The 55564-nt window shown below is 61.1% G+C and carries 56 protein-coding genes and 1 pseudogene (2 of these 57 cut by a window edge); 28 read left to right on the top strand and 29 right to left on the bottom strand.

The window, feature by feature from the left end:
• Window positions 1-867, top strand: the 3' portion of a protein-coding gene (locus CXQ82_RS26290) for an NADH:flavin oxidoreductase (RefSeq protein WP_101272962.1). 237 nt of this gene lie to the left of the window's left edge; 867 of the gene's 1104 nt are visible here — the last part of the coding sequence; its start codon lies beyond the left edge, outside the window; its stop codon occupies window positions 865-867.
• A gap of 106 nt (window positions 868-973) precedes the next feature.
• On the opposite strand, the gene CXQ82_RS26285 is transcribed toward CXQ82_RS26290, so the two are convergent.
• Complete coding sequence (locus CXQ82_RS26285; RefSeq protein WP_101272961.1) at window positions 974-2152, bottom strand: glycosyltransferase family 1 protein; 1179 nt, start codon at window positions 2150-2152, stop codon at window positions 974-976.
• 54 nt (window positions 2153-2206) lie between these two features.
• Window positions 2207-2971: a sulfate transporter CysZ gene (gene cysZ / locus CXQ82_RS26280; protein WP_101272960.1), complete on the bottom strand. Its 765-nt coding sequence runs from the start codon at window positions 2969-2971 to the stop codon at window positions 2207-2209.
• On the opposite strand from cysZ, the gene CXQ82_RS31515 reads away from it, so the two are divergent.
• Both CXQ82_RS31515 and trxB read left to right on the top strand, forming a co-directional pair.
• On the top strand, window positions 2970-3125 hold the full coding sequence (locus CXQ82_RS31515) for a hypothetical protein (RefSeq protein WP_163034674.1): 156 nt from the start codon (window positions 2970-2972) through the stop codon (window positions 3123-3125). The two genes, cysZ and CXQ82_RS31515, sit on opposite strands and share 2 nt — an antisense overlap.
• Window positions 3126-3252: 127 nt before the next feature.
• On the top strand, window positions 3253-4215 hold the full coding sequence (gene trxB, locus CXQ82_RS26270) for a thioredoxin-disulfide reductase (RefSeq protein WP_010206474.1): 963 nt from the start codon (window positions 3253-3255) through the stop codon (window positions 4213-4215).
• Window positions 4216-4760: 545 nt separating this feature from the next.
• On the opposite strand, the pseudogene CXQ82_RS32075 reads toward trxB, so the two are convergent.
• The 7 genes and pseudogenes from CXQ82_RS32075 to CXQ82_RS26225 all read right to left on the bottom strand — a co-directional run.
• Window positions 4761-4832 (bottom strand): annotated as a pseudogene (locus CXQ82_RS32075) (HopJ type III effector protein); the annotation flags it as partial.
• Window positions 4833-5124: 292 nt separating this feature from the next.
• Window positions 5125-5466 carry a HopJ type III effector protein gene (locus CXQ82_RS26250; RefSeq protein WP_101272959.1) on the bottom strand — a complete coding sequence of 114 codons (342 nt, stop codon included), beginning with the start codon at window positions 5464-5466 and terminating at the stop codon, window positions 5125-5127.
• On the bottom strand, window positions 5459-5755 hold the full coding sequence (locus CXQ82_RS26245; protein ID WP_065908484.1) for a DUF1244 domain-containing protein: 297 nt from the start codon (window positions 5753-5755) through the stop codon (window positions 5459-5461). The genes CXQ82_RS26250 and CXQ82_RS26245 overlap by 8 nt, the downstream gene beginning before the upstream one ends.
• A 16-nt stretch (window positions 5756-5771) precedes the next feature.
• Window positions 5772-6143, bottom strand: a complete 372-nt coding sequence (gene folX / locus CXQ82_RS26240) for a dihydroneopterin triphosphate 2'-epimerase (RefSeq protein WP_033896194.1) — start codon at window positions 6141-6143, stop codon at window positions 5772-5774.
• Between the two features lie 2 nt (window positions 6144-6145).
• Window positions 6146-6706 carry a GTP cyclohydrolase I FolE gene (gene folE, locus CXQ82_RS26235; protein WP_101272958.1) on the bottom strand — a complete coding sequence of 187 codons (561 nt, stop codon included), beginning with the start codon at window positions 6704-6706 and terminating at the stop codon, window positions 6146-6148.
• Between the two features lie 19 nt (window positions 6707-6725).
• Complete coding sequence (gene folM / locus CXQ82_RS26230; RefSeq protein ID WP_101272957.1) at window positions 6726-7436, bottom strand: dihydromonapterin reductase; 711 nt, start codon at window positions 7434-7436, stop codon at window positions 6726-6728.
• A gap of 57 nt (window positions 7437-7493) precedes the next feature.
• Window positions 7494-8054 (bottom strand): antibiotic biosynthesis monooxygenase, encoded by a 561-nt coding sequence (locus CXQ82_RS26225; RefSeq protein ID WP_101272956.1) that lies wholly within the window; start codon window positions 8052-8054, stop codon window positions 7494-7496.
• Window positions 8055-8269: 215 nt separating this feature from the next.
• Here CXQ82_RS26225 and CXQ82_RS26220 point away from each other — a divergent pair, with 215 nt between their 5' ends.
• Entirely contained in the window at window positions 8270-9226 is a 957-nt protein-coding gene (locus CXQ82_RS26220; RefSeq protein ID WP_101272955.1) for a MerR family transcriptional regulator, read from the top strand.
• A gap of 2 nt (window positions 9227-9228) precedes the next feature.
• Here CXQ82_RS26220 and CXQ82_RS26215 read toward each other — a convergent pair whose 3' ends face one another.
• Together CXQ82_RS26215 and CXQ82_RS26210 are read right to left on the bottom strand one after the other, a co-directional pair.
• Window positions 9229-9834, bottom strand: a complete 606-nt coding sequence (locus CXQ82_RS26215; protein ID WP_101272954.1) for a hypothetical protein — start codon at window positions 9832-9834, stop codon at window positions 9229-9231.
• 58 nt (window positions 9835-9892) lie between these two features.
• Complete coding sequence (locus tag CXQ82_RS26210; RefSeq protein WP_101272953.1) at window positions 9893-10360, bottom strand: PAS domain-containing protein; 468 nt, start codon at window positions 10358-10360, stop codon at window positions 9893-9895.
• A gap of 129 nt (window positions 10361-10489) precedes the next feature.
• On the opposite strand from CXQ82_RS26210, the gene CXQ82_RS26205 reads away from it, so the two are divergent.
• The gene (locus tag CXQ82_RS26205; protein WP_101272952.1) at window positions 10490-10945 is read left to right on the top strand and encodes a flavodoxin; all 456 of its coding nucleotides are present in this window, start codon (window positions 10490-10492) and stop codon (window positions 10943-10945) included.
• Here the strand turns inward: CXQ82_RS26205 and CXQ82_RS26200 are convergent.
• On the bottom strand, window positions 10926-11822 hold the full coding sequence (locus CXQ82_RS26200; RefSeq protein WP_101272951.1) for a LysR family transcriptional regulator: 897 nt from the start codon (window positions 11820-11822) through the stop codon (window positions 10926-10928). The two genes, CXQ82_RS26205 and CXQ82_RS26200, sit on opposite strands and share 20 nt — an antisense overlap.
• A gap of 111 nt (window positions 11823-11933) precedes the next feature.
• Here CXQ82_RS26200 and CXQ82_RS26195 point away from each other — a divergent pair, with 111 nt between their 5' ends.
• From CXQ82_RS26195 to CXQ82_RS26160, 8 genes are all read left to right on the top strand, one after another.
• Window positions 11934-12305 carry a CidA/LrgA family protein gene (locus tag CXQ82_RS26195; protein ID WP_101272950.1) on the top strand — a complete coding sequence of 124 codons (372 nt, stop codon included), beginning with the start codon at window positions 11934-11936 and terminating at the stop codon, window positions 12303-12305.
• Complete coding sequence (locus tag CXQ82_RS26190) at window positions 12295-12981, top strand: LrgB family protein (protein ID WP_101272949.1); 687 nt, start codon at window positions 12295-12297, stop codon at window positions 12979-12981. The genes CXQ82_RS26195 and CXQ82_RS26190 overlap by 11 nt, the downstream gene beginning before the upstream one ends.
• Window positions 12982-13129: 148 nt before the next feature.
• Window positions 13130-13912, top strand: coding sequence for a class II aldolase/adducin family protein (locus CXQ82_RS26185; protein WP_101272948.1), 783 nt, complete (start codon window positions 13130-13132; stop codon window positions 13910-13912).
• Window positions 13912-14814, top strand: coding sequence for an alpha/beta fold hydrolase (locus CXQ82_RS26180; RefSeq protein WP_101272947.1), 903 nt, complete (start codon window positions 13912-13914; stop codon window positions 14812-14814). Before CXQ82_RS26185 ends, CXQ82_RS26180 begins: the two co-directional genes overlap by 1 nt.
• Window positions 14815-15049: 235 nt before the next feature.
• Window positions 15050-15961 carry an SDR family oxidoreductase gene (locus tag CXQ82_RS26175; RefSeq protein WP_101272946.1) on the top strand — a complete coding sequence of 304 codons (912 nt, stop codon included), beginning with the start codon at window positions 15050-15052 and terminating at the stop codon, window positions 15959-15961.
• Between the two features lie 482 nt (window positions 15962-16443).
• The gene (locus CXQ82_RS26170) at window positions 16444-18234 is read left to right on the top strand and encodes a DUF1302 domain-containing protein (protein WP_371917331.1); all 1791 of its coding nucleotides are present in this window, start codon (window positions 16444-16446) and stop codon (window positions 18232-18234) included.
• Window positions 18235-18260: 26 nt separating this feature from the next.
• Window positions 18261-19619, top strand: coding sequence for a DUF1329 domain-containing protein (locus CXQ82_RS26165; RefSeq protein ID WP_101272944.1), 1359 nt, complete (start codon window positions 18261-18263; stop codon window positions 19617-19619).
• Between the two features lie 228 nt (window positions 19620-19847).
• Window positions 19848-22349, top strand: coding sequence for a LuxR C-terminal-related transcriptional regulator (locus tag CXQ82_RS26160; protein WP_101272943.1), 2502 nt, complete (start codon window positions 19848-19850; stop codon window positions 22347-22349).
• Here the strand turns inward: CXQ82_RS26160 and CXQ82_RS26155 are convergent.
• Window positions 22346-23218 (bottom strand): helix-turn-helix domain-containing protein, encoded by an 873-nt coding sequence (locus tag CXQ82_RS26155; protein ID WP_101272942.1) that lies wholly within the window; start codon window positions 23216-23218, stop codon window positions 22346-22348. The genes CXQ82_RS26160 and CXQ82_RS26155 overlap by 4 nt on opposite strands.
• Before the next feature lie 138 nt (window positions 23219-23356).
• Here CXQ82_RS26155 and CXQ82_RS26150 point away from each other — a divergent pair, with 138 nt between their 5' ends.
• Entirely contained in the window at window positions 23357-24259 is a 903-nt protein-coding gene (locus CXQ82_RS26150; RefSeq protein ID WP_101272941.1) for a DMT family transporter, read from the top strand.
• Window positions 24260-24372: 113 nt separating this feature from the next.
• Here CXQ82_RS26150 and norR read toward each other — a convergent pair whose 3' ends face one another.
• The gene (gene norR / locus CXQ82_RS26145) at window positions 24373-25917 is read right to left on the bottom strand and encodes a nitric oxide reductase transcriptional regulator NorR (protein WP_101272940.1); all 1545 of its coding nucleotides are present in this window, start codon (window positions 25915-25917) and stop codon (window positions 24373-24375) included.
• A gap of 147 nt (window positions 25918-26064) precedes the next feature.
• Here norR and hmpA point away from each other — a divergent pair, with 147 nt between their 5' ends.
• The 8 genes from hmpA to CXQ82_RS26100 all read left to right on the top strand — a co-directional run bounded on the left by hmpA (window position 26065) and on the right by CXQ82_RS26100 (window position 34820).
• On the top strand, window positions 26065-27246 hold the full coding sequence (gene hmpA / locus CXQ82_RS26140; RefSeq protein ID WP_101272939.1) for an NO-inducible flavohemoprotein: 1182 nt from the start codon (window positions 26065-26067) through the stop codon (window positions 27244-27246).
• A 214-nt stretch (window positions 27247-27460) separates the two neighbouring features.
• A complete protein-coding gene (locus CXQ82_RS26135; RefSeq protein WP_101272938.1) occupies window positions 27461-27967 on the top strand; it encodes a disulfide bond formation protein B in 507 nt (168 codons plus the stop codon).
• 792 nt (window positions 27968-28759) lie between these two features.
• Window positions 28760-29701: a ubiquinol oxidase subunit II gene (cyoA, locus tag CXQ82_RS26125; RefSeq protein WP_101272937.1), complete on the top strand. Its 942-nt coding sequence runs from the start codon at window positions 28760-28762 to the stop codon at window positions 29699-29701.
• Window positions 29702-29704: 3 nt separating this feature from the next.
• Complete coding sequence (gene cyoB, locus CXQ82_RS26120) at window positions 29705-31723, top strand: cytochrome o ubiquinol oxidase subunit I (RefSeq protein WP_101272936.1); 2019 nt, start codon at window positions 29705-29707, stop codon at window positions 31721-31723.
• A 3-nt stretch (window positions 31724-31726) separates the two neighbouring features.
• Complete coding sequence (locus tag CXQ82_RS26115) at window positions 31727-32353, top strand: cytochrome o ubiquinol oxidase subunit III (protein ID WP_010206435.1); 627 nt, start codon at window positions 31727-31729, stop codon at window positions 32351-32353.
• Entirely contained in the window at window positions 32353-32694 is a 342-nt protein-coding gene (gene cyoD / locus CXQ82_RS26110) for a cytochrome o ubiquinol oxidase subunit IV (RefSeq protein WP_010206434.1), read from the top strand. The genes CXQ82_RS26115 and cyoD overlap by 1 nt, the downstream gene beginning before the upstream one ends.
• A gap of 11 nt (window positions 32695-32705) precedes the next feature.
• Window positions 32706-33593, top strand: a complete 888-nt coding sequence (cyoE, locus tag CXQ82_RS26105; protein ID WP_003194050.1) for a heme o synthase — start codon at window positions 32706-32708, stop codon at window positions 33591-33593.
• Between the two features lie 144 nt (window positions 33594-33737).
• On the top strand, window positions 33738-34820 hold the full coding sequence (locus tag CXQ82_RS26100) for a pyridoxal phosphate-dependent aminotransferase (RefSeq protein WP_101272935.1): 1083 nt from the start codon (window positions 33738-33740) through the stop codon (window positions 34818-34820).
• A 179-nt stretch (window positions 34821-34999) separates the two neighbouring features.
• Here CXQ82_RS26100 and CXQ82_RS26095 read toward each other — a convergent pair whose 3' ends face one another.
• The 8 genes from CXQ82_RS26095 to CXQ82_RS26055 form a co-directional block, all read right to left on the bottom strand.
• Window positions 35000-35719, bottom strand: coding sequence for a hypothetical protein (locus CXQ82_RS26095; RefSeq protein ID WP_101272934.1), 720 nt, complete (start codon window positions 35717-35719; stop codon window positions 35000-35002).
• Window positions 35720-35846: 127 nt separating this feature from the next.
• The gene (locus tag CXQ82_RS26090; protein ID WP_101272933.1) at window positions 35847-37100 is read right to left on the bottom strand and encodes an aspartate aminotransferase family protein; all 1254 of its coding nucleotides are present in this window, start codon (window positions 37098-37100) and stop codon (window positions 35847-35849) included.
• A gap of 182 nt (window positions 37101-37282) precedes the next feature.
• Entirely contained in the window at window positions 37283-38296 is a 1014-nt protein-coding gene (locus tag CXQ82_RS26085; protein WP_101272932.1) for a sensor domain-containing diguanylate cyclase, read from the bottom strand.
• A gap of 190 nt (window positions 38297-38486) precedes the next feature.
• Window positions 38487-38795: an XRE family transcriptional regulator gene (locus CXQ82_RS26080; protein ID WP_101272931.1), complete on the bottom strand. Its 309-nt coding sequence runs from the start codon at window positions 38793-38795 to the stop codon at window positions 38487-38489.
• 359 nt (window positions 38796-39154) lie between these two features.
• A complete protein-coding gene (locus CXQ82_RS26075) occupies window positions 39155-41056 on the bottom strand; it encodes an alkaline phosphatase D family protein (RefSeq protein WP_101272930.1) in 1902 nt (633 codons plus the stop codon).
• Between the two features lie 456 nt (window positions 41057-41512).
• On the bottom strand, window positions 41513-43741 hold the full coding sequence (locus CXQ82_RS26065) for an ATP-binding protein (protein WP_101272928.1): 2229 nt from the start codon (window positions 43739-43741) through the stop codon (window positions 41513-41515).
• Window positions 43738-44352: a biliverdin-producing heme oxygenase gene (locus tag CXQ82_RS26060; protein WP_101272927.1), complete on the bottom strand. Its 615-nt coding sequence runs from the start codon at window positions 44350-44352 to the stop codon at window positions 43738-43740. The genes CXQ82_RS26065 and CXQ82_RS26060 overlap by 4 nt, the downstream gene beginning before the upstream one ends.
• A 194-nt stretch (window positions 44353-44546) precedes the next feature.
• Entirely contained in the window at window positions 44547-44927 is a 381-nt protein-coding gene (locus CXQ82_RS26055) for a response regulator (protein ID WP_101272926.1), read from the bottom strand.
• Window positions 44928-45109: 182 nt separating this feature from the next.
• Here CXQ82_RS26055 and CXQ82_RS26050 point away from each other — a divergent pair, with 182 nt between their 5' ends.
• Together CXQ82_RS26050 and CXQ82_RS26045 are read left to right on the top strand one after the other, a co-directional pair.
• Complete coding sequence (locus CXQ82_RS26050; RefSeq protein WP_256581831.1) at window positions 45110-45652, top strand: demethoxyubiquinone hydroxylase family protein; 543 nt, start codon at window positions 45110-45112, stop codon at window positions 45650-45652.
• A gap of 43 nt (window positions 45653-45695) precedes the next feature.
• Window positions 45696-46070 carry a cytochrome c family protein gene (locus CXQ82_RS26045; protein ID WP_101272925.1) on the top strand — a complete coding sequence of 125 codons (375 nt, stop codon included), beginning with the start codon at window positions 45696-45698 and terminating at the stop codon, window positions 46068-46070.
• Here CXQ82_RS26045 and CXQ82_RS26040 read toward each other — a convergent pair whose 3' ends face one another.
• The 5 genes from CXQ82_RS26040 to CXQ82_RS26020 form a co-directional block, all read right to left on the bottom strand.
• A complete protein-coding gene (locus CXQ82_RS26040) occupies window positions 46071-48092 on the bottom strand; it encodes an LTA synthase family protein (RefSeq protein ID WP_101273873.1) in 2022 nt (673 codons plus the stop codon).
• Window positions 48093-48180: 88 nt separating this feature from the next.
• A complete protein-coding gene (locus tag CXQ82_RS26035; protein WP_101272924.1) occupies window positions 48181-48804 on the bottom strand; it encodes a hypothetical protein in 624 nt (207 codons plus the stop codon).
• A complete protein-coding gene (locus CXQ82_RS26030; RefSeq protein ID WP_101272923.1) occupies window positions 48804-50072 on the bottom strand; it encodes an exo-alpha-sialidase in 1269 nt (422 codons plus the stop codon). The genes CXQ82_RS26035 and CXQ82_RS26030 overlap by 1 nt, the downstream gene beginning before the upstream one ends.
• Before the next feature lie 6 nt (window positions 50073-50078).
• Window positions 50079-50624 carry a cytochrome b/b6 domain-containing protein gene (locus CXQ82_RS26025; RefSeq protein ID WP_101272922.1) on the bottom strand — a complete coding sequence of 182 codons (546 nt, stop codon included), beginning with the start codon at window positions 50622-50624 and terminating at the stop codon, window positions 50079-50081.
• Window positions 50624-50890, bottom strand: coding sequence for a PepSY domain-containing protein (locus tag CXQ82_RS26020; protein WP_101272921.1), 267 nt, complete (start codon window positions 50888-50890; stop codon window positions 50624-50626). Before CXQ82_RS26020 ends, CXQ82_RS26025 begins: the two co-directional genes overlap by 1 nt.
• Window positions 50891-51037: 147 nt before the next feature.
• On the opposite strand from CXQ82_RS26020, the gene CXQ82_RS26015 reads away from it, so the two are divergent.
• The 3 genes from CXQ82_RS26015 (at window position 51038) to CXQ82_RS26005 (ending at window position 53923) form a co-directional block, all read left to right on the top strand.
• A complete protein-coding gene (locus CXQ82_RS26015) occupies window positions 51038-51700 on the top strand; it encodes a response regulator (RefSeq protein WP_101272920.1) in 663 nt (220 codons plus the stop codon).
• A complete protein-coding gene (locus CXQ82_RS26010; RefSeq protein WP_101272919.1) occupies window positions 51697-53052 on the top strand; it encodes a sensor histidine kinase in 1356 nt (451 codons plus the stop codon). Before CXQ82_RS26015 ends, CXQ82_RS26010 begins: the two co-directional genes overlap by 4 nt.
• A gap of 298 nt (window positions 53053-53350) precedes the next feature.
• Complete coding sequence (locus CXQ82_RS26005; protein WP_101272918.1) at window positions 53351-53923, top strand: hypothetical protein; 573 nt, start codon at window positions 53351-53353, stop codon at window positions 53921-53923.
• 35 nt (window positions 53924-53958) lie between these two features.
• On the opposite strand, the gene CXQ82_RS26000 is transcribed toward CXQ82_RS26005, so the two are convergent.
• Together CXQ82_RS26000 and CXQ82_RS25995 are read right to left on the bottom strand one after the other, a co-directional pair.
• Window positions 53959-54408 carry a hypothetical protein gene (locus CXQ82_RS26000; protein ID WP_101272917.1) on the bottom strand — a complete coding sequence of 150 codons (450 nt, stop codon included), beginning with the start codon at window positions 54406-54408 and terminating at the stop codon, window positions 53959-53961.
• A gap of 8 nt (window positions 54409-54416) precedes the next feature.
• Window positions 54417-54704 (bottom strand): colicin E3-like toxin immunity protein, encoded by a 288-nt coding sequence (locus CXQ82_RS25995; protein ID WP_101272916.1) that lies wholly within the window; start codon window positions 54702-54704, stop codon window positions 54417-54419.
• Window positions 54705-55438: 734 nt separating this feature from the next.
• On the opposite strand from CXQ82_RS25995, the gene CXQ82_RS25985 reads away from it, so the two are divergent.
• Window positions 55439-55564 carry the 5' portion of a DUF3077 domain-containing protein gene (locus CXQ82_RS25985; RefSeq protein WP_101272915.1) on the top strand. It continues 174 nt past the right edge of the window, so 126 of the gene's 300 nt are visible here — the first part of the coding sequence; the start codon lies at window positions 55439-55441; its stop codon lies beyond the right edge, outside the window.

The following is a 55564-nucleotide window of genomic DNA, read 5'->3' as shown; positions in this document are numbered from 1 at the left end:
GCGGCCTTGGCCGGCTGGAAGAAAGTCGTCGACGCCGTGCACGCCGAAGGCGGCAAGATCGTCCCGCAACTGTGGCACGTGGGCAGCGTGCGCCGTATTGGCACTGAGCCTGACGCCAGCGTGCCGGCCTACGGCCCGATGGAAAAGCTCAAGGACGGCAACGTGGTCGTCCACGGCATGACCGCCCAGGACATCAAGGACGTGATCAACGCCTTCGCCAAAGCCGCCAAGGACGCCCAAAGCATCGGCATGGACGGCGTGGAGATCCACGGTGCCCACGGCTACCTGGTGGACCAGTTCTTCTGGGAAGGCAGCAACCAGCGCACCGACGAATACGGTGGCAGCCTGGCCAACCGCTCGCGTTTTGCCATCGAGCTGATCCAGGCCACCCGCGCCGCCGTGGGCGCGGATTTCCCGATCATTCTGCGTTTCTCGCAGTGGAAGCAGCAGGACTACACCGCGCGCCTGGTGCAAACCCCTGAGGCACTGGGTGAGTTCCTCAAGCCATTGTCCGACGCCGGTGTGGATATTTTCCACTGCTCCACCCGTCGTTTCTGGGAGCCGGAATTCGAAGGTTCCGACCTCAACCTGGCCGGCTGGACGCGCCAGCTCACCGGCAAGCCGACCATTACCGTGGGCAGCGTCGGCCTGGATGGCGAATTCCTGCAGTTCATGGTCAATACCGACAAGGTCGCGCAGCCTGCGAGCCTGGAAAAACTGCTGGAGCGCCTGAACAACGACGAGTTTGACCTGGTTGCCGTCGGCCGTGCGCTGCTGGTGGATCCGGATTGGGCGGTGAAGGTGCGCGAAGGTCGCGAGGGCGACATCCTGCCGTTCAGTCGTGAGGCGTTGACGAGTCTGGTGTAAGCGTCGTCTGACGCCGTCGCGGGCAAGCCCGGCTCCCACAGGGAAATGCACTCCAATGTGGGAGCCGGGCTTGCCCGCGATGACGATCTGAGCGTCACCACGCCTGTCAGATCAGGTTCGATGCCCCTGCAATCGTCGTCTGCTCGCCGCACGCACCGCGAAGTTGGTGTTCGAACTGCTCGATAATCGCCGGCCAACCCTGGCGGCTCGCATGCTGCCGGGCATTCAGCCGGGCCCTGCGCAGGGTTTCGCGCTCCTCCAGCAGCCAAATGGCCGCGTCGCAAAATGCCTCCTCATCCCCCGGCATGGCCAGCACGCCGTTGTAGCCATGGCGAATATGCTGCGTGGCGGCGGCCTGGTCGTAAGCCACCACGCCGAGCCCGGACGCCATGGCTTCCAGCACCACATTGCCGAAGGTTTCAGTCAGGCTGGGGAACAGGAACAGATCCCCCGAGGCGTAGTGCCGCGCCAGCTCTTCGCCGCGCTGGGTGCCGCAGAACACGGCCTCGGGCAGCTCGCGCTCCAGCAGCGTGCGCTGCGGGCCGTCGCCTACGACGATCAGTTTCAGTCGGCGCTGTGGATAAGTCGCCTGCACTGCGTCAAAGCATCGCTTGAGCAGCCCGAGGTTCTTTTCCTGGGCCAGGCGCCCGACATGCAAAATCGCAATATCGTCGTTTTCCAGGCCCCAGCTTTCGCGCAAAACGTTGTCACGTTTGGCCGGGTGGAACAGCTGGCTATCGACCCCGCGTGACAACATCCCCAAACGCTCGAAATGCCGACGCTCCAGCTCCAGGCGCTGGCTGGCACTGGGCACCAGGGTCAAGGTCGAGCGGTTGTGAAACCAACGCAGGTAGTGCGTGACCAGGCGGCTGAGCAAACTCAGGCCGTACTGGTTCGAGTACTGTTGGAAATTGGTATGAAAGCCACTGACCACGCTGATGCCCAGGCGCCGCGCCGCCCGCAAGGCCGACAGCCCCAGCGGACCTTCGGTGGCGATGTACAGCACGTCGGGGCGTTGGCGCGTCCAGCGGCGCAGCAATTTGTGCATCGACGACTGGCCCCATTGCAGGCCCGGGTAACCCGGCAGCGGCCAGCCACGGCAGAGCAATAAGTCATTGTCGCTGGGCCGGCTCTGGTCGACACCCTGGCGCGGGCGAACCAGCTCCACCTGATGGCCACGGGCGCGCAAACCCTCGCACAGGCGGCCAAGGGTATTGGCCACCCCGTTGATCTCAGGCGGGAAGGTTTCGGTGATCAGGGTGATGTGGAGCGAAGCTGTCGTCATGACCCACAGTGTCGCCGTGGGCCATGTCGCCAGTGTGTCATCCAGATGATGGATTTATGACTGGGTCACCTTGGGCGCTGCCATCGCCTCGGCACCTTGCTCACGTACCCAGAACAACGTGGCGCCGGCCACCGCTGCCGGCATCATCAAGAGGTTGACCACCGGCACCAGCAGCACCAGGTAGACGATGCCGCCAAAACTCATGCTCTGCCAGCGTTTCTGGCGCAGCCAGGCGAGCATTTCGTTCCAGCCCAGCTTGTGGTTGTCGGCCGGGTAGTCGATGTATTGGATGGCCATCATCCACACCCCGAACAGCAGCCACAGCGGCGCAGCGATCAGGTTGACCACCGGAATGAACGACAGGATAAACAGGCCGATGGCCCGTGGCAGGAAGTAGCCCAGCTTGCGCATTTCCCGGGCCAGGGTGCGTGGCACCATGGCGATCAGTTCGCCCCAGCTGAAGGCCGGGAAGTCGTCGGTGCCGCGCACCACCACTTCGACTTTCTCCGAGAGAAAACCGTTGAATGGCGCGGCGATGATGTTGGCGAGCATGGTGAAGGTGAAAAACACCATCAGCACCACCAGCACCACAAACAATGGCCATAGCAGGTAATTCAGGAAGCTCAGCCAGTTGGGCAGTGTCGGCATCAGATGATCGACCCACAGGCTGAACTGATGGCCGGCGAAATAGATCAAGCCGACGAACAGCACCAGGTTGATTGCCAGCGGCAGCAGTACAAACAGGCGCAGGCCGGGGCTCAACACCAGTTTGAGGCCTTCGCGCAGGTATTGCGGGCCGGAAAGAACAGGGGCGGGCATGGAGAACTCCGAGCAGGATGGCGAACGCGCCGACCTTACCGGCTTTACATTCAAGGCGAAAGCGGCGACATCAGCAGTAACAAAGGCGTCGATTAACCGGGTCGACTGCATAGAGACCACCTATGAGCTGGATTGTTATTCCGTATTTCCTTAATCTTGCCCCCCTCTATACGCTGCACCCATTATTTTCAGGACTCGCGAGTTCAAGCCTTCCCCAAGTGCTTCGCGGTCCTTTTTTATTCCAGCCGCCTTGTTGTCCGGGCGGTCGACAGGAGTGAGTCATGTCTGATACCCGTCATTCGCGAGTGATTATTCTCGGTTCCGGCCCTGCCGGTTACAGCGCTGCTGTCTACGCCGCCCGCGCCAACCTCAAGCCGCTGCTGATCACCGGCATGCAGGCGGGCGGTCAGTTGACCACCACCACTGAAGTCGACAACTGGCCGGGCGACGTCCACGGCCTGACCGGCCCGGTGTTGATGGAGCGTATGAAAGAACACGCCGAGCGTTTTGAAACCGAGATCGTGTTTGATCACATCAACCAGGTCGACTTCTCCAAGAAGCCTTACAGCCTGACCGGCGACAGCGGCGTGTACACCTGTGACGCACTGATCATCGCCACCGGCGCCAGCGCCCGCTACCTGGGCCTGCCGTCGGAAGAAGCGTTCATGGGCAAGGGCGTTTCCGCCTGCGCCACCTGCGACGGTTTCTTCTACCGTAACAAGCCGGTCGCCGTGGTCGGTGGTGGCAACACTGCCGTGGAAGAGGCGCTGTACCTGGCCAACATCGCCAGCACCGTGACCCTGGTCCACCGTCGCGAGACTTTCCGCGCCGAGAAAATCCTGATCGACAAGCTGCATGCCCGCGTGGCTGAAGGCAAGATCATCCTCAAGCTCAACGCCACCTTGGACGAAGTCCTGGGCGACAATATGGGCGTGACCGGCGCTCGCCTGAAGAACAACGACGGCAGCTTCGACGAGTTGAAAGTCGACGGCGTGTTCATCGCCATCGGCCACACGCCGAACACCTCGCTGTTCGAAGGCGTGCTGGAAGCCAAAGACGGTTACCTGGTCGTGCAAGGCGGCCGTGAAGGCAACGCGACGGCCACCAACATCGAAGGTATCTTCGCTGCCGGCGACGTGGCCGACCACGTGTACCGCCAGGCCATCACCTCGGCCGGCGCCGGTTGCATGGCGGCCCTGGATGCCGAGCGTTACCTCGACGGCCTGAAAGACGCTTCGTTCTAAACCGTTGAAATAAAAAAACCGGGTGAGAGGCCGGTTTTTTTATGCTCGCGATTTGATCATCGCCGCAGTTCAAATGTGGGAGCGGGCTTGCTCGCGAATGCGATCTATCAGTCACATACTCGTTGACTGACACTGCGCTTTCGGGGGCAAGCCCCCTCCCACATTTTGATCGGTGTTTGACTCAGGATTTGCGGGGCAGGGGCTGTGTCGCAAACTTCACACCGGCCAAACCCTGCGCGATCAGTGCGCGGATAAATGTGGGAGCGGGCTTGCTCGCGAATGCGACCTATCAGACACATACTCGTTGACTGACACTGCGCTTTCGCGAGCAAGCCCGCTCCCACATTTTGATCGGTGTTTGACTCAGGATCTGCGGGTCAGGGGCTGTGTCGCAAACTTCACACCGGCCAAACCCTGCGCGCTCAGTGCGCGGATAAATGTGGGAGCGGGCTTGCTCGCGAATGCGATCTATCAGACACATACTCGTTGACTGACACTGCGCTTTCGCGAGCAAGCCCGCTCCCACATTTTGATCTGTGTTTGACTCAGGATTTGCGGGTCAGAGGCTGCGCGGCAAACTTCACGCCAGCCAAACCCTGTGCGATCAGTGCGCGGATAAATGTGGGAGCGGGCTTGCTCGCGAATGCGACCTATCAGACACATACTCGTTGACTGACACTGCGCTTTCGCGAGCAAGCCCGCTCCCACATTTTGATCGGTGTTTGACTCAGGATCTGCGGGTCAGGGGCTGTGTCGCAAACTTCACACCGGCCAAACCCTGTGCGATCAGTGCGCGGATAAATGTGGGAGCGGGCTTGCTCGCGAATGCGATCTATCAGACACATACTCGTTGACTGACACTGCGCTTTCGGGGGCAAGCCCCCTCCCACATTTTGATCGGTGTTTGGCTCAGGATTTGCGAGTTAGCGGCTGCGCGGCAAACTTCACACCGGCCAAACCCTGTGCGATCAGTGCGCGGATATTGCTGTGGTCATTGCCCTCTGGCGTGGCCACCACCGAACGGTAATGCTCACCAAACGCCAACAGCGCTTCCTGATCGCTCAAGCCTTCCAGCAGCGCCAAACCCAAGGTCTTGCACGAACCCTCGTTCTGGCCCGCAGCGTTTTCCACGTCGCCATTGGTGAAAGCTTGCGGCTGGTAGTCGTAACCGGCAGCGACAAACGCCAGGGTGTCGGCAAAAACATGTTCGCCGCTGTTGAGGCTGGCGCGCAGGGTGTTCAGGTCAGTCATGGGTTTTTCCTTTGGCGAACGCGGCCTGTTGGTCGGCGCTGGCTTCTTTCTGGTATTGGGCTTTCCATTCGGCGTACGGCATGCCGTACACCACTTCACGGGCGTCATCGAGGCTCAGCTCGATGTGGCGCTCATCGGCCTCGGCCTTGTACCACTTGGACAAGCAGTTGCGGCAGAAGCCCGAGAGGTTCATCAGGTCGATGTTCTGCACATCCTTGCGGCTGTCCAGGTGCGCCACCAGACGGCGGAAGGCGGCGGCTTCGAGTTCGAGGCGTTGTTGGTCGTTCATAGGGCTCACTTGAATGTCAGCGGCTGGCCGCGAGGGTAATCGATACCGACTCGGCAAAACGCAGTGCATGGGGCTTGTCCACCTCGACTTCGGCGTACAGCACCGATTCGTTGCCCATCACCAGGTCCAGCAGTTCCTGGGTCAGGCGCTCCAGCAGGGCGAAGCGGTTACCTTCGACGTGGGCGATGATGGCCTTGGTGATGGTGCGGTAGTTCAGCGCGTGGTCGATATCGTTGTCGCGCACGGCTTCCTGGGCGGCATACAGGATGGTCAGGTTGATCAGCACATCCTGCTTGTTGAGGATCTCGTCCTCGTTGATGCCGATGTAGGTGCGCAGGCACAGGTCCTTGACCCGGATGCGCGCCATGCCTGGTTGAAGTTGTGGCATTGCTACTTGCTCCGTCCAATCAGTTGCAGGAACTCCATGCGGGTGGTGTTCGACTCGCGGAACGCGCCGAGCATCACCGAGGTGTTCATGGTTGAATTCTGTTTTTCCACGCCGCGCATCATCATGCACATGTGCTTGGCCTCGATCACCACGGCCACGCCGGCGGCCTGGGTCACTTCCTGGATGGCGTCGGCGATCTGTCGCGTGAGGTTTTCCTGGATCTGCAGGCGCCGGGCGAACATGTCGACGATGCGCGCCAGCTTCGACAGGCCAAGCACCTTGCCGGTCGGAATATAGGCCACGTGGGCCTTGCCGATAAAGGGCAGCAGGTGGTGCTCGCAGAGCGAGTACAGCTCGATGTCCTTGAGGATCACCATCTCGTCGTTATCGGACGCGAACAGCGCGCCGTTGACGATGGTTTCCAGGTTCTGCTCGTAGCCATGACACAGGTACTGCATGGCCTTGGCGGCGCGCTTGGGGGTATCGAGCAAGCCTTCTCGCTCCGGGTCTTCGCCCAGGCCTTTGAGGATCTCGCGGTAGTGTTGGGGCAGGGATAAGGTCATACAACATCCTCAAAACGGCTTACTTGATATGCCGCCCGCCGTTGACGGCCAGGGTGGTACCGGTGACATAGGGGTTGTCCAGCAGGTAACGCAGGCTCTGGTAGATCACCTCGGGCCCGGGCTCGATGCCCAGCGCGGACTTGGCCAGTACCTTGGTGCGATAGGCCGCGTCGTCGTTTGCGTTGAACATCACCATCGCCGGGGCGATGCCGTTGACCTTGATCAGCGGCGCAAACTGCGCGGCAAACGACAGCGTGAGGCTGTCGAGCCCGGCCTTGGTAGCGCAATAGGCGATGTGCTGGCGGCTGCCCTTGCGCACCACGTCATCGCTGATATGCACGATATCGGCAGGTGTCGAGCGTTGCAGCAAGGGTGAACAATGCAGGTTGATCAGGTACGGCGCAAGCATGTGCACGCTGAACATATCGGTAAAGGCGCGGCTTTCGTCGCCGGGTGTTTCAGCGACCCAGGCCGAGGCGTTGTGGACAATCGCGCGCAGGCATTGAGTGTGGGTATGCAGCTCGTCAATAAACGCCAGAATCCCCGCCTCCGTGGAGAAGTCGGCAAATATTCCCACCGCGCCGCGCTCGCGCAGGGCCTGCACGCCGGGGCGTTCGCTGCGGTAGCTGAAAATCACCGGTTGGCCCTCGTCCAGCAGGCGCTGGGCGCAATGCAGGCCGACACGTTGGCCGGCACCGGTGATCAGGATCGGGGCAGGGGTGGAAGTCATGGGGGGCTCGCGTCACTGGCAGAGTGAAACTATACCAGCGAGCGGCCGCCCCTGTACTCACGCGGCGGCTTCGGTGGCCTTGCGCGGTGGTGGTGTGGGGTGTAGCCAGTTGGCTAGCAGGTGTGTCGACAACGGGATAAACCAGTAAACCATCAGCGGCGTCAGCGCCATTGTGCTGACCAGCACGCGCGGCACCAGGTCCAGCCCGCCGAGCAACGGCCCCAGCACGAAGTTGAACAGCAACGACACCGGGAAAAACGCCAGCCAGATAGCCACCGCCTGTTTCCAGCGTGGCGGCCGCGCGCCTACCGCGCCAAACCAGCCGTCGATGCCGCTGACGCGGTGTTCGGACGGGTCGGCAAACAGCTCGCTGCCACGGCTCAGCCACGCACTGCGCGACGCGGAAAACTCCCAGGCATGCAGGGTCTTGCCATCGGCGAAGCGGAAAATAATCTGGAATTCATCATCGTTGGGCGGCGGCGCGAGAACGCCCGAACCCAGGTAACCGGGGAAGTCGGTGGCCAATTGCTCGCCTTCGCGCAGCCAGGCCATCAGTTCTTCATAGCGACCTTTGGCCACGCGGCGCGCAACCATCAAGGTGACGGGTGAGGTAGACATTGTGTATCTCCAGATAGACGGGTGCGCTGAACCGGGTAGGTGGCGCACAAACGCAGCGGCGGGGTGATGCCGCTGCGCTAAAAAACAGGCAAGGATTATTCCTGTTTCAGCGAAATACGCCAGATACTTTGGTCGGTTAGCTGTGCAACTTGAATCCGGTGCACGATTAGGCGTTAAATGAACCCCACCTCGACACGGATGTTTTCCAGCCTCTGATGCCCGAAATTACTGCTCCTCATCACGAAACAGCGCACGACAGCGTCGCTGGCATCGATGATCTTTTTCCGATTCGTGAAGTCTCCCGATTGACGGGTGTAAACCCGGTCACCTTGCGCGCCTGGGAGCGTCGTTATGGCCTGATCCAGCCCATTCGCACCGAAAGCGGGCATCGGTTGTATTCGAGCACCGACATCGACACCGTGCATCGCGTTCTCGACTGGATCGAGCGCGGCGTCGCCGTGAGCAAAGTGGGCAAGATCCTCGCGCGTGACGCCCTGTACAGGGAGCCCGCGACACCCTCGCGGATCGATACCGAGCGCGAATGGGCCCAGTGGCAAGAGCAGTTGCGCCTGGCAATCGGCGCCTTTGACGACCGCCAGTTGGATCGCCTGTATGGCCAGATCTTCGCCGCCTACCCGATCGCGGTGGTGTTCCAGAGCATTCTCATGCCGCTATGGCAGCAACTGCTGCGTCATCAGGGGCGCTTCGGCCAGGCCAGCGAGTGGTTGTTCTTCGACGCCTTCCTGCGCGCCCGCCTTGCGCAACGCCTGCATCAGGCCAGTGCTTCGGCGACACCTCGGGTGTTATTGGCGGCCATTGCCGGCGAGTGCCGGGAGCTGGAGTTGCTGGTGGCGGGTGTGTTGCTCGGCTCCGAAGAGCTGGCGGTGAAAGTGTTTGCCGCCGGTCAACCGTTTGATGAGTTGACATTGGTGTGCGAGAAAACCCAGCCGCGCGCGCTGGTGCTGTTCTCCAATCGCTCACCCGGCGCTGAGTTGCCATTGCGCCTCAAGCGCCTGGCCCTGACCCTGAACTGCCCGCTGCTGCTGGCCGGGGATGCGTCGGATATGGCCGAAGAACACCTGGCGGGCTCATCCATCGGTTGCCTGGGCAATGAAGGGCGCTCGATGCAACACCGCTTGCAGCAGTTTCTGCGCGGCAGCCTGGACACCTGAATTCAGGCGTGAACTTCGGGGTGGATCAGCCGGTGCCGATGCAGGATGAACTGGCGCAGGCGCTCGGTTTCGTCCTTGTCACTCTGGTCCAGGCCATAGGCAAACAGGCCTCGGGCGGTTTCGCGCTGCAGCGTGCCACGCACGGCAATGCGTTCGTACCCGGAGGGGCTGAACCACAGCGAAAAGGTTTTCGGCGGCTTGATCCGGCCGCGAATTTCCACCAGCACACCCTTGAATGACACCTCGTGCACCCACAGGGGCCCCGCGCTGCCCTTGATGTTTTCCAGCGCCACCGGCGTTTCAAGGGCCAGGCGCCAGGGGCGGATCATCGGCCCGTCTTCAAAGATAGTCGGTACACCCAGGCGCAGATGCACAGCATGGAACTCGTCTTCCACCAGATGCAGGGGGAAGGTCAGTTGCTGGTTTTCGAACTGCGCCTGGATGGTGAGCTGATCATGGCTGGCCAGCCGGGTGAGCAAGTCACGAATTTGCGCACCGCCGTTGACGGTCAGGCTCGACGACGCATCCCGTAGGTTGAGCTGCGGGTTGTGCTGCATCATCTGGATAAAATCCAGTTCGTCCTGGGTTAGAAGTGCGTCGCGTTGCATGAGGCGTGCTCAGGAGGGAGGCATTAAAATGCCATTATCCGCTTAATAGTCGAATTGCCTACGGTTTGTTGGTGCCGCTGGTCATTTTAAGCGCTGCCAGCTCGGCCTTCACCTGGGCCAGTTCCGCCTCCAGCTGAAACACGCGCTGTTGAGCCTTGACCTGCAGGGTCACGTCCTTCTGTACACCGACAAAATACGTTTGCTTGTCAGCCTCGTTGTACACCGTCGACAGCGACAGCTCGTTCCAGAAGTGGCTGCCGTCCTTGCGGTAATTGCGCAGGGTTTCGCGGCAGGCGCCGCCACTTTCCAGGGCCTCGCGGATCGCCATCAGCCCCGGTTGGTCGCGGTCGCCGGACTGCAGGAAACGGCAGTCCTGGTAGAGGATGTCATCCAGGTTATAGCCGGTCAGCCGTTCGAAGGCAGGGTTGACGTAGATCAGCGGCTTGTCCTTGCCTTCCCGCTCGGCGATGACGATGCCGTCGTTGGAAGCGTTGATCACCATTTGCATCAGTTGGGCGTTGATCATCGAGCGGTCCATGGCTTGTTATTGGAGCTGCCAGTGTATGACATGCCCTGAATGTTGCACGGCACGCGCCGAAATATTTGCCGCAGCTGCTAATATCCCAGGCTTTCGCTCAACTACAGGATCAGATTGATGAAAGTCGCCATCCTTTCCGGCTCGGTGTACGGCACGGCTGAAGAAGTCGCCCGCCACGCTGCCGGCATCCTCAACGCGGCCGGTTTTGAAGCCTGGTACAACCCACGCGCCACTCTGGCAGACGTGCAGGCCTTCGCCCCCGAGGCCTTCCTGGCGGTGACCTCCACCACTGGCATGGGTGAGTTGCCCGACAACCTGCAGCCGCTTTATTCGGCCATTCGCGACGTGCTGCCCGGCGCCTGGCGCGGCCTGCCCGGCGCGGTGATCGGCCTGGGCGACGCCAGCTACGGCGATACTTTCTGCGGCGGCGGCGAACAAATGCGCGAGCTGTTCGGCGAGCTGGGCGTGCGCGAAGTGCTGCCGATGCTGCGCCTGGACGCCAGCGAAAGTGTGACCCCTGAAGCCGACGCCGAACCCTGGCTGGCCGAGCTGGTTACTGCACTGCGCGCTTGACCGGACACTCGCGCAGCAGCGCCAGCCAGGCCTGCGCGGCTTTTGACAGGTAGGCGCCTTCACGCCAGATAAACGCAATGTCCCAGCGCAGGTAGTCGGGCGCCTTGAGCGTGAGGCGCACCACCCCCGGCCGCACCAGCCCACGGGCGACCACGCTGGGCAGCAGCACCACGCCCTGGCCAGCGGCGACCAGCGCGGCGAGGAAATCCGCCTGGCCGCTGCGGCCGATTTCCTTCGGCGTAAAGCCTAATTGCTGACACGCCTGCATCAGCCGGTCGTTGAGTACGAAGCTGCGTTGGTACATCAGGAACGGTGTGTCGGCCAATTCCTCCAGGCGTACCTGGGCGTTTTCCGCCAGTGGGTGATCGATCGGCAGCAGCGCATCCAGCGGCTCATCGCAAAAGGCCTGCCAGGCAAACGCCGGATCGCTGGGTTTCAAGCTGCCGCCCACTTCCAGCTCACCGCTGAGGATCGCCTGTTCGATATTGCGGCTGCCGCCCTCCAGCAACTGAATGGTGACGTTCGGATAGCGCCGGCGGTATTCGGCAAACAGGCTGGCGAACAGCGTATCGCCTGCCAGCAGCGGCAAGCCCAGGCGCAACTCGCCGCGGGTGAGTTGGTGCATATCGTCCAGCTCACTGAGCAGCTCGGCTTGCAGGCGTAGCATGGCTTCGGCGCGTTGCAGCACCACCTGGCCGGTGGCGGTCAGGCGGATCTGCGAACCGATGCGGTCGAGCAGTGGCGTGCCGAGGCTTTGCTCCAGTTGCGCGACCTGCTTGCTGACGGCGGATTGGCTGATGTGCAGGGTTTTACCGGCCTGGGTAAAACCACCCCGGTGGACCACTTCGACAAAGCTGCGCAGCTGTTTGAATTCCATCGGCGAATCTCATGCTCACTATTCCAAAGCGGAATAGCTGGCAGTCTAACAATTCGCTGTGGGGATGGAAGGTCGCTCTTTAAACTGAGCGCCTGCGAGGACCCAAAGCCCATGAAGCGTTTCACCCGTGTGTTGATCGAACTGGTTGTATTGCTGGCCATCTACCTGCTGGGTACCCAACTGGCCGTCTGGTTCGCGTGGCCAATTCCCGGCGGTGTCGTCGGCCTCGGCTTGTTGCTCGCCACCTTCGCTACGGGCCTGGTCAAACCGGCCGCCTTGCAATTGGGCGCCGGGGTGTTGATGGCCGAGATGCTGTTGTTCTTTATTCCTGCGCTGATGAGCCTGCTGGACTACGGCGGCCTGCTGCGTAACGACGGCTGGCGCATCCTGCTGGTGATCGCGGTCAGCACGCTGGCAGTGATGCTGGTCACGGCCTTCACTGTCGAACTGGTGTGCCGCTGGAGGCTGCGCCATGAAGCTTGAGCTGATGCCGGTGTTCTGGCTGGCCCTGACCCTGGGCGCCTATATCTTCAGCCGCTGGATCTATCGCCGCAGCGGGCGCTACCTGCTGTCACCGCTGATTCTGGTGCCGGTGCTGCTACTGGCGGTGGCCGTGCCGCTGAACACGGCCTACGCCGAATATGCCGCCGACACCCACTGGCTGATGCTGGTGCTGGGCCCGGTCACCGTGGCGTTTGCCATTCCTATCTGGCAGCAGCGTCGCTTGCTGGCGCGACACTGGTCGGCGTTGCTGCTGGGCATGGTGGCGGGCAGCGCGGCGTCCATCGCTACCTCGTTCGGGTTGGCCAAGGCGCTGGCGCTGGACAGTTCGGTGACCCTGTCGCTGGTGCCGCGCTCGATCACCACGCCGTTCGCCATGCCGGTGTCGTCCGACCTCGGCGGCGTGCCGGAACTCACGGCCGTTTTCGTGATGTTCACCGGTGTGTTTGGTGCGATGCTCGGCGGCGTGCTGCTCAAGTGGCTGCCCCTGCGCACGCCCCTGGCGCGCGGCGCGTTATTTGGCGTGGGCGCCCACGGCGCGGGTGTGAGCCGGGCCCATGAAGTGGGCGGTGAAGAGGGCTCGGTGGCCGGCCTGGTGATGGTCTTGACGGGCCTGCTTAACCTGTTCGCGGTGCCTTTATTGGCGGCGCTTCTCTGACGCTGCTGGAGCAAATTTCAACTATTCTCACTGCTGACTCGTTCGGTCATCAAGCTGGCTGCCAAGGCAACTCCTTGGGCCTGGGTGTCTGACTAGACTGGCCCATCACTCAAAAAATAATAACAAGTGCGCCAAGGAGGTCCTTACCGTGAGCCTAGCCCCCGTTCTATCGCCACAGAATGTCAAAGACCAGGTCAGCGCTGCCGAGTGGCAAGCCCGTGTGGACCTGGCGGCCTGCTATCGCCTGGTGGCGTTGCATGGTTGGGATGACCTGATCTTCACCCACATCTCGGCCAAGGTACCGGGCACCGATGATTTCCTGATCAACCCGTACGGGCTGATGTTCCACGAGATCACCGCGTCGAGCCTGGTCAAGGTCGACCAGGCCGGCAACAAGCTGATGGACAGCCCCTACGAGATCAACCCGGCGGGCTACACCATCCACAGCGCCATCCACGAGGTGCGCCACGACGTGACCTGCGTGCTGCACACGCATACCGCCTCCGGTGTCGCGGTGGCAGCGCAGAAGCAGGGCGTGCTGCCGATCAGCCAGCAATCGATCTTCGTGCTGTCGAGCCTGGCCTATCACGCCTACGAAGGCGTGGCGCTGAACCACGAAGAAAAGGCCCGCCTGCAGGCCGACCTGGGCGACAAGCATTTCCTGATGCTGCACAACCACGGCCTGCTCACCTGCGCGAGTACCATCGCCGACACCTTCCTGATGATGTTCACTTTCCAGCGCGCCTGCGATATCCAGGTGCTGGCGCAAAACGGCGGCGCTGAACTGATCCCCATCGGCGCGCAGATTCTTGCCGGCGCCAAAGCCATGGTGGCGACTGTCACAAAGAGTGCACAAGGTATGGGGGGCGCGCTGGCCTGGCCGGCGTTGCTGCGTAAATTGGACAGCCAAGACCCTGGGTATAAAAGCTGATGCCACTCGCCGAGATCCCGCTTAGAGCCTGGCGCAAGCGCAGTCAGGAGTTCGTCTTTCGTGGCCGTGCGATCCGTTACTGGGTGGCGGGGCAGGGCGAACCGTTGCTGCTGATCCATGGCTTCCCCACTGCCAGCTGGGACTGGCATTACCTCTGGCAACCCCTGGCCCAGCGTAACCTGGTGATCGCCTGCGACATGCTCGGCTTTGGCGAATCGGCCAAGCCGCTGGACCATGGCTACTGCCTGCTGGAGCAAGCCGACCTGCAACAGGCGTTGCTCGAACACCTGCGTGTGGAGCAGCCGGTGCATGTGCTGGCCCATGACTACGGTGACAGCGTCGCCCAGGAACTGTTGGCCCGCCACTATGAAGGCCGGTTCACAATGGCCAGCTGCGTGTTTCTCAACGGTGGGCTGTTTCCCGAGACCCACCGCCCGGCGCTGGTACAAAAACTCTTGCTCAGCCCGCTTGGCTGGATGATCGGCCGCGCCTTCGGGCGCAACGCCTTGGCCAACAGCTTCAGCCAGATTTTCGGCCCCAATACTCGCCCCAGCGAAAGCGCGCTGGATGACTTCTGGAGCCTGATCGAATGCAACGACGGTACGCGTATCCTGCACAAACTGATCGCCTACATTCCTCAGCGCCGGCGCCTGCGTGAGCGTTGGGTGGATGCGATGCAGCGTGGCGAAGTGCCGTTGCGCGTCATCGACGGCGAGGTAGACCCGATCTCCGGCGTGCATATGGTCGAGCGTTACCACCAATTGGTGCCCCACGCCGACACGGTGCTGCTGGCCGATATCGGCCATTACCCGCAGATCGAGGCGCCGGTGCAGGTGCTCAAGCACTACCTGGCGTTTCGCGATCAGGTGGGGCAGGTGGCGCGTCGCTTGGCCTACTCCTGACACCGCAGTTCCAATGTGGGAGGGCGCTTGCCCCCGATAGCGGTGTGCCAGCCAAGTATTCATTAACTGATACACCGCGATCGGGAGCAAGCCTCTTCCCACACTGGAACCTGCGTCGGCCCGGCATCATCCCCCTGCCTTATCGAGCACCATTCAGCCCTTGCTGACTTTATTGTGACCAAGGGCCCCGTGCCTGACACTCAAGCCATTCCCATTGTCGCCATTGGAGTTCGGTATGAGTGAGTCAGTGCAGTTCCAGGATAAGGTCGTGATCGTCACCGGTGCCGGCGGCGGGTTGGGCCGCGCCCATGCACTGTTGTTCGCCCGCCACGGGGCCAAGGTGCTGGTCAATGATCTGGGGGGTTCCACCCAGGGCGAGGGCGCCAATGCCTCGGCCGCCGACCGGGTCGTGGCCGAGATTCGCGCAGCGGGCGGTATCGCCGAAGCCAACCATGACTCTGTCACCGAAGGTGACAAGATCGTGCAGAACGCCCTCGACGCCTTTGGCCGCATCGACGTGGTGGTCAACAACGCCGGCATCCTGCGCGACAAGACCTTTCACAAAATGGACGACAGCGACTGGGACCTGGTTTACCGGGTGCATGTCGAAGGGGCCTACAAAGTTACCCGCGCCGCCTGGCCGCACCTGCGTGAGCAAGGCTATGGCCGGGTGATTTTCACCGCGTCCACCTCGGGTATCTACGGCAACTTCGGCCAGTCCAACTACGGCATGGCCAAGCTAGGGCTCTATGGCCTGACCCGCACCCTGGCCCTGGAAGGGCGCAAGAACAACATTCTGGTCAACGCCATCGCCCCCACCGGCGGCACGCGTATGACCGAAGGCCTGATCCCGCCGCAAGTGTTCGAGCGCCTCAAGCCGGAACTGGTCAGCCCGTTGGTGGTGTACCTGGGAAGCGCGGCTTGCCAGGAAACTGCCGGGCTGTTCGAGGTGGGCGGCGGCTGGGTCGGCAAGACCCGCTGGGAGCAAAGCCTGGGCATGGGGTTCGATCCTGATGCCGGTTTCTCGCCCGACGATGTGGCGGCGCACTGGGCGCAGATCTGCGACTTCGAAGGCGCCTCGCACCCCAGGGACAATATTGAGGCCCTGAAAGAGATGATGGCCAATTTGCAGAAATACAGCCTGTGATCGTTACCTGAAAAAGACTGAATCCCACGGGGCGCTGATGGCGCCCCGTTTTATTTCAGGCAAAAAAAAGCCGCTGCAAAGGCAGCGGCTGAAGTAAGACGTTAAATCAAGGAGCGACAGATCAACGTCAGTGAACACCGGTAACAGATTGAAAAAAAGCATCAATCCATCTGAATCTGGCTTTTCTTCGCGTTGCGGAAGCGGGCCGTTGGCCCTGAAAGCCCGGTAAGAATAGCCGCTTGTAACAAGATGAGTAATAGCACTTAAAGACAAGGACTGTTACCGATAGTGCAACAGTTTCGAAGCGCGTCATCCATCCTCCTGATAACCCGCCATCCACCCAATTCATGGGTCCGCCCAGACCCAGGCCAGAGCGCCTGGTAATCCTTTCGAGCGACAACACGAATCCCTCCTTGGTGCGCTTATCGCTCCTGGCAGGCGGCAGTAGGGTGGGGCCTTCTGTCACTCACCGGGGAAGACGCATGACAAGAACAACAATGCGCGCCATCTTCAGGCCACAGGCGCTGGCCGCTGCGGTTGCACTGGGATGCTGTGCTCAGGCACAGGCTGTTTCATTCAACATTGGCGAGATCGAAGGGCAATTCGATTCCTCGCTGTCGGTGGGCGCGAGCTGGGGCATGCGCGATGTTGATAAAAAGCTGGTGGGCACCGTCAACGGCGGTACCGGGCAGGCATCCACCGGCGATGACGGGCGCCTGAACTTCAAGAAAGGCGAAACCTTCTCCAAGATCTTCAAGGGCCTGCACGACCTCGAATTGAAGTACGGCGACACCGGCGTGTTTGTGCGTGGCAAGTACTGGTACGACTTCGAACTGCAGGACGAAGACCGTGAGTTCAAGCAGATCAGCAATCACAACCGCAAGGAAGGCGCCAAATCCAGCGGCGCGCAGATCCTCGATGCCTTCGTCTATCACAACTACTCATTGGGCGACCTGCCCGGTACCGTGCGGGCCGGTAAACAAGTGGTCAGTTGGGGGGAAAGTACCTTCATCGGCAACTCGATCAACAGCATCAACCCCATCGACGTGTCGGCGTTCCGCCGCCCGGGTGCAGAGATCAAGGAAGGGCTGATTCCGGTAAACATGCTGTTTGCCTCCCAGGCTCTCACCAACCAACTGACCGTGGAAGGCTTCTACCAGCTGGAGTGGGACCAGACCGTGCTGGATAACTGCGGCACCTTTTTCGGTGGCGACGTGGCGGCGGATGGCTGCACCAACAACTACACCGTCGGGAACCCGGCGATTGCACCGTTGCAACCGGTGGCGGCGGCATTTGGCCAAGGGTTCGGCGTGACCAATGAAGGGGTGATCGTGCGCCGTGCCGGCGACCGTGACGCCCGCGACTCCGGCCAGTTCGGGGCGGCCCTGCGTTGGCTGGGGGATGACACTGAGTACGGCCTGTACTTCATGAACTACCACAGCCGCACGCCTACGGTAGGCACCATCACCAACAACACCAGCCTGGCCACTCTCGGCGGCATTGCAGGTGCCGCCAACGGCCTCGCTCCCGGTTCCGGCGCAGGCTTGGTCCAGAGCCTGATGCTTGGGCGTGGCCAGTACTACCTCGATTACCCGGAAGATATCCGCCTGTTCGGCGCCAGCTTCTCCACCACCCTGCCCACCGGCACGGCGTGGACCGGTGAGATCAGCTACCGGCCCAATGCCCCGGTTCAACTGAACACCACCGACCTGACTCTAGCCCTGATCAACCCGGTTGCCGGCCAACTGGCCTCACCCATCCGCAGCAACTTCGGTGACGACAACAAAGGCTACCGCCGTAAGGAAATCACTCAGGTCCAGAGCACCATGACCCAGTTCTTCGACCAGGTGCTGGGTGCTGAACGCCTGACGCTGGTGGGCGAGGCGGCCATCGTGCACGTCGCTGGCCTGGAAGATAAATCCAAACTGCGTTATGGCCGCGACTCGGTGTACGGCGCCTATGGCTTTCAGGGTGATACCGACGGTTTCGTCACCTCAACGTCCTGGGGCTACCGTGCGCGGGCGATCCTGGACTACAACAACGTGATCGGTGGGATCAACCTCAAGCCCAACCTGTCCTGGTCCCACGACGTCGCCGGCTACGGTCCCAACGGTCTGTTCAACAAAGGCGCCAAAGCCATCAGCTTCGGTGTCGATGCCGACTACCGCAACACCTACACCGCCAGCCTGAGCTACACCGACTTCTTTGGTGGCGACTACAACACCTTGACCGACCGCGACTTCCTCGCCCTCAGCGTCGGCGCGAACTTCTGATCTGTCTTAAAGAAGGACAAGACTCTATGCGTAAGATAATTGCGGTGATGGCCCTCAGCCTGTTGGCGGCCAACGTGATGGCGGCGGTGTCGCCGGAAGAGGCGGCCAAGCTCGGCACCAGCCTGACCCCGGTGGGCGCCGAAAAAGCCGGCAACGCCGACGGCTCGATCCCGGCCTGGACCGGCGGCATCCCCAAAAACGCTGGCGCGGTGGACGCCAAGGGCTTCCTGGCTGATCCGTTCGCCAGTGAAAAACCGCTGTTCGTGATCACCGCGGCCACCGTCGACAAGTACAAGGACAAACTCTCTGACGGCCAGGTGGCGATGTTCAAACGCTACCCCGAGACCTACAAGATTCCGGTGTACCCAACCCACCGCACGGTCAACCTGCCACCGGAGATCTATGAGTCGATCAAGCGCAGCGCGCTGAACGTCAAGCCGATCAACGATGGCAATGGCCTGGAAGGCTTCACCGGCAACCGCTACTACGCGTTCCCGATTCCAAAGAACGGCGTGGAAGTGCTGTGGAACCACATCACCCGTTACCACGGCGGCAACCTGCGCCGCATCATCACCCAGGCCACCCCGCAGACCAACGGCAGCTATACGCCGATCCGTTTCGAGGAAGAAGTGGCCGTGCCGCAACTGATCCCGGACATGGACCCGGCCAAGGCCGCCAACGTGCTGACCTTCTTCAAACAGTCGGTGACGGCGCCGGCGCGCCTGGCGGGCAACGTGCTGCTGGTGCATGAAACCCTCGACCAGGTGAAGGAGCCGCGCCTGGCCTGGATCTACAACGCCGGCCAACGTCGCGTGCGTCGTGCGCCGCAAGTGGCCTACGACGGGCCGGGTACCGCCGCCGACGGCCTGCGTACGTCTGACAACTTCGACATGTTCTCCGGCGCCCCCGACCGCTATGACTGGAAGCTGGTGGGCAAGAAGGAGATGTACATCCCTTACAACAGCTACAAGCTGGACCAGCCGACGCTCAAGTACGACGACATCATCAAGGCCGGCCACATCAACCAGGACCTCACCCGCTATGAACTGCACCGCGTGTGGGAAGTGGTGGGTACGGTCAAGCCGAGTGAACGGCACATCTATGCCAAGCGCCACATGTACATCGACGAAGACAGCTGGCAGGTCGCGCTGGTGGATCACTACGACGGCCGTGGCCAGCTGTGGCGCGTTGCCGAAGGCCATGCGCAGTTCTACTACAACCACCAGACCCCGGCCTACACCGTGGAAACCCTGTACGACATCATCGCCGGGCGCTACATCGCGCTGGGCATGAAGAACGAGGAGAAGAGCAGCTTCGTGTTCGGCTTCAATGCCAAGGCGGCGGACTACACACCAGCGGCGCTGAGGGCTGAAGGCGTGCGCTGATCCCGATGTGAAATGCGATTCAAATGTGGGAGGGGGCTTGCCCCCGATGGCGGTGTATCAGTCAACTAATCCAGTGACTGACACTCCCTCATCGGGGGCAAGCCCCCTCCCACATTTAGTTTTGCGCATGGCTTTAAATCACCCCGCTGAATACTTCTTCAACAACCGCCGCCCACAGGACTAGGGTAGGCGTCAGGTTGCATAACAATAAAAAAGCAGGATGCAGCAATGACCGCCATGACACGCTGCCTGGACCGTCCTGGATTCATGCCTCGGCTGTCCGCCCACCATCTGCTGCGCCCGCGCCTGGCCGAGCCTTTGCTGGCAGCGCCGGCCAGGGTCAAATTGCTTTGCGCGCCTGGCGGCAGCGGCAAGAGCGCCTTGCTCGGCGAGTGCGCGTTGCAGGCGCCGGCGGGTTGCCAGGTGTATTGGTTGCCGCTCAATGGCGTGGCCTTGAGCCCGCTCGACCTATGCCAGCGTCTCGCGCAAAACCTCGGGTTGCCGTTCACAGATGAAGCCACCTTGCTGCTCGACCTCAGCCGCTGGCAGGCCCCCGCGTGGCTATTCCTCGATGATTTCTGCCGCTTGCCCGCACCCGACACCGACGCCTTGCTCGACCGCCTGCTCACCGCCGGCAGCCCCGCGCTGACCTGGTGGCTGGGTGCGCGCCGGCGCCCGGCGTGCAACTGGCCGCGCCTGCTGCTGGACGATGAGTTGCTGGAATGTGGTGCCGAGCTGGCCTTCAGCCCTGGCGAAATCCAGCAACTGCTCAGCCATGCGCCTGGGCATTCGGTGGACAGCGTGCTGCAGTTCAGCGGCGGTTGGTGCGCCGGTGTGCGCATCGCCATGCTCGGCGATGGTCACCCCGACAAGACCTTGCTCGACTACCTGCAACACGAACTGTTCAGCACGCTGCCGCCCGAGCTGGCCGAGGCCTGGCACGTGTTGGCCCATCTGCCGCGATTTAATGCGGGGCTGTGCGAGCACCTGTTCGGCCATGGCGACGGCGACCAATACCTGCGCGACCTGCAGGCCCTCGGCGCGTTTATCCAACCGTGGGAAGACACCGACTGGCTGCAGGTGTTTCCACCCGTGGCCCAGCTGTTGCGTGATGCGCCGTGGGTGGCGAAACGCTCCTGGCATCGGCGCGCCTGCCAGTGGTTCACCGCCGAGCAGGACTGGCAGGCTGCGTTCGAGCAGGCGTTGTTGGCCGAAGAATATGAGGTGGCGGTCAGCCTGTTGCAGCACTTCAGTTTCGAGGACCTGTTTCGTCAGCAGAACGCCGCGCTGCTGCTACGCCTGCATGAGCAGCACGGTGATGAATTGATGCTCGGCTCGGCGCAACTGGTTGGGTTGCTCACGGCGGCACTGCTGTTTGCCGGACGCTTCGAGCAGGCCGCGCAGTGCATCGACCAGCTCGCGCGGTTCGCCCCGCAACCGACGGCGGCGTTGCAACGGCACCTGCTGGCGCGCTGGCAGGCGCAGTGGGGTTGGCTGCTGCACCTGGGCGGGGAGGCCGAACGTTCCCGCGGGCATTTTCTGGAAGCCCTGCAAGCCTTGCCCGACAGTGCCTGGACCTCGCGGCTGATGTGCCTGTCGGGGCTGACCCAGCAAGCCTTGCTACGCGGTGAGCTGGACGTGGCCCAAAGCCTGAACCGCGAAGCACTGTGCCTGGCGCGGGCCCATGGCTCGTTGCTGCTGGAGGCCTTGCTCGAACTGGACCATGCGCAATTGCTGGAGCAGCGGGGTGCGCCTTATCGGGCGCAAAGCCTGCTGGAAAATGTACAGGCGATGTTGCTTGAGCAGCGGCTCAAGCTCGGTCCACTGGTAGGCCGTATCGCTTTGCGGCGTGGGCATCTGGCATTGCGCCAGGGCCACGACGCCCTGGCCGGCGAATGCTTCGAAAGCGGCCTGGCCCTGTGCCTGCACAGCCAGGATAAGCGTGTGCTCTATGGCTTTCTCGGCCTGGCGCTGTTGGCCGCCAACCGCGGAGATTACGCCCAGGCGTTTTTCCAGTTGCGTGAAGCCGAGCGCCTGATGCAACAACGCCAGGTGCCGGACACCGTGTACCGCGCGGTGCTGCTGTTGGTCAGCGGGCATTTCTGGTTGCAGCAGGGGCGCGCCGAATTGACCGTGGAGGCGATGCGCCGCGTGCTTCGCCATTTCCGTGGGCCCCAGGCCAAGCAGGCACCGCCGGCCACCCTGGAGCTGATCCCGCGCCTTGAGTACCTGCTGGTGTTGGCGGAGGTCAAGCTGGGCTGCGCCGAGCAGCCGGTGGCACGGCTCACGGCGCTACTGGAAAGCACTCACCAGCGCGGCATGCTGTGCCTGGAAACCGAACTGCACCTGGTGCTCGGCGAAGTGGCCTGGCAGTTGGGCGACGGCGCCCTCGCGCGGCGTGCACTGCAAACCGGGTTGGACCTGGCTGCGCGCTGCCAGGTGCAGCAGGCGGTTCGCGAACTGCGTTTGCGCTCGCCGGGGTTGTTGAGTGAGCTGGGCATGGAGCCGCAGGCGAGCACGCCCGGCGCGGTGGAAAACCCGCTGAGCCAACGTGAACTGGAAGTGTTGCAACTGATCGCCGTGGGCAACTCCAACCTGGAAATCGCCGACCGGCTGTTTATCTCCCTGCACACCGTCAAGACCCACGCGCGACGCATCCACAGCAAGCTCGGCGTGGAGCGGCGCACCCAGGCGGTGGCCAAGGCCAAGACGTTGGGGTTGATGGTTTAGAGGAAGGCCTGGCGGTATTCACCGGGCGTGGCGCCCATGGCCTGGCGGAAACGATGGGTGAAGTGGCTGGCACTGGAAAACCCGCACATCCAGGCGATTTCCCCGAGCGGCAGGGCGCCGCCGCGCAGCAGGCTTTGCGCGCGGGTCAGGCGGCGCGCCAGCAAAAACTGATGGGGCGGCAGGCCGAAGCTTTGGCGGAACATCCGCGCAAAGTGGTATTCCGACAGCGCGCACAGGCTGGCCAACTGCCCCAGGCTGATCGGGTCTGCCAGGTGCTGGTCGATGTAGTCCACCAACAATCGCCGCTGGTACGCCGCCAGCCCGCCTTTTAAACGCAGGCCATCACGCGCACCCACCTGGCTGAGCAGGGTGTGGCTGAGCATTTCGTGGGCCAGGCTGCTGGTCAGCAAGCGTTCGGCGGGCTCCTGCCAGTTGAGGGCGATCAATTGGTGAAAGCGCCGGGCCTGGCTGGCGTCTTCGAGGAAGGTGCTCTCGCGCAGCGCCAGCGTGCGCGGCTCGCGGTCGAGCAGGGTGACGCACCCGAGGGCAAATTGTTCCGGGCTGAAATACACGTGGGCCAAACGGATTTCACCGTTGATCACCCATGCCGACTGGTGCTCGGCGGGCAGGATGCAGAGTTTGTCGGGGCCGCCCTTGGTGCCCGGTTGGTCGCGGCGAAACGTGCCGGTGCCGCCGCCGATATAGCACGACAGGGTGTGATGGCTGGGCGCCTGGTAATCCTGGGAGTCGTGGTGGTTGCTCCACAAGGCCGCAGACAAGCCGTCACCGAGCTCGGCGCAGGCTTCCAGGCGTGCGTTGGGTGAGCGGTTAAGGGCTTGAAAGACTTGCAGGGATTCCAGATCAGGCATGGTGTGTGCTCTCCGACGCTTTGCATCCTACTCCGCGCAACGGGCGCTGTGAGCCCGTCGCCCGACAAAAGCGCAAGAATCTGCAAGAGCATTGTGCAGGTTGAACGCGACACTGTGGCTCAACCGATGGAGCCCGCTATGAACCTTTCCCTGTATTTACTCACCGTGCTGATCTGGGGCACCACCTGGATTGCGCTTAAATGGCAGTTGGGCGTGGTGGCGATTCCTGTGTCCATCGTCTATCGCTTCGGCCTCGCGGCGCTGGTGCTGTTTGCGTTGCTGCTGCTCAGCCGCAAGCTGCAGGTGATGAACCGGCGCGGGCACCTCATCTGCCTGGCCCAGGGCTTGTGCCTGTTTTGCGTGAACTTCATGTGCTTTCTCACGGCCAGCCAATGGATCCCCAGCGGCCTGGTGGCGGTGGTGTTTTCCACGGCCACGCTGTGGAATGCATTCAATGCTCGGGTGTTTTTCGGCCAGCGCGTGGCGCGCAATGTGTTGATGGGCGGCGGCCTTGGCCTGTTGGGGCTGGGGCTGTTGTTCTGGCCAGAGTTGGTGGGGCATACCGCCAGCCCGCAAACCTTGCTTGGCTTGGGCCTGGCGTTACTGGGAACCATGTGTTTTTCGGCCGGCAACATGCTCTCGAGCCTGCAGCAGAAGGCCGGGCTGCGGCCGCTGACCACCAATGCCTGGGGCATGGCCTATGGTTCGCTGATGCTGGCGACCTACTGTGTGCTGCGCGGTATTCCCTTTGAGATGGACTGGAGCGCGCGGTATATGGGCGCGCTGTGGTACCTGGTGATTCCGGGTTCGGTGATTGGCTTCACGGCCTACCTGACCTTGGTCGGGCGCATGGGCCCGGAGCGTGCGGCGTATTGCACGGTGCTGTTTCCGGTGGTGGCGTTGAATGTGTCGGCGTTTGCCGAGGGGTATCAGTGGACCGCGCCGGCGTTGATGGGGCTGGTGTTGGTGATGGCGGGGAATGTGTTGGTGTTTCGTAAGCCAAAACCTGTGAGCCCAGCCCTCAAGGCACAACAAATCTAAATGTGGGAGCGGGCTTGCTCGCGAAAGCGGTGGATCAGTCGATATCTTTGGTGACTGACACACCGCATTCGCGAGCAAGCCCCCTCCCACATTTTTTGACCGAGTTGTTTGGGCTATTTTAGGCCCAGGCGCTTGGCCATGCGGCCCAGGTTGGCGCGGTCCAGGCCCAGTTCGCGGGCGGCGCTGGCCCAGTTGTGCTGGTGGCGTTCCAGGCAGGCGTTGATCACTTGGCGCTGGTAGTGCTCGGTGGCCTGGCGCAGGTCACCGGTCACCGCGAGGGGTACCTGCGGCGCCTCTTCGAAGGCCGGCGCGCTGACGTCGGGCAGGTCCAGGTCGAGGGCACTCAGGCTCAGAATCTTCGGCCGCTCGCGGCAGTTGCCCAGGGCTTTCAATGCGCTGCGCCCGATCAAATGCTCCAGCTCTCGCACATTGCCTGGCCAGTTATAGGCCAGCAGCGCCGCCTGGGCATCGCCTGTCAGGCGCAGGCTGCCCAGGCCCATGCGTGAGCGGTTCTGTTCGAGGAAAAACCCGGCCAGCAGCAACACATCGCGCCCGCGCTCGCGCAGCGCCGGCACTTGCAGCGGGTACACGCTGAGGCGGTGGTAGAAGTCGGCGCGGTAGCGGCCGTTGCGCACCTCGTCGGCCAGGTCGCGGTTAGTGGCGGCGATCAGGCGCACATCCACCTGGTGTTCCTTGTCCGAGCCCAGGCGCTGCAACTGGCCGCTTTGCAGTACGCGCAGCAGCTTGGCTTGCACCGTCAACGACAGCTCGCCCACTTCATCGAGGAACAAGGTGCCGCCATTGGCCAACTCGAACTTGCCGCGGCGCTCGTTCAGCGCGCCGGTAAAGGCACCGCGCACATGCCCGAACAGCTCGCTTTCCACCAGGGTTTCCGGGAGGGCGGCGCAGTTGAGGCTGATCAGCGGTTTGTCTGCGCGGTGGGAGGCGGCGTGGATCGCCTGGGCTACCAGCTCTTTGCCCACCCCGGTTTCGCCGGTGATCAGCACGGTCAGGTCGCTGCCGCCCACCAGTTTGATTTCCTCCACCAGGCGCTTGTGGCTTTTGCTCTGGCCGATCATTTCCTTGTGCTGCTGGCCGCTGGCCTGGCGGTAGATTTCAGCGCGCTGGTGTTCGTCTTCGGCGCGCAAGGCCAGGCGTTCGATGCGTTCGGCCGCGTTGACGGTGGCGGCCGCGAGGCTGGCGAAGGCTTGCAAGGCATCCAGTTCCACGCGTTCGAAGCGTTCGGTGTCGAGCGCGTCCAGGGTCAGCAGGCCCCAGGGCTGGTCGTCGACGAACAGCGGGCAGCCCATGCAGTCGTGCACTTCCAGGTGGCCATGCAGGCCATCGACGAGGCCGTCGTACGGGTCGGGCAACTCGCTGTCAGTGTCGAAGCGCGTCGGGCCGGGGCTGCTGAGCAACACGGCGAAGCGCGGATGCTCGCTGACCTTGAAGCGTCGGCCCAGGGTGTCGGCGCTCAAGCCGTCGACCGCCAGCGGCACCAGCCAGTCGCCGTCCAGGCGCAACAACGCGGCGGCGTCGCACGGTAGCAGGGCGCGCATGGCTTGCAGCAGGCGGCGGTAACGCTCGCCTTCGGGCAGGTCGCGGGACAGGTCGGCGACCAGCGGCAGCAGGGTAGTGAGCAGTGATTGCGCAGTCATAATGACTCCTTGTGGTCCTTATGACTATAAATCCAACAGAGTCATATTGACTACAGTTAGTTTAAGCTATTGATATATATGGATTTATAAGTTGGCACGAATGCTGAGTATACAAAGGCAATCAGTAAAGAAGCCCAGGAGGCTCCCATGCTTAGTGCCCAAGACCGTGCCATCGTCAAATCCACCGTGCCCCTGCTGGAAAGCGGCGGCGAAGCGCTGATCACGCATTTCTACCGCATGATGCTGTCCGAGTACCCTGAGGTTCGCCCGCTGTTCAACCAGGCCCACCAGGCCAGCGGTGACCAACCTCGCGCCTTGGCCAATGGCGTATTGATGTACGCGCGGCATATCGACCAGCTCGACCAATTAGGCGACCTGGTGGCGAAGATCATCAACAAGCATGTGGCCTTGCAGATTTTGCCGGAACACTACCCGATCGTGGGCGCGTGCCTGCTGCGGGCGATTTCTGAAGTGCTGGGCAGCGAGATTGCCACCCCCGAGGTGATGAGCGCCTGGGGTGCGGCCTATGGCCAGTTGGCGGATATCCTGATCGGCGCCGAAAAAGCCATCTACGACGAAAAGGCCCAGGCCCCCGGTGGCTGGCGCGGTGCGCGGTCGTTCAAGGTGGTCAAGCGCGTGGAGGAGAGCGCCGAGATCGTCTCCTTTTACTTCGCCCCTGTGGATAACGGCCAGATCCTCGCTGCCGCGCCCGGCCAGTACATCGGCATGAAGCTGGTGCTGGATGGCGAAGAAGTGCGCCGCAACTACTCGTTGTCGGCGCTGACCGATGCGGGCCAGTACCGCATCAGCGTCAAGCGCGAAGCCGGTGGGCGGGTGTCCAACTACCTGCATGACCAACTGCATGTCGGCGCGACCATTGACCTGTTTACTCCATCGGGCGAGTTCACCCTGGCGGCCAGCGATAAGCCATTGGTGCTGATCAGCGGCGGCGTCGGCATCACCCCGACCTTGCCGATGCTCGAGGCGGCACTGGCGACAAAACGCCCGGTGCATTTTATCCATTGCGCGCGTAACGGCGGGGTGCATGCGTTCCGCGACTGGGTGGATGGCCTGGCGGCGCAGCATCCGCAGCTCAAGCGCTTTTACTGCTATGCCGAGGATGACGGCGTGAGCCCGACGGCGGACAAGGTTGGCCTGCTGAATCAGGAGCAACTGGCCGCCTGGTTGCCCGAGCAGCGCGACATCGATGCCTACTTCCTGGGGCCTAAAGGCTTCATGGCTGCCATCAAGCGCCACCTCAAGGCCTTGGGTGTACCGGAGAAACAGGCGCGCTATGAATTCTTCGGCCCGGCTGCGGCCTTGGAATAAGGTTTAGACCGCACCACCGAGTCGGCATCATCGCGGGCAAGCCCGGCTCCCACATTGGAATGCACTCCACTGTGGGAGCCGGGCTTGCCCGCGATGGCGTCCGAACAGCCACAACATTTTCGACGATTAATCCGCTGTTAACCCCTCTCTGTTTAAACCACTCTCTGTGTGTAAACTTGCGCCCATTGGCACAACCAAACAAAGGGAAACGGGGATGAGTGACGAATTGCGTTTAGGCAGGGAGCGACGCTTTCTGGTGTTGCTGGGCATCATCTGCCTGGCGCTGATCGGTGGTGCGCTGTATATGCAGGTGGTGTTGGGCGAGGCGCCGTGCCCGCTGTGCATCCTGCAGCGCTATGCGTTGCTGTTGATCGCGGTCTTCGCGTTCATCGGTGCCGCGATGCGCACCAAGGGCGCCGTCACCCTGTTTGAAGGGCTGGTGATCCTCAGTGCCCTCGGTGGCGTGGCTGCGGCCGGCCATCATGTGTACACCCAGTTTTTCCCCCAGGTCAGTTGCGGCGTCGACGTGCTGCAACCGATCGTCGATGAGCTGCCCCTGGCCAAGGTGTTCCCGCTGGGATTCCAGGTCGACGGTTTCTGCAGCACCCCCTACCCACCGGTGCTTGGCCTGTCGCTGGCGCAATGGGCGCTGGTCGCGTTTGTGCTGACGGTGATCCTGGTGCCGCTGGGCATCTATCGGAATCGCCAACGCAAGGCCTGAGCTTTTGACTGAAACGCCCTGGTCCTTCTTGAACGAAGGCCGGGGCGTTTTCGTATGTGGGGTTTTGTGAAAGGGCCGTGACGAGGGGCAAGTTTAGGTGCGCGCAGTGTGCGACATGTTGTCACACGGAAGCTGTCGCAGGACGTTTCTGAGCCGCCGAAGAGCCGCTTAAATTTGCACTGACCGGTCAATTTGTGCTGTCAGTTCGTCGTTTGAACCTGGCCCGGAAGGTCGCGCGGCTCGAGCCTCGGCGTGATGTCCGAATGCCTTGTTTTATGGGGGGTTGGATGCGTTTGCCATGCCCTTACGGGCTGTAAGGGCTGAGACACATGGGGTAATAACAGGGCAATTTTTGTGGTTTTTGTTGAGAATCGAACGCGATAAGATCGCGAACCCTTGCAATAATGGTGAAGTATTATTGCTGTAATCGATAAAAATTATTTCTTTATAAGACATGGTTTATACATCGCTAGCTAACTACAATCGCCCGCACTGAATGTCCTGTGCTGTTCAATATTTGAGCACTGGAGCGGTCGAGGGGCAGATGGATGGCTCTGTGCGACCCCAAGGTTCCGGCAGCCTTTCAACTATCCGCACCAAATGGAATTGGTCTGTAACAAGGCCTTTAACCACGAAATCGAATAAGAACTCACCGCAGGTCCGTGAAACGTACAGTTATGGCGTGACGGGCAGGCTCTTATTCAATCGAAGAGAAATGCCAACCCTTGGCAGGGTGAAGTGTTGGCGATCAAAACCCAACTGCATTGCGCAAGCTGCTTTAGAGGTCGTGAGATGAGTAAAAACAGGTACCCCCGATTACTAGGCTTTTTGCCGCTGCTTGGCATGATGTTAATGCTGGGAGGCTGCAAGTGGACCTTGCTCGACCCAAAAGGTCAGGTCGGTCTGGATCAACGAAACCTGATCATCACCGCCACCCTGCTGATGTTGTTGGTCGTGGTGCCTGTGATCATCATGACCTTCGCCTTCGCCTGGAAATACCGCGCGTCGAACACCAGCGCTACCTACGCGCCTAAGTGGTCGCACTCCACCAAGATCGAAATCGCGGTGTGGCTGGTTCCGATCCTCATCATCATCGCCTTGGGTTACATCACCTATAAGTCGACCCACGAGCTGGACCCGTACCGTCCGCTGGAGTCCGACGTCAAGCCGATCAATATCGAAGTGGTCGCGCTGGACTGGAAGTGGCTGTTCATCTACCCGGACCTGGGTATCGCCACTGTGAACGAGATCAAGTTCCCGGAGAACACCCCGCTGAACTTCCGGATCACTTCCGACGCCGTGATGAACTCGTTCTTCATCCCCGCACTGGGCGGCCAGATCTACGCGATGGCAGGCATGCAGACCCGCCTGCACCTGATCGCCAACGAAAAAGCTGAAATGGAAGGCATCTCCGCTAATTACAGCGGCGCTGGCTTCACCGGCATGAAATTCAAAGCGATCTCGACGAGCCAGGAAGATTTCAACGCCTGGGTAGCCGAAGTCAAGGCCGCACCTAAACAGCTTGATCAAGCTGAATACGACGCCCTGACCAAACCAAGCCAGAACAACCCAGTCGCCCTGTACTCCACGTATGAGCCGAACCTGTTTCAGAAAATCGTCGACAAGTACGAAGGTATGAAGCCAGGCAAGCCGGTCAAGCACGAGAAGAAAGAAGTGGCCGCGGTTGAAGGTTCTGACACGGGCTCGCATTCAACTGCTGGGGCAGAGGAGTAAACGATGTTTGGTAAATTAAGTTGGGATGCGGTCCCGTTCCACGAGCCGATCGTGATGGTGACCATCGCCATGATTGCGCTGGGTGGCCTGGGCCTCTTTGCGGCAATCACGTATTTCAAGAAATGGACCTACCTGTGGACCGAGTGGCTGACGTCTGTCGACCACAAGAAAATCGGTGTCATGTACGTCATCGTTGCCATGGTCATGCTGCTGCGTGGTTTTGCCGACGCCATCATGATGCGTACCCAGTTGGCCATGGCCACCGAGGGTTCGCCTGGCTACCTGCCGCCTGAACACTATGACCAGATCTTCACCGCCCACGGTGTGATCATGATCATCTTCATGGCGATGCCATTCTTCACCGGCTTGATGAACCTTGCCTTGCCGCTGCAGATCGGTGCGCGTGACGTTGCCTACCCGTTCCTGAACTCCCTGAGCTTCTGGCTGCTGGTATCCGGTGTGGTGCTGATCAACGTGTCCCTGGGCGTCGGCGAATTCGCCAAGACCGGTTGGGTTGCGTATCCGCCACTGTCGGGCATTCAGTACAGCCCTGGCGTGGGTGTGGACTACTACATCTGGGCCCTACAGTTATCAGGACTCGGTACGACGCTGACGGGGGTCAACTTCCTGGCCACCGTGCTGAAAATGCGCGCCCCTGGCATGAAACTGATGGACATGCCGATCTTCACCTGGACCTGCACCTGGGCCAACGTCCTGATCGTGGCTTCGTTCCCGATCCTGGCCGCTACCATGGCGCTGCTGTCGCTTGACCGTTACCTGGATTTCCACATTTTCACCAATGAACTTGGTGGCAATCCAATGATGTACGTGAACCTGTTCTGGGCATGGGGTCACCCTGAGGTGTACATCCTGATCCTGCCAGCGTTCGGTATTTTCTCCGAAGTGATCTCGACCTTTACCGGCAAGCGCCTGTTCGGTCACCACTCGATGGTCTACGCCTCCGGCGCGATCTCGGTACTGGGCTTCATGGTTTGGCTGCACCACTTCTTCACCATGGGCTCGGGGGCCAGCGTCAACGCCTTCTTCGGCCTGGCGACGATGCTGATTTCCATCCCGACGGGGGTGAAGCTATTCAACTGGCTATTCACCATCTACCACGGCCGTCTGCGTATCACCAGCCAGGTTCTGTGGACCCTGGGCTTCATGGTGACCTTCGCCATCGGCGGCATGACTGGCGTACTGCTGGCCATCCCGGGTGCTGACTTCGTACTGCACAACAGCCTGTTCGTGATCGCTCACTTCCACAACGTGATCATCGGTGGTGCTGTATTCGGTTACATCGCTGGTTTCAGCTTCTACTTCCCGAAAGCGTTCGGCTTCAAGCTGCACGAAGGTTGGGGCAAGGCTGCATTCTGGTTCTGGATCTCGGGCTTCTTCGTCGCGTTCATGCCGCTCTATGCACTGGGCTTCATGGGCATGACCCGTCGTCTGAACGCCACTACCAACCCTGAGTGGGTGCCGTACCTGTACGTCGCCATGTTCGGTGCGGTGATGATTGCTGTCGGCATCGCCTGCCAGTTGATCCAGCTGTACGTGAGTATCCGTGACCGTAAGCAGAACGCTTGCGACTCCGGCGACCCATGGAATGGCCACACCCTGGAATGGTCGACTTCGTCGCCACCGCCGTTCTACAACTTCGCCGTGATCCCTACTGCGAACACCATTGATGCGTTCACCGAAGCCAAGGAAGACGGTACTGCGTACCAGCGTCCTAAGCACTACGAGCCGATCCACATGCCGAACAACACCGCCACTGGCGTGGTGATGGGCGCGCTGTTGACCGTGTTCGGTTTCGCGATGATCTGGCACATCTGGTGGCTGGCAATCGTGAGCCTGGTGGGCACCATCGGCTACTTCATTGTCCACGCAGCACGTGATGATCAAGGCTACATGGTGCCGGTCGAAACGATCGAGCGCATCGAAGCCGAGCAGCACGCTCGCCTGGTCGCCGAGAAGAAAATCCCGGCCAACCGTGTAGAAACCTCGTTGGAACAGGCTTAAACCATGTCGAATTTAGTGACCAATGCTGGACACGCCCATGTCGATGACCATGGGCACGATGACCATCACCACGACTCGGGGCCGATGACCGTTTTCGGTTTCTGGCTCTACCTGATGACCGACTGCATCTTGTTTGCGTCGATCTTCGCGGTGTACGCGGTACTGGTAAACAACGTAGCGGGTGGCCCGTCGGGCCACGACATCTTCGAACTGCCTTACGTGCTCGGCGAAACCGCCTTGCTGTTGTTCAGTTCGATCACCTACGGCTTCGCCATGTTGGCCTTCTACAAGGGCAACAAGAAGGGCGTACTGAGCTGGTTGGCACTGACCTTCCTGTTCGGCCTGGGCTTCATCGGCATGGAGATCAACGAGTTCCACCTGCTGATCTCCGAAGGCTACGGCCCGCACCGTTCCGGCTTCCTGTCCGCGTTCTTCACGCTGGTAGGCACCCACGGTCTGCACGTAACTGCCGGCCTGCTGTGGATGGCGGTGATGATGTATCAGGTCAATAAACACGGCCTGACCAACACCAACAAGACTCGCCTGAGCTGCCTGAGCCTGTTCTGGCACTTCCTGGACGTGGTCTGGATCTGCGTCTTCACCGTTGTTTACCTGATGGGGACTCTGTAATGGCTAATGCACACTCCCATGACCATGACAGCCATGATGCGAGCCACGGCAGCGTTAAGTCCTACGCTATCGGCTTCATCCTGTCGGTAATCCTGACGCTCATCCCGTTCGGTCTGGTGATGTACCCGACCCTGCCGAAGTCGATCACCTTGATGATCGTGCTGGCGTTCGCGGTGATTCAGGTTCTGGTTCACCTGGTGTACTTCCTGCACCTGGACCGCTCTAAAGAGCAGCGCGATAACGTGATTGCGTTTGTGTTCGCAGGTCTTGTGATCCTGCTGCTGGTTGGCCTGTCGATATGGATCATGTTCAGCATCCATACGTTCATGATGGCGAAGTGAGGTAAGACCCGATGTCGCTTAAGCACTTTATCCAAATCACCAAACCGGGGATCATTTTCGGTAACGTGCTTTCTGTGGCGGGCGGTTTCTTCCTGGCCTCCAAGGGGCATGTCGATCTGGCCATTTTCCTGGCTGCAATGATCGGCACGTCCCTGGTGGTAGCTTCCGGTTGCGTGTTCAACAACTGCATCGACCGTGACATCGACATCAAGATGGAGCGCACCAAGAATCGCGTGCTGGTCCAGGGCCTCATCTCCCTGAAGCTGGCACTGATCTACGCGACCGTTTTGGGTGTTGCCGGTGTAGCACTGTTGTACAAGGTGGCCAACCCGTTGGCGGCGCTGTTTGCCGTGATCGGTTTTGTCATCTACGTCGGTCTCTACAGCCTGTACCTCAAGCGCAAGTCGGTTCACGGCACGCTGGTGGGCAGTCTGTCGGGGGCGATGCCGCCGGTGATTGGTTATGTGGCTGTAACCAATAGCTTCGACATGGCCGCGCTGACGCTACTGGTGATGTTCAGCCTGTGGCAGATGCCGCATTCCTACGCCATCGCGATCTTCCGTTTCAATGACTACCTGGCTGCGTCAATTCCGGTATTGCCGGTAAAACGTGGCATCCAGGTGGCCAAGAAACACATCCTGCTGTACATCCTGGCCTTCCTCGTGGCGACCTTGATGCTGACCTTCAGTGGCTACGCCGGCATGAGCTACCTCGCCGTCGCCGCCGCCATGGGCATGTACTGGTTGTACATGGCCTGGACCGGCTACAAGGCGGTGGATGACACCGTCTGGGCGCGCAAGCTGTTCGTGTTCTCGATCTTCACCATCACCGCGCTCAGCGTGATGATGTCCCTGGATTTCCAAGTGCCGAAAGAGCTGTTGCTGACCTACGCTCACTGAGTGTCCAAGCAGTGAAAAGCCCCGCCTTCGAGAGAAGCGCGGGGCTTTTTATTGGGCGCGCGTTTAAATTCGCCACAGTTTTTCTCGTCACCCCCTATGTACGAACTGTGTGAATTCATTCCCCACCTACAAGGAGTAGTCACCATGGTCAGCGTTAGTCGTCGATCCCTTCTCGCCATTGGCGCTGCGTTACCGTTGCTGGGGCGCCTGGATTGGGCGGTCGCTGCACCGCCGCCGGCAAACGCTGACAAGGTGCTACTCAACTACAACGAAAGCCCCTACGGCCCTTCCAGCGCCGCGCGTGAGGCGATGCAGCGCGGGATCGCCACGGCCGGGCGTTATCCCTATAAACACATGTACGCCCTGGCGGCCCTGTTTGCCCAGCAACAGGGCATTGCGCAAGAGCAAGTGGCGGTGTTTTCCGGCTCCATGGCGGCCCTGCGCTATGCGGTGCTGGCGTTTACCAGCGAAACCCGCGGCCTGGTGATGGCTACACCGTCCTATGAAGTCCCGCTGCAGGCGGCCGAATCAACCAAGGCGCCGGTGAAGGAAGTGGACCTCGACGCCGACCACGCCCACGACGTCCCCGCCATGCTTGCTGCCGACCCCCAGGCCGGCATGCTCTACCTGTGCAACCCCAACAACCCCACCGGTACCCTGACGCCCACCCAGGCCATTCGCCAGGCCCTGGCGGGCAAACCCGAAGGCAGCGTGCTGGTGGTGGATGAGGCCTACATTGATCTTGCCGATGCGCCCAGCGTAGTGGCTTGGGTCAAGGACCACGATGACCTGCTGGTGCTGCGCACCTTTTCGAAGATCTACGGCATGGCCGGCGCGCGCCTGGGCCTGGCGATCGGCCACCCGGCGTTATTGGAGCGGCTGGCGGTGTTCGGCGGCGACAACGTACCGGCAGGTTCCGCCTTGCTCGGCGGCCTGGCCAGCCTGGAAGACGTGAAATTGCTGCCCCAGCGCAAGGCGCTGAATGCCCAACTGCGCGATGAAACGATCACCTGGCTCAAGGGCCGTGGGTTCACCTGTACCGCGTCGCAGAGCAACTGCTTCATGATCGACGTGAAGCAACCGGCGGCGCAGGTTATCGACAAACTTGCCGCGCAAGGCGTGCTGATCGGGCGGGTGTGGAAGAACTGGCCGCAGTGGGTGCGGGTGACGGTGGGGAGCAAGCGGGAGATGGCGCGGTTTCGCGAGGTGTTTGCGGCGCAGGTGTAGCGCGTCAGCCGACCTAACACAGGGCCAATGTGGGAAACACAGGGCCAATGTGGGAGGGGGCTTGCCCCCGATGGCGGTGGATCAGTCAGCATATTTGTAGCTGACACACCACCATCGGGGGCAAGTCGAATCGTCGCACCGCCCCTCCCACATTTGTCCAGCAGTGCTGCCTGTTACGGTTACTGTTGCGCGATGCTGTACCCATCAAACGCAGTCTGTTGCTGCAGCGCAGTAATCACGCTCTTGCGGCTCAGCGGCTGTTCGGCACCCGCGTTATCCACAAAACTCTCAACCTCAAGCTCGGCTTCATCACCGTCACCCACAAAGCTGAAACCCAGGAACTCGAACGCCTCGCGGTCGACGTTCAGCTTCGAACGTGGCGTGCGCAGCGGCAGCGTCACGCTGATGCCGTCCTTGCTGATCACAAACACTTCGGCTTCTTTCTTGGGGCGTGAGGCCTTGCCTTTGCCGGCACTTGGGTTGCTGATGGCCTGATGCGACTGGTTCAGCACCTTGAGGGCCAGGCCGTAGACCAGCTCCTGGAATTCCGGGTCGTCCTTGAAGCTGGACAGGATGCGGCTGATCGAAAACTTGCTGCTCAGGTCTTCCAGGGCGATGTTGTCGGCCGCCTCGGCGTCCTTGAGTTGCTTGAGCTGGCCCATCAAGTCGTAGGCCTTGTCGTCATCGAAGGCGTCGTGAGCCTGGCGGATAGCCACGCGCAGCTCGCGGATCTGGTCGCTTTCTTTGGAGGTGTGGAAGGCGTCCAGCACCATCTCGCTGATGATCTTGGCGGCAGGCACGTGCTGTGAAAGATTGATGGCGTTTTCGTATTCAGCTTTGGAGTGCAAGGCGACTACGGATTCTTCGAGGGCGGATTGTTCGGTGTAAGAATCAGACATTGAAATTTCACTACTTCAGTAAACGGAGACAAAAAAGCGTCGGGCATTTTCAGCGGGGCGGGGGATCAGGTCAAGGCAGCACAATGCCCTTATCGCAGTGCAAGGCTGCCGGCCAGCGGATAGTGGGCTAGGCGGCCAATTGCTTGAGACAGGCTTCGAGGATATCCAGGCCTTCCTCCAGCACCGCCGGCTCAGTGGTCAGCGGCGCGAGCAAGCGGATGATATGCCGCGACTTGCCGCTGGGCATCAGCAGCAGGCCAGCCTCCCGCGCCAGGCTCAACAATTGCGCCAGTTGTTTGGGCGCGGGTGTGCCGTCGGCGTGGGCCAGTTCGATGCCGCGCATGGCGCCCACGCCGGTGAGGCGGCCGAGGTAGGGCGACAGTTGCTGCGCACGCCAGGCTTCATAACGGCTCACAATGGCTTCTGCCTGTTGCGAACCCCAGGCGTGCAGGTGCGCATCGGTCATCGCATCCAGGGTGGCCAACCCTGCCGCGCAGGCGATCGGGTTACCTGAGTACGTACCGCCGAGGCCGCCCTTGGGCAGGTTGTCCATCAGCGCCTTGCGCCCGACCACCGCGCCCAGTGGCACGCCGCCGGCGATGCTTTTGCCGAGCAGGATCAGGTCCGGCTCGATGCCCAAGCGCGAGAAGGCGAAACGCTGGCCGGTGCGCCCGAAACCCGATTGGATTTCATCGGCGATCAGCAGGATGCTGTGTTCATCGCAAAACCGGCGCAGCGCCTGGGCGAATTCAATGTCCAGCGCGAGGAAGCCGCCTTCGCCCTGCACTGGCTCGATGATGAAACAGGCCACGTCGTTGACGTCGATTTCCACGCTGAACAAGCGGTCCATGGCTTTCAGCGCCTCGGCACAGGTCACGTCGTTGTCGGCGCTGGGGTAGGGCAGGTGATACACCGGGCCGGGCAGTACGCCGACCTTTTGTTTGTAGGGCGCGACCTTGCCGTTGAGGTTCAAGGTGGCCAGGGTGCGACCGTGAAAGGCGCCGTCAAAGGCGATCACGGCGGTGCGGCCAGTGGCGCCGCGCACGATCTTCAAGGCATTTTCCGCCGCCTCGGCGCCGCTGTTGGTGAGCATGCCGCTTACTGGGTAGTCCACCGGGATAAAGGCTGTCAGGCGATCCATCAGTTCGATGTAGGGCGTGTGCGGGGCGGCATTGAAGGCGTAATGGGTCAGGCGAGTGGCCTGTTCACGAATCGCCTCGACCACGCCGGGGTGGCAGTGGCCGAGGTTAAGCACACCGATACCGCCGACAAAGTCGATATAGCGTTTGCCCGCCGTGTCCCAGACTTCGGCGTTTTTACCGTGGCTGAGGCTGATGGGGTGAACGATGGAAATCGACTGGCTGATGGTTTCGCGGCTCATGAATCGTGAACTCGGCAGTGGCGGGCGTGTGTTTATCTAAGCCGCGCGCCGGGCCCTGTCGCAAACGAAATAAAGTGCTCGGGTCATTCCAAATCGGAACGAGCTGTTCGCAGAACATCGAAGAGCAGGCCAAGGCCAGCAAGCACCCGGATGTCGCGCCGCCGCTTCGCTAGCGCCCGGCGTTATCCGCACACCGCGTCTTTCCCCGCTGCCTTGGCGCGATACAACGCCTGGTCGGCACGCGCCATCAGGGCGGCGGGGGACTCACCCGCTTGGCGCGCCGCCACGCCGGCACTCAGGGTTACGTTGAAATCGCTGCTCAGCGGGTTGTCCCGTACTGTCTGGCAGATGCGCTCGGCCACTGCCTTGGCATCCTCCAGCGAGCCTTTTGGCAACACCAGCATAAACTCGTCGCCACCCCAGCGGGCCAGCAGATCACCCGGGCGAATGCAGCGTTCCAGGCACTCCACTACCTGGATCAGGACCTGGTCGCCCACGGCGTGACCATAGCGATCATTGATCGGCTTGAAGTCATCGATGTCCATCGCGATGAGTGCCATGGGCAGGCGGAAGCGCTGGGCGCGGTCGCATTCTTCCAGCAGGGCTTTTTCCAGGCGATAGCGGTTGGCAACCAAGGTCAGGGCGTCCCTTTCGGCCAGGGAGCGGTTTTCATCGAGCTGAAGTTGCAGCTGCTGATTGACGCGCGACAGCTCACGCGTGCGCTCGGCCACCAGGGCTTCAAGGGACTGATTGCGCTGCTCCAATTGCTCGACGGAGCTTTTGCGCGCATGGATATCGCGGTGGGCGCCCACCATCCGCGCCACCGAAGCGTCTTCGTTTCGCGCGATCACGTAGCCGCGGTCTTCGATCCACAGGTAGCTGCCATCTTGTTTGCGGCAACGGTATTCGGCCTGGTAGTGGGGGGCGCGACGGTGAATGTAGTCATCGAACAGCGTCATCACCTGGGCGTAATCCTCCGGGTGGATCACGCTTTCCCAGGTGAACACGCTGTTCTCCAGGGAGTGACGCGGGTAGCCCAGCATTTCGTACCAGCCCGGGCTGCGGTAGACGAACCCGGTATTGGCGTTCCAATCCCAGATTCCGTCGCTGACCAGCTCCAGCACGGTATGCAGCATGTCGGCGTTGAAGAGAGAAAAATCACTCATCTTCGAGGTGCTGCCGGAGATATCGTCCATCTGTGCGCTCCTTGCGGGGGGCTGGCGTTGAAGCCAGCCGATGTTGACGCCGATACTCCATGGCTGCCCCTACTGTACAGCGAGGCTTGGGCGGTTTGAATAGGGCAGATGTACGGTTGCAGAGGGGACGTTAGGCTATTGCTGCGAAGGGTGAGGTGATTCACCGGTACTGCGTAGGACTCGCAATGTTTCAAGTCGTCGCGAGGCGTGGGTCCGCGTTGGGAACAAGCCTTACTTCCACGTGTTGACCCAATGCTCGCGCCGCGCTTGCCAGGGTAGCCAGTGTCATACCCGCGTCGTTCTGATCGAGTGCGCGGTCTACTGCGGTACGACTGGTATGCATACGCTCGGCCAGCGCTTTTTTGCTGACTTTCTGAGCCTTCATCGCCTCAGCCAGTTGCCAGGCGATCACACGTTTCAACGCTGCGGCGGACACTTCCTCAATGAGCCCGTCATCGTTGAGATAATCATCGAAGTTGGAGCCGATATGCCTGTTCATGCGCTGTTCCTCATAACTTACTCTTGCGATGCCTTGCAGTATTCAGCTCGACCAAAGGCGTTTTCTTTCTTCCCCTCGGCAGTTCCATCAGCCATTCACGTACCGGCTCGTTACCAGCCTCGGTTCGATAGAAAACTACGTTTAACACGAGATGTATGTCATTCACTGGCGAGTGTACCAAAAAAGGTTCATTTGACCATCGGCGATTGATAAGGCTTTTCGCGAAGATAAGTCAGAGCCTGGCACTTTTTCTCGAGAGCATGAGAAATAGAATTTTTTCAAAAAAATTCAATAAAAACAGTTTCTTGTGATCTTTCAGAAAGTCTTGCACGAACTTTCAAGTACCGGTGTAGGACGGGTTACTGCGGCGCCACCATCCGCGTCCGAACCTTCCCATCCGCGTTGTGCTGGTAAATCCCGTCCGGCTGCCCCTGTTCGTTGAAAAAAACCTGGCCGATCCCGGCCGAATTCCACAACCGTTCGCCGGCCTCGGCATGCTCCGGGGTATGCGGCACCACCTGCATGGTGCGCCGGCGGGTGAACCAGTTGAGGGGTGAGCGTGGTGAATAGAGCCAGCGGTTGAGGCGGTCGAACCCTGCCAGCAGGCGCCGTGGGAATTCGTTCTTGATGCCGCTGCTGGTGATCTGCCAGATCCGGGGGCCGGCGTTGCGATGACGGATCAGCACTTCGTAGACGAATGAGTAATGCACATCGCCCGACAGGATCACGTAGTTCCCCGGCGTGCGCGAATGGCGGAAAATATTCAGGATCACCTGGGCCGCGCCGCGATGGGCCATCCAGTTTTCGGCATCCACCAGCAGTGGGTGGCCGCACCAACTGAACACTTTCTGCACCGTCTCGATCAGCTTCACGCCAAAGATTGGCGCGGGCGACACGATGATGGCCGAGGGGTGGTCCAGCAGCTCTTGTTGCAGCTCGCTCAAGGCTTCCCAGTCCAGCAGGCCCGAGGGTTGCTTGAGGGTGAACTCGCTGCGCCAGCGCCGGGTGCGGGTGTCGAGTACCACCAGCGCAGGCGTGGTAGGCAGTACGTAGTGCCATTGCTGGAATTTCAGCAGTGCCTGCACCAGCTCATCCTGCGCCGCCGCGTTCAGGTGGTTGTCTGGCGTTTGGGCGGCCAGCGCCTGGGTTTGCTGCACCGCCTCACCAAACACATCGGGCTGATTGCCCCAACCCTGGCACAGCATATAGGCCAGCAGGGCGTTGCCGATGATGCGCTTGGAGAAGGGGTGGCCGTAGGCGGTTTCTTCCCATTGGGCGCTGAGGTTCCAGTCGTCGGTGATGTCGTGATCGTCGAAGATCATCAAGGTGGACAGGTGTGCGAACACCCGCGCGACGCCCGGCAGGCCTTCGCGAAAATGCTCGATCTGCACCTGCTCGCGGGCATACCGCTGCTGTTCTTCGCTGCTCAGTTGCGGTGCTGGCGCGGTAATCAGTGTCCACGGCGTGGGCGACCAGACCAGCAAGTACATCGCTATCACTTCGGCCAACGTCACCAAGTGATTGTCGGCCGTGCTGCTGGTGAAGATCGGTTTTTTCACCCCGCCAAAAAACCGTTCGCGCAGGGTCTCGTTACTGTCCAGCGCCGGGAGCAGGTCGGCGCGATGGTAATAGCTGGCGCGATGCCCATAGAGGCTGGCGCTGTCATCCACCACCGCGCCCTCCAGGTACTCGTCGAACAGGCCGAGCCGGGCGATCAGTGCATGAATCGCCCGTAGCATCGGCCCGGCCACATCGTCGGCATACACCTGGTCCCCACTCATTATCAGCAAGGCTGGGCGTTGCGCGGGGGCAGGGTGGGCGTCTGCCAGCAGGCGGTCTACGCACAACAAGCCTTCATCGGCCGGGTGATGGGGTTTACGGCAGGAACCATGCACCAACTGATGGATACGGCTATGCAACACGAATGTCGCAAGCCGGGTATCGGCGTACAGCAGGTGCGGCGCCCACTCGCAAAGGCCAACGCCGTCGACCAGCAGGTCGTAGCCGATAGCGACGTCTTGGGGCAGTGCTTGGGCCAGCGTTACGTCGATCAGGTGGATAAACGCGTGGCGCCCCACGGGCACTGTTTGGCAGTGCTGCGCGTCGAGGTCGATTGTCTGCGATTCGCCCTGGGGCACTTGCAGTTTCAGGGTCAAGGACAGGGCACGGCTTCCCACCAGCCAGATGACCAGGCGCTGCGGTTCCAGGCGCCGTAGCACCGGGCCAGCAATCACCGCGGGCAATGTATCGGGTTGTGGCATGAAGGGCACGGCTCAAGCAAAGTAGAACAGAGGAGGGTAGCGCAGCGGATGTCAGTGTTTTGTTAATTGCGTGCAGCGCCTGGCGCTGCACTTATGGGCAGTGATCAGGAACGGTTTATGTTCCTTGTCGCATCACAGCAGCCGGCCGTTGCCGAGGGTATCCAGGGATGACTTGTCTGGCGTTTGCCGTTGCCTATGTCGCTCCTCCTGGTGGGGGTGGAGGGCTTCAGGTTTTTCCACCGGTTTGACCGGGAGTGCGGTGTGCATGGCTACTTTGTAAAAGTTAAAGCTTTGGATCGGGGTACCAATCATAGGTAGGCCTCTTACTCAATTGAAGGAGTGCTTCTCGCATCAATACTCCTTTTGAGTGCGCATGAGTTCTGTGGCATTGGCCGGTTCAATCGTTCCCGGCCATGGGGCTGCCTGAATTTTGCAAGAGGTGTAGCAACGGGCCGCTCAGGTCGATTTGGGCACGGTGAACTTGAACTCACTGCCTCGGCCCAATTCACTTTGGGCTTCGATCCGCCCGCCGTGGGCCTGCACAATCCCCTGGGTGATGTACAGCCCCAGCCCGCTGCCGGTGGGGTTGTTTTCGGTTTGGGTCCAGTAGCGATCGAACACATGCGGTAACTGTTCAGGGGCAATGCCCTCGCCGGAATCACGCACCGAAAATACGATCTCCTCGCCATTGCTCATGGCGCTGATGCCGATATTGCCCTGGCGCGGGGTGAATTTGATGGCGTTGCCGATCAGGTTCGACAGCACTTGGAACAGGCGTTCGGGGTCCGCATTGATCTGCAGGCCGGGCTCGGCGTTGAACGACAGGTCGATGCCCTTCTCCATCGCCAGCGGTGCGAGCAGGGAGTAGGCCTCCTCGAACATCTGGCTGACATCCAGCGCCACCGGCTTGACCACGTAACGACCGGCCTCGATTTTCGAGGTGTCGAGCAAGTCTTCCAGCAGTACGTTCATGCGCCCGGCGGCCTGCTGCATGGTGTCGATGGCCGAAGAAATGCGCCGCGAGGTGTGCGGCCCGTCCGAGCTGAAGGCTTTTTGCATCATGCCGCACAGCATGGAGATCACGGTCATCGGGTTGCGCAGGTCATGGGACACCACCGCCACCAGCTCATCGCGGGCGCGCACGGCTTGTTGCTCGCGCAGCACCTGGCGGGCCAGGTCGTTTTCCAGGGCCGAGCGGCGCAGGTCGTTGGCGGCAAACCGGTCGCCATGGCTCCATTTGGTCGAGATACCGGCCATTTCGACTTTCCAGATTTCAAACGAAGTCCGTGGGCGAAGGCGCAGGCCGGTGTCGGAAGTTTCCAGGTTCAGTGGCTTGTTTGGGTCGCCGCTCCAGTTGATGTTCTCTTTGACTTCCGGGCGGAACCACAGCACGCCATTGTCCACCGGCTTGGGCAGGCTCATGGCCAGGACCCCGCTGGCCACCTTTTGGAACTCGGCGGCCGGCGGGTAGACCGATGCCAGGTTATGGCTGGAGAACACCGGCTCGCCGCCATTTTGCAGCCACTTGTGCAGCGCGCGGATCTGCGCCGGTTCCGGGCAGTTGCCATAGCGATGCAGCTGTTTGTCTTCGATGATTGCCACGCCGCCGGACAGGGTCAGGTCCATCAGCAACTGGCCTTGCTGTGCCAGGCCGTCGAACACATTTACGTCCGAGGCTTTCATCGCCTGGTCCAGCAGCGCCAGGGCCTCGACTTTTTCTTCACGCTGGCGGCTCAGGTCCAGGGCTTCCATGGCGCTGATCTGCAACGACAACACCTGGCCGATGGTCTGGCAGGCGGTACGCAGGTCATTGGGCACCAGCAGCGGCTCGCGGTTGCCGCAGCTGATCAGGCCCCACAGCTTATCGCCCTTCATCAGCGAGATACTCATGGACGACAACACACCCATGTTCTGCATGTACTGGCAGTGAATCGGCGAAACACTGCGCAGGGTCGCGAAGCTCAAATCCAGGGGCTGGCCGGTGTCCGGGCGCAGCTTGGGCAGCAGCGGCACCGGTTCGTAGGCTGCGTTCGGGATGATGCGTAGCCAGTTGGTGCGGTACAACTCGCGGGCTTGCTCGGGGATGTCAGACGCGGGGAAGAACAGCCCGTTGAACAGTTCCATGGACGGTGCCGACGCTTCGGCGATCACCTGGCCGTGGCCCTCGTCTTCGAAGCGATAGATCAGCACGCGGTCGTAGCCGGTCATCGCCTGGATTTCGGTCACGCTGATTTCGTACAGCGCCTGCAGGGTTTTCGCGGCCTGCAAACGCTGCAGCATCTTGCCCAGGTCGCTGGTGCGACCTTTCAACGCGCGTGGCTGAAAGTCTTTGAGCCGGGGTTCGAACTCCAGCACCAGCACGTCCTGATGGCGGTGCAACAGGCCTTCGAACTCAGCGCCGTTGAGGCTGACGTGCAGCGGCGGCGCGTCGAAAAACGTGTTGTGCTCAGCCATGGCCTGCACCGCCTGGGCGTGTTTGGCGCCGACCAAGGTGTGCAGTGGCTGGCCCAGCAGGGCCTCGGGCGCGTGGCCGAACAGGCTGCCGACGTTGGCGCTGACCTGGATGATATTCAGCTCAGGCTCCGACAGCGTCAGCAGCACGCCGTGGGGTTGGATCGCCCCTGGGAAGCGGATGGGCTCGTCGGCACAGTTGGCAAGCAGTTCTTCAAAATCGTCGGGTTTCATAGCAGTACCTCCTGGCTGTCGAGCCATTGCTCAAAACAGCTGAACGTCGAACGGGCCGCGTCCACCGCGCGCTGTCTGGCGGGGGTGTCCAGCGGCTGGCGGCCCAGGTAATCGAGAAAATCCTTCCAGCGGCGACCGGTTTCGGCCCCGTATACATTGAGAAACGCGCCGCCGTTGTCGGCGTTGATGGCCAGGCGCTGGGCCATTTCCCGACGCAACACTTGGCCACCCAAGGTCGCGCCTTCCAGCACATACAGGGCGCCAAGGCAGGCAGCGGGCGTGTCAAGGTCCGGCAGGTGGGCACAGCGGGGCAGTACTTGGATGGCAGCGGCATCCAGGCCAAGGGCATGCAGGTCGCTCACCAGAGTGGGGCTTTTCACACGCAGCGCTTGATCGAAGCCTTCGGGGATCAAGCCACTGTCGTACAGCGCCGCTTCCATCGGCTGATAAAACCCGCAATACGCCTGGAGCAAGCGCTGATACCCATCGGCATCCAGGCGCTCGGAAAAAAACGGCAAGCGTTTTTCCAGTGCGATGTGCAGCAGGGCGGTGCCTGTGCGCAACGCTTCCAGCAATGAGGGCGCACCAACGTCAGGGGCCTTTGAATGCATTCAGTGAGCTCGAACTATGGGCCTTTCGACCATGAATGACGCGTAGAAATGTGCGGCAATTCTACACAACTCATAGCCGTCAGCTTACGCACAAGGCGAATATGCTGACCGGCGGATCAGAAAAGTCGCTCCTTGCCTGCATAGTGACCATCAGGGTTGTGCCGAAGTTCGGTAGAAGTGATATTGCAACGCTATCAATGCATCGACGACCCCTGCTGGGTCAACGCGGTTTGCACGCATTCCAATAAATGCTCGGTGCTCCACGGCTTGGGCAGGAAGCGCACCGAACCCCCCAACTGCTCGGCCAGCCTGGCATTGCCGGAAGTCAGCAGCACCGGCACGCTGGGCCAGCGATGGGCCACCACCCGGCTCAAGTCATAACCATTGAGCAACCCCGGCATCTGCACATCGCTGACAATCAGGTCGACCGGGTCGTCGCCTCGCTCCAGGTAGATCATCCCTTCATCTGCCGAAGGAAAAGACGTGACTACGGCCCCGAAGTCCTCCAGTACATCCACCATCAACGAGCGAATAATCTCGTCGTCTTCCAATACCAAAATCGATGGCTGAGCCATGATCCTTACTCCTCCATCAGGGTTCAATAAGGTGGAGTCGGGCGCGGTGGATAGGTTCGATTGGATGTTTCGTAAACGATGGGTGGTCATTTGGTGGTTTACCGGTCAGGGCCGCCTATTTAGCTGGCGGCCACTGCAAGCCTCAGGCTAGGCTGCGCAAAACTAGGGAAAGGCCTCCAAACGTGAATGCCCCAGCCGTTTCACTGCCCGATAAGAACCTCGGCAACCGCATGATCAAAGTCGACCACGCTGGTGAGCATGGCGCGATCTGTATCTACAGCGGCCAACTGTTCATGGCGCGCGCGTTCAACCCAAGCCTGGTGGCCGAACTCACCGAGTTTCTGGGTGACGAGCGCCGCCATCGTGCGGTATTCAAGGCCGAGTTGCAGCGCCGGGGTTACCCGCGTTGCCGCAGCTACTGGCTATGTGGGTTGGGCGGGCTGGCGCTCGGGTTGCTGACCGGGCTGTGCGGTCGCAAGGCGATCATGACCACCACCGTGGCCGTGGAAAGCGTGGTGCTCAAACACCTCGCCCACCAACTGCAGGTGCTGCGCGATATCGACCCACAGGCGGTGGCGGCCATTGCCTCGATTGTGGATGAAGAACAGCATCACCACGACCAGTCGGCGGCGCAGATCGATACGAACGACCCCTGGTTCAAAATGCTGACGCCCGTGGTGACGGCCTGGACCGAAGCGGTGATCTGGATGGGCATGCGCTCCTGACAAACAGGCATAATTGCCAGCATCACCCGTTGTGGAGCCCGTCATGAAGTACGCCTTGTTCGCCCTCGCCCTGACCCTCAATACCGGATCGGCCCTTGCAGCCGGCGATGCCGAGGCCGGCGGCAAACTCTTCAGCAAGACCTGCGGCGGCTGCCACAGCATTGGTGAAGGCGCGCGCGGCGGGTTCGGCCCGGAGCTCAACGGCATCATCGGCCGACCCGCCGGCACCACCACCGATTACCAGTATTCCGACGCGATGAAAAATTCCGGCGTGGTCTGGACCCGCGACAAACTCGCCGCCTATATCGAGGCGCCGAAAAAGGTGGTGAGCGGTACGCGCATGATCTTCTGGGGCATCAGCGACCCGGAGAAGATCGAAAACATCCTGGCGTACCTCGAAACCTTCCAGCCCAAATAATCACTCCCGCACATTACGGAACAGCATCAACCGCGCACTCTCGTGCAGGCCCCGCGTCAGCCCCTGCAAGCGCTGAAATTCCTCGGGATGCTGCGCCGCCACATCCTCGCGCGGCGTCGGCGACGCCAGGTCGTGCAGGGTCGGCGAGCTGCCGTCATGTTGCATCTGCAGCAGAAAGTCCTGGGTCACGCCGCCGATGATCGGGAACGTGCCTTCGCGCAATACCAGCGGCACCACGCGCTCGCCTTCCGGCGCCGGTTGCTGGATATCACGGCCCATGGCGCCGTTGCGAAAGGGCACGCCCGCCATGCCGGCCACTGTGGGCAACAGGTCGGCCAGGCCTACGGCCTCTTCGATTACCCGTGGTTCAAGGCCGGGGGCGTGGATCAGCAGTGGCACGTTATTGCTTTCCAGACCCAGTTGTTCGAAAGCGGGCGCCATGTGCGGGATCTGGCTGATGCGCGTGTTGTGGTCGCCGAAGAACACAAAAATGCTGTTGTCGTAATAACCGCCGGCCTTGGCGATGCCCATCAGGCGCCCGATGTTGTAGTCCAGCAGGCGCACCGCCTGATATTGCTCGACGCTGCGCGAACCGGCTGCCTGGGCTTGCTCCAGGGTCACGTCGTTTAGCTGGAAACCATCATTGAGCTTGGGGATGGTGAATGGCCGATGGTTGCCGGCGGTCTGCACGTAGGCGAAGAAGGGCTGGTCTTTGGGCAGCGTGCGCAGCAGCGCGTCACCCTCCTTGAACAGGTTCAGGTCGGAGATGCCCCACACATCCACGCGTGGCGAGCGCCAGTGGCTTTCATCATAGAGCTGCACGCCGTCGATGCTCTGGCGGATCAGCGCGTTGATATTCGCCCAGCCGGCGTTGCCGCCGATCATGTAGAACTTCTGGTAACCCTCGAACGCGTTGATCAGCGTGTGCTGCCGCGTGATCAGCGGGTTGCGTGTGGCCGTTTCCTGACGGGTTACATCCGGCACGCCGGTGATGCTGGCCCACACGGTTTTGGCCGTGCCGGTAACGGGCACGTAGAAGTGCTTGAAGAACCAGCTCTGTTTGGCCAGGGCGTCCAGGTTCGGCGTGGGGTTGAGCGGGTTACCATAGGCCCCGACGGCGCTGGTGCCGAGGGATTCGAGCATTACGAAAATTACATTGGGCGGGCGCGTACCGGCCAGGCGATACGGCTGCACGCCTTGCTCGCGGGTGAAATTCAGTGACTGTGCATCGGGCTGATCCACCCCCAGGTACGCGGCGATTTGCGGGTAATGCTCGCGCACCTGCTGTTCATCAAATTGCGCTTGGCCGACTTTGAGCGTGTCGTACAAAAACAGCACCGGGTTCAGGCCCACGGCGGCCACCTGGCTGTTGCCGGAAAAGAACGCATCGCTCCAGCGCAGTGGCACCGGGTTTTCCAGGTTGAGGTTGGCGACGCGGCCGAGCAGGGCCAGCAGCACGGCGACCAGGCCAATCACCGAGACCGCCGCCAACGACGCGGCGCTGATGGGCTGGCGCGCGCGGTCCAGGGTCAGTCGCTCCAGGCATACCAATGCCCAAACCCACAGCGCCACAGCCGATAGCCAGCAGGCGGTTATCCACAGCACCGGGTAGGTTTCCCACACCATCTGTTGTGAAATCTGCGCGTCTTGCAGGTAACGCAGCACCGTCGCATTGATGCGCACGCCGAGGTAGGCGTAGTGGCCGAAGTCGATGATATACACCAGGCCTACCACCGCCAGCGCCACCACCAGGTAGCCCCGCGCCAGCCAGCGCAGGGCCGGCAAGGTGGTGAGGTTCCAACGTGGCAGCCACGCCAGCACGGCCAGCGGCAGCAAGAGCAACACCGCCAGGCGCAGGTCGAAACGCAGGCCGATGCCCAGGGTTTCCAGCAGCGCCGGGGTGCTTGGGGCCAGGCCGGAAAAGCCCAGCACAAACACCAGCCGCAACGCTGCCAGCAAGGCAAATACCAACGCGATCGCGCCTACGCCGTAGCGCAGGCGGCGTGATTGCAACGCACTCATCATCATCCCCATTCTTCAAAACACCGCACATCTAATGTGGGAGGGGGCGGTGCGACGATTCGAATTGCCCCCGATAGCTGTCGATCAGTCACTGCATGCGGTGCCTGAAATGCCACCATCGGGAGCAAGTCGAATCGTCGCACCGTCCCTCCCACAGTTTGAACTGCATTAATCCAGCGACCAGGCAATAACCCGTCAGCAGCGGGTCCACCAGATAATCCCAATAGTTTTCCGATGCCTTCAGCCGCAGCGCGAACGCCAAGGTGCCAACCGCCAACATCCATACGGCCAGGGCATTGCGCAGCCACAGCAGCAACAGCGCCGCGGCGCCTACCAGCACAATCATCGGCCGCGGGTTGAAGCCCCAGCGGTAGGGGTCGAAGTAGGTCAGGCCCATCGTGGCCGGGTACAACAGTAGGCTCAGCAAGCCAAACAGCAGCAACATCTGCACCTGATGCGGACGGCTGAGCGATTGCACCACCCCCAGGCGACTCAGCCCCACCCACGCCAACAACACCAAGGTGCTGATGGCCAGGTCATCGGTAAAACTGCGCACATACGCCGCCAACGGCAGCTCATTGACCGGGATAAAACTCACCGCCACCAGCATCGGCAGCAGCCACGGCCGCCAAGGTGCGGTAAAGCGCAGCGTGCTGAGCGCCACAAACCCCAGCAGCACAAAACTCAAATGGGCCTGCCACTCAGAAACCATCACAGACGCTCCGCCAGCCAGGCTTCGTTGAAGCTGACATGTTTGATAAAGGTGTTATTCCACGAATACACCAGGTGATAGGTGCCGTCCGGGCTGCGGCTGAAGTACGGGTACTCGTATTCGAAATCGCAGCCTTGGGGTTTACACACCCGGTAGTCGAGGCTGCTGAGAAAGCGTTGTTCCAGCGGTAAACGCTTGGCCCCGCTGGATGCGCGGAAGCCTTCGCCGATGATTTCTTTATAGGCCTCGGGGGCGAACGGCTGGCCGAGCGGGTCTGGCGACTGGTCCAGATCGACCACCGTGCGCCATTGGCTGAACTGCGCGTCGGTGCCATAGAGGCTGAGTTTGAAGCGGCCGTCCTGCAGGTCGTTGAGGGCTACCAGCAAGCCATCGTCTACCGTGCCCACCGCCGCCAGCGACGAATTGGGGTTGGCCGGTTCCAGCGGGTACGGCTCGCTCCAGGTTTGCCCGGCGTCCTCGGTGCGGCTGGCCAACACCCGGTGATGGGTGTTGCCGGCGTAGCGCAGCATCGCCACGGCGCGCTGGCCATCCAACGGCACAATGGTCGGTTGCAGGGAATTCTTGCCCCGGCTGATGCGGAATTTGTCGATCACCGCGCCGTCGGCGCTCAGGTACAGGTATTCGGCAAACTTGCCCATGAACTCGTGATACACCGGCAGGCCGATAGAACCGTCGGCATGGAACACCGGGGCGGCGCGCACCAATGTGCTGATATTGAAGAACGGCGATGTCACCAGTTGCCTCGGTGGCGACCAGTTGGCACCAAGGTCTTCAGACACCATCACATTGATCGCACTGGTGGCCCAGCCACCGACAGACACCGACACGTAAAACATCCACAGGCGTTGATCCGGCCCCAGGGCAATCACTGGGTTGCCCAGCTTGCGGATATAGCGCTGGGTGCCGTCGCGAGTGCTTTCCCGCGTGGCCAACACCTGCTCGGCGCCCCATTCGCCGCTGTTCGCGTCAAAGCGTGCGGTGCGCACCTGCACGTCGGCCGCGCCTTCGCGAGAACCGGCGAACCACACTGCCATCAGGTCGCCGCCGGGCAGGGCGGTGACGGACGATGAGTGCACAAAGTCCGTCAACTGCGTGGACACGAAGCGACTGGTGTACTGCGCCGGCGCCGGCACTTTTTCAGTGTTCGGGCTGGCCTGGGCAAACGGCGCCAGCACATGGGGCGGGTGGCTTTGCCAGGCAGCGAAAAACACCGCCAGCACGCTGCAAATCAATAGGGTGGAACGCATAGGGGGCTACTGCTCAAGCTCATCCGGCAGGCGCTTCCTGCGACCGGTCAGCATGGATAACGGCAGGTTGTCCCGCACCTGGATACTTTCAAACACGGCGGCCAGCACATGCACGCAGACCAGGGCCAGCAACACATCGGCGGCCGTCTCGTGGATTTGCAGTGGCCAATCGGCGCCCCACAGGGCATCGACTTCCTGCATCAGGAACCCACTGAAACCGATGGTCAGCAGCGCCAGCAACATCAACAGCATCACCAGCGCGCCAATCGGCGAATGGCCCAGACGGTGTTGCGGCCTACCGTTGAGCAGCGACCGTGCGTGGGCTCTGAGCTTGTTTGGGGTAGGCCAAAAGTCCGCCCAACGCGCACTGCGCGGCCCGACAAACCCCCACACTGTTCTGACCAGCAGCCAGGCCATGGCGTAATAGCCCAGCCAGACATGCCAGTCGTCGCCCGCTTCATTGAAGAAGTAATTGGCGACAAAGACCCCAGCGATGGATAAGTGAAACAGCCTCACCAAAGGGTCCCACAGGCGCAGGGTTTGCCCTGGCATCAGCCCTTGATCTCAGTCTTCACAGCCTTGCCGGTGACCGGGTCGTGGTAGATCTCGACCTTGCGCTTGTCTTTGTCGAAGCCGTAGATTTCGTAGCAGTTGCCGTCAGTGACCTTGAACTTGCTGATGCTGTAGCCCTCGGCCTTGAGCTTGTCCTGGAAGGTTTTTTCGTCTTGCCATTGCGAGCGCTCGGCGGTGGTGCACTGCGGACCGGCGACGGCCAGGGGGCTGGCGAGAATCAGAGACAACAGGAGAATTTTGCGCATGGAAAAGCTCTCAGCATGTGTGGGAGATTTCACAGTGCAAAACCAACCTTAGCGCAACCTTAGTTGGCAACGAGCCGTAACATCTTTGCCGAAATACCCCCGAGCAGAACCCGGCATGATGCCGCCGATTCCTACAGAGATTCTGCTATGCGCCTACTCCTTGTCGAAGATGATCGAGCCCTCGGCCAGGGCATTCGCGTGGCCCTCGGCGCCGAGGGCTACACCCTCGATTGGCTGCAGGATGGCGTCGCGGCCCTGCATGCCTTGCGCACGGAAGGCTTCGACTTGTTGCTGCTCGACCTCGGCCTGCCGCGCCTCGACGGCCTGGACCTGTTGCAGCAGTTACGCGCCGAGCAGCACGACCTGCCGGTGCTGATCCTCACTGCTCGTGACGGCACCGCTGATCGCATCGCCGGGCTGGACGCCGGTGCTGACGATTACCTGGTCAAACCCTTCGACGTCGAAGAACTCAAGGCCCGCGTGCGTGCCCTGTTGCGCCGCAGTCAGGGCCGCGCCCAACCGCTGCTGGAACACGCCGGCGTCAGCCTCGACCCGGCCACCCAACAGGTGCGCTACGGGGATGCCGAGGTCATCGTCACCCCCATGGAATACCAACTGCTGCACCAACTGATGGTGCGCCCCGGCAAAGTCGTGACCCGCGAACGCCTGGCCCGCGCGCTGTACGGCTGGCAGGACCGGGTCGAGAGCAACACCCTCGAAGTACTTATCCATAACCTGCGCAAAAAACTCTGCACCGAATTGATCCGCACCGTGCGCGGTGTGGGCTATGTGCTGGCGGTTAAGCCATGACCTCGGTGCGCACGCGCATCCTCATCCCGGTGCTGGCCCTGGTGCTGCTGGGCGACGCGCTGATCTGCTGGCTGGTGCTGCGCGACAGCCACCACGAAATCGAAGAAGTCTACGACGCCCAACTCGCCCAGAGCGCCCGCCTGCTGCAAGGTGTATTGCGCCAACGCGACCCCGGCGACGCGGATTGGCAGCGGCTGTACCAGGCCTTCGACCAGGCCATGAGCCGCGTGGGTGAAGAGGGCGTCGCCCACCCCTATGAAACCCGCCTGACCTTCCAGGTGTGGCGCAGCGATGGTGAATTGCTGATGCGCTCGGCGGAAGCCCCCGTGCTGGCGGCACCGCCAGCCACTCTCGGTTCCCATGACCTGATGGACAACGGCAGCGACTGGTGCGCCTTCCTCCTGGCCGACCCGCAACAAGGCTTGCTGATTTGGGTGGGCGAGCGCGACGACATTCGCCAGGACGTGATCCAGCGCATCATGCGCCATACTCTCTGGCCCACCCTCATCGGCGTGCCACTGCTTACCGTGCTGATCTGGCTGCTGATCGGCTGGGGCCTGAAACCCTTGCGCGCCATGGCCCTGTCGATCCGCGGGCGCACCGCCGAAACCTTGCAACCGCTGCACCTCAAGCCCTTGCCCAGCGACCTGGAACCCATGCAAACCGCGCTCAACCGGCTGCTGGCGCAAGTTGATGAACTGCTCGAACGCGAACGCCGCTTTATCGCCGACGCCGCCCACGAACTGCGCACGCCGTTGGCGATCCTGCGCATCCACGCGCAAAACGCACAAAGCGCCATGACCCCTGAGCAACGCCGTGAGGCCCTGGAGTTCCTGGTCAACGGCGTCGACCGCGCAACCCGCATCGGCAGCCAATTGCTGACCATGGCCCGCATCGAACCGCAACTCAACAACCCCAAGCGCAGCCGCGTGCAACTCACCGAACTGGTGCGCGAAGAACTCGCCGAACTCACCCCGCTGGCCATGGACAAAGGCGTGGAACTGGTGCTGGAGGGCAATGAGGATTGTTGGGTAGAAACCGAACCGGTGGCGCTGGCCATCGCCTTGCAAAACCTGGTGACCAACGCGCTTAACTTCTCTCCGCCAGGCAGTGAAGTGAAAGTGGTGATCGGCGCCCACTGCCTGAGCGTCGAGGACCAAGGCCCAGGGATTGATGAGGCCGAAATGGGGCGCCTGTTCGAACGCTTCTACAGCCGCGGCAATGCCAATGGCGCCGGGCTGGGCTTGGCGATTGTGCAGATGATCGTCGGCAAGATCGGCTGTCGGTTGGCGTTGCATAACCTGGCGCAGGGCGGGTTGCGCGCGCGATTGGTGTTTAACACCGCAGATTAAGTGTGGAAGCAGCCTTACGGTGAGCGCAAAACCCGTGACAAATCGACTCTCGTGGCGAGCGGGCTTGCCCGCGTTGGGCTGCGCAGCGGCCCCAAAACCAGGCAGTGGGTTCTATCAGGAAAATCTCAATGCCTTTATTGGGGCAGCTTCGCAGCCCAACGCGGGCAAGCCCGCTCGCCACAGGGGGGTGCTTCGGTGACCCTGCCGAAGCGCAGCCTAGCCACATGCTTAATTGCGGAACATTTTGTTTAAACTCGGGTCCAGTCATCACACTCCATCACACCGATAAGGACATCCCGTGAAGCGAATCGCGCTGCTCTCCCTCACCCTGGCCCTGTGCGCCTGCCAATCCAACGAACGTGACTCCTCGCCGACCCTGCTTAAAGACGGCATCCAGTTCCGCCAGAAAACCGTAACCGTCGACGCCGAACACGCCAAAGTCATCATGAAAGCCGTCGGCGGCAACAACCCCGTCAAATTCGCCATCAGCCGCGAAGGCGACCCCGACCAACGCCCGGAAACCCTCGGCACCGTGCTGTACAACGGCGAAGGCCAGGTCTTCAACTGGATCGCCAAAACTATCCAGACCGTCTCGAGCGCCGGGTTCAGGCGTTTTCCGCAGCTGGAAATCCAGGCTGACCCGGGTAAGAAACTCACCGTATTTGGCAGCGCTGGCAGCATCGGCAATGGGGATTTTTACAGCTGCGTGCCGCCGCAAAGCACGTTCGTTCCGCAGAAGGCCAAGGTGTATCTGGTGGAGTTCCAGTTCACGCCGAGTCGTTCGGCGTGCATGCAGCAGGTGTTTGATATTACCGACCCGGCGAATCGTGTGTTGATAGGTGGGGCGGGGGGCGAGACGAAGGCGGGTTAAGTGGGTGTTGTTGAGCGGTGGGCATTGCCCACCGATTACGGGAATACCACGCCGTTGAAGGTGTGGGTGCAGCAGTCGCAAACGGGTTTCATGCGTTCGGGTGTCAGTTGTGGGTTTACCTTTTGCAGCAGGCCGGCGTCGTCGACGTACAGGCCGCTGTAGTAGCTGTTGTCATCCGTTCTCACGTAATCCTGTTTGTCGCTTTCATGTAGCGCAACTATCCAGAACACGGGCTTCGGTTGATCCAGGCGAGCGTTGGCTTCGCTGAAAACCGCGTGCCATGGCTGACCGACCTTGGACAGTAGGAAGCGGAACAGCGGCGTGTAATCAAAGCCGTGTCGTTGATGGCTGTGCATCGAGCCACGGGTGGAGAGCGTGTTTTTTTCGGCTTTGGTGTGCCGTTCGTACCGGTAAGCGCCACAACTGCCGTGGCGCACGCCATGGGTTCGGGTGTTGACGGAACGGTAGAGGAGGGGCTTTTTCATTATTGGCCTCATGACGCGCTCTTGGGGTGTTTTGGAGGTGGCGGCCACGCACCTTGGTAGCGGAAGGAAATTTGGTAGTCGAGATTGGCGGGTTCGATCACGTGCTGAAAGTGCGGCTGAATGATCGGTATCCAGCTAGGCAGCACATTGAAAACGTCGGCATATATCGCGGTTTCTTCGGCTAGATCTAATGCATCAAAAACACTGTCTGCATCATCGACGTCGGCTGAATACTCATCCGCTTTCAAGTCATTGCTGTGCTTTTCGTACCAGCGCAATCTGATTTTCATAACCATTATTTGAATTACTGTTTATCTGTAAATTTGGCGATCTGGTTTCGCCTTGTCTTGGTGTAGTGAGTGTGACCGTCAGGCAGTTGGCAGGGTTTGACGAAAACGCAGCCGGGAGGTTTGGCGGGCGTGGGGATTGGGCCAGCGGGTGGGACGAATAAGTCGATAAACGGTGAATAGGCGGCGCGAGCTGGCTGCGGCGTCAGGATTCGCTGTTTGCGCAGGCTTTCCTCGGTGGGAGGGTGAAAGCGTTCTGACATGACCGACTCACTTCCATGTGTGGGGAAGTGAGCCTACGGGGCCGAATCACCGGTTGAAATTCGCCTACTTCGATACGTTGCGTGGGAAACGTCGCTACTGCACGGAAATCCGTACATACAAAACTGAGCTTTAAGGGCTGAAACTTTCAGAATATCTTTCTGGACGTCGTCTTTCATGGCGACCGGGCCTGGAAACCCGTGGAGCAAAGGGGCGCATAGGCGCCACCATTTATCACGACCGCTGGCGCCATTTTTGTGCCAGCATATTCGTGCTATGGCGGCTGTGCGTGGGAGACTTTCGAGTCTGCCGGGTTTTCCCTTTGTCCCGGTTTCCAGCCTGCGCACAGCTGCCACCCATTCGCCTGGAAACGAATGGAGCAGCTCTCATCGACAAACGGGAGTTATAGCAATGAGCGTTTCTAACAGGTTGTACCCTCGCTGCATCGCAATCTTCACCTGCGGCCACGCCGGAGGTGCCCAATGATCAACCCACCCCTCAACAAAACCCTCGGCGTCATCACCTTCTCCAACTGCGGCAAACAGCCCAACCGCCACCGTCTCTTCCGCGTCAATTCCGGCGTACCCATTCGCGATGCCCTGGAGCAT

The organism is Pseudomonas sp. S09G 359, from assembly GCF_002843605.1.
GTDB lineage: Bacteria > Pseudomonadota > Gammaproteobacteria > Pseudomonadales > Pseudomonadaceae > Aquipseudomonas.
Note: the sequence above shows the minus strand (reverse complement) of the source record. Positions and strands in the feature narration are given on the sequence as shown.

What these genes read in the sequence shown, in the direction of transcription:
- CXQ82_RS26285 (WP_101272961.1), bottom strand. Translation starts at nt 2,152, where the DNA reads ATGACGACAGCTTCGCTCCACATCACCCTGATCACCGAAACCTTCCCG.
- CXQ82_RS31515 (WP_163034674.1), top strand. Translation starts at nt 2,970, where the DNA reads ATGGAGAACTCCGAGCAGGATGGCGAACGCGCCGACCTTACCGGCTTT.
- cysZ (WP_101272960.1), bottom strand. Translation starts at nt 2,971, where the DNA reads ATGCCCGCCCCTGTTCTTTCCGGCCCGCAATACCTGCGCGAAGGCCTC.
- trxB (WP_010206474.1), top strand. Translation starts at nt 3,253, where the DNA reads ATGTCTGATACCCGTCATTCGCGAGTGATTATTCTCGGTTCCGGCCCT.
- CXQ82_RS26250 (WP_101272959.1), bottom strand. Translation starts at nt 5,466, where the DNA reads ATGACTGACCTGAACACCCTGCGCGCCAGCCTCAACAGCGGCGAACAT.
- CXQ82_RS26245 (WP_065908484.1), bottom strand. Translation starts at nt 5,755, where the DNA reads ATGAACGACCAACAACGCCTCGAACTCGAAGCCGCCGCCTTCCGCCGT.
- folX (WP_033896194.1), bottom strand. Translation starts at nt 6,143, where the DNA reads ATGCCACAACTTCAACCAGGCATGGCGCGCATCCGGGTCAAGGACCTG.
- folE (WP_101272958.1), bottom strand. Translation starts at nt 6,706, where the DNA reads ATGACCTTATCCCTGCCCCAACACTACCGCGAGATCCTCAAAGGCCTG.
- folM (WP_101272957.1), bottom strand. Translation starts at nt 7,436, where the DNA reads ATGACTTCCACCCCTGCCCCGATCCTGATCACCGGTGCCGGCCAACGT.
- CXQ82_RS26225 (WP_101272956.1), bottom strand. Translation starts at nt 8,054, where the DNA reads ATGTCTACCTCACCCGTCACCTTGATGGTTGCGCGCCGCGTGGCCAAA.
- CXQ82_RS26220 (WP_101272955.1), top strand. Translation starts at nt 8,270, where the DNA reads ATGCCCGAAATTACTGCTCCTCATCACGAAACAGCGCACGACAGCGTC.
- CXQ82_RS26215 (WP_101272954.1), bottom strand. Translation starts at nt 9,834, where the DNA reads ATGCAACGCGACGCACTTCTAACCCAGGACGAACTGGATTTTATCCAG.
- CXQ82_RS26210 (WP_101272953.1), bottom strand. Translation starts at nt 10,360, where the DNA reads ATGATCAACGCCCAACTGATGCAAATGGTGATCAACGCTTCCAACGAC.
- CXQ82_RS26205 (WP_101272952.1), top strand. Translation starts at nt 10,490, where the DNA reads ATGAAAGTCGCCATCCTTTCCGGCTCGGTGTACGGCACGGCTGAAGAA.
- CXQ82_RS26200 (WP_101272951.1), bottom strand. Translation starts at nt 11,822, where the DNA reads ATGGAATTCAAACAGCTGCGCAGCTTTGTCGAAGTGGTCCACCGGGGT.
- CXQ82_RS26195 (WP_101272950.1), top strand. Translation starts at nt 11,934, where the DNA reads ATGAAGCGTTTCACCCGTGTGTTGATCGAACTGGTTGTATTGCTGGCC.
- CXQ82_RS26190 (WP_101272949.1), top strand. Translation starts at nt 12,295, where the DNA reads ATGAAGCTTGAGCTGATGCCGGTGTTCTGGCTGGCCCTGACCCTGGGC.
- CXQ82_RS26180 (WP_101272947.1), top strand. Translation starts at nt 13,912, where the DNA reads ATGCCACTCGCCGAGATCCCGCTTAGAGCCTGGCGCAAGCGCAGTCAG.
- CXQ82_RS26175 (WP_101272946.1), top strand. Translation starts at nt 15,050, where the DNA reads ATGAGTGAGTCAGTGCAGTTCCAGGATAAGGTCGTGATCGTCACCGGT.
- CXQ82_RS26170 (WP_371917331.1), top strand. Translation starts at nt 16,444, where the DNA reads ATGACAAGAACAACAATGCGCGCCATCTTCAGGCCACAGGCGCTGGCC.
- CXQ82_RS26165 (WP_101272944.1), top strand. Translation starts at nt 18,261, where the DNA reads ATGCGTAAGATAATTGCGGTGATGGCCCTCAGCCTGTTGGCGGCCAAC.
- CXQ82_RS26160 (WP_101272943.1), top strand. Translation starts at nt 19,848, where the DNA reads ATGACCGCCATGACACGCTGCCTGGACCGTCCTGGATTCATGCCTCGG.
- CXQ82_RS26155 (WP_101272942.1), bottom strand. Translation starts at nt 23,218, where the DNA reads ATGCCTGATCTGGAATCCCTGCAAGTCTTTCAAGCCCTTAACCGCTCA.
- CXQ82_RS26150 (WP_101272941.1), top strand. Translation starts at nt 23,357, where the DNA reads ATGAACCTTTCCCTGTATTTACTCACCGTGCTGATCTGGGGCACCACC.
- norR (WP_101272940.1), bottom strand. Translation starts at nt 25,917, where the DNA reads ATGACTGCGCAATCACTGCTCACTACCCTGCTGCCGCTGGTCGCCGAC.
- hmpA (WP_101272939.1), top strand. Translation starts at nt 26,065, where the DNA reads ATGCTTAGTGCCCAAGACCGTGCCATCGTCAAATCCACCGTGCCCCTG.
- CXQ82_RS26135 (WP_101272938.1), top strand. Translation starts at nt 27,461, where the DNA reads ATGAGTGACGAATTGCGTTTAGGCAGGGAGCGACGCTTTCTGGTGTTG.
- cyoA (WP_101272937.1), top strand. Translation starts at nt 28,760, where the DNA reads ATGAGTAAAAACAGGTACCCCCGATTACTAGGCTTTTTGCCGCTGCTT.
- cyoB (WP_101272936.1), top strand. Translation starts at nt 29,705, where the DNA reads ATGTTTGGTAAATTAAGTTGGGATGCGGTCCCGTTCCACGAGCCGATC.
- CXQ82_RS26115 (WP_010206435.1), top strand. Translation starts at nt 31,727, where the DNA reads ATGTCGAATTTAGTGACCAATGCTGGACACGCCCATGTCGATGACCAT.
- cyoD (WP_010206434.1), top strand. Translation starts at nt 32,353, where the DNA reads ATGGCTAATGCACACTCCCATGACCATGACAGCCATGATGCGAGCCAC.
- cyoE (WP_003194050.1), top strand. Translation starts at nt 32,706, where the DNA reads ATGTCGCTTAAGCACTTTATCCAAATCACCAAACCGGGGATCATTTTC.
- CXQ82_RS26100 (WP_101272935.1), top strand. Translation starts at nt 33,738, where the DNA reads ATGGTCAGCGTTAGTCGTCGATCCCTTCTCGCCATTGGCGCTGCGTTA.
- CXQ82_RS26095 (WP_101272934.1), bottom strand. Translation starts at nt 35,719, where the DNA reads ATGTCTGATTCTTACACCGAACAATCCGCCCTCGAAGAATCCGTAGTC.
- CXQ82_RS26090 (WP_101272933.1), bottom strand. Translation starts at nt 37,100, where the DNA reads ATGAGCCGCGAAACCATCAGCCAGTCGATTTCCATCGTTCACCCCATC.
- CXQ82_RS26085 (WP_101272932.1), bottom strand. Translation starts at nt 38,296, where the DNA reads ATGGACGATATCTCCGGCAGCACCTCGAAGATGAGTGATTTTTCTCTC.
- CXQ82_RS26080 (WP_101272931.1), bottom strand. Translation starts at nt 38,795, where the DNA reads ATGAACAGGCATATCGGCTCCAACTTCGATGATTATCTCAACGATGAC.
- CXQ82_RS26075 (WP_101272930.1), bottom strand. Translation starts at nt 41,056, where the DNA reads ATGCCACAACCCGATACATTGCCCGCGGTGATTGCTGGCCCGGTGCTA.
- CXQ82_RS26065 (WP_101272928.1), bottom strand. Translation starts at nt 43,741, where the DNA reads ATGAAACCCGACGATTTTGAAGAACTGCTTGCCAACTGTGCCGACGAG.
- CXQ82_RS26060 (WP_101272927.1), bottom strand. Translation starts at nt 44,352, where the DNA reads ATGCATTCAAAGGCCCCTGACGTTGGTGCGCCCTCATTGCTGGAAGCG.
- CXQ82_RS26055 (WP_101272926.1), bottom strand. Translation starts at nt 44,927, where the DNA reads ATGGCTCAGCCATCGATTTTGGTATTGGAAGACGACGAGATTATTCGC.
- CXQ82_RS26045 (WP_101272925.1), top strand. Translation starts at nt 45,696, where the DNA reads ATGAAGTACGCCTTGTTCGCCCTCGCCCTGACCCTCAATACCGGATCG.
- CXQ82_RS26040 (WP_101273873.1), bottom strand. Translation starts at nt 48,092, where the DNA reads ATGAGTGCGTTGCAATCACGCCGCCTGCGCTACGGCGTAGGCGCGATC.
- CXQ82_RS26035 (WP_101272924.1), bottom strand. Translation starts at nt 48,804, where the DNA reads ATGGTTTCTGAGTGGCAGGCCCATTTGAGTTTTGTGCTGCTGGGGTTT.
- CXQ82_RS26030 (WP_101272923.1), bottom strand. Translation starts at nt 50,072, where the DNA reads ATGCGTTCCACCCTATTGATTTGCAGCGTGCTGGCGGTGTTTTTCGCT.
- CXQ82_RS26025 (WP_101272922.1), bottom strand. Translation starts at nt 50,624, where the DNA reads ATGCCAGGGCAAACCCTGCGCCTGTGGGACCCTTTGGTGAGGCTGTTT.
- CXQ82_RS26020 (WP_101272921.1), bottom strand. Translation starts at nt 50,890, where the DNA reads ATGCGCAAAATTCTCCTGTTGTCTCTGATTCTCGCCAGCCCCCTGGCC.
- CXQ82_RS26015 (WP_101272920.1), top strand. Translation starts at nt 51,038, where the DNA reads ATGCGCCTACTCCTTGTCGAAGATGATCGAGCCCTCGGCCAGGGCATT.
- CXQ82_RS26010 (WP_101272919.1), top strand. Translation starts at nt 51,697, where the DNA reads ATGACCTCGGTGCGCACGCGCATCCTCATCCCGGTGCTGGCCCTGGTG.
- CXQ82_RS26000 (WP_101272917.1), bottom strand. Translation starts at nt 54,408, where the DNA reads ATGAAAAAGCCCCTCCTCTACCGTTCCGTCAACACCCGAACCCATGGC.
- CXQ82_RS25995 (WP_101272916.1), bottom strand. Translation starts at nt 54,704, where the DNA reads ATGGTTATGAAAATCAGATTGCGCTGGTACGAAAAGCACAGCAATGAC.